The sequence below is a fragment of the Streptomyces sp. NPDC001868 genome (assembly GCF_040297125.1).
GTDB lineage: Bacteria > Actinomycetota > Actinomycetes > Streptomycetales > Streptomycetaceae > Streptomyces.
In genome coordinates this window covers 99,463-157,133 of the sequence record NZ_JBEOYO010000002.1, presented here as the reverse complement: position 1 = coordinate 157,133, position 57,671 = coordinate 99,463, and the positions used below count along the sequence as shown (strand labels likewise).

Sequence of the window (57,671 nt, the reverse complement as noted above, 5' to 3'; positions counted from 1 at the left end):
CGTCCCGCCCTGCCCGCGCCGCCCGAGCCCGACGAGGATCTCGTGAGCGAGCGCGACTCGCTCACCAGCATCCTGGAGGCCGTCCCCAGCTACCGGGGCGACCTGGTGGTGCCCGACCTGCCCTCCACCGAACCGCAGGAGGAGCCCGTCGAGGAAGTGGCGGAGGAGGAGTCCGCTCCCCCCGCGGCCTCGGCCGGTTCCGCCTACGCGGACATCCTCATGCCGCGTTCGGTCAACGGCCACCGCGACCGGCTCACCGGCGCCACCGACCGTCAGGCCGAGGCCGACGGTGTCCGGCCGGGTCGTCGCGCGGCGGTGCCCAGCTGGGACGAGATCGTGTTCGGTACGAGACGCAAGAAGCAGGAGTAGCGGGCCCCCGGCGATGGGAGGTCGGAGGGGTCGTCTCTCAAGCAGATCCGTTTCTCTTCGGCTCTTCCGTGGCTCTCTTCGGTGCAGGATCGGTCATTCATACGTGTGCGGGGCCCGCGTCGTTCAGACGCGGGCCCCGGGCATGCCGTCGGCGAGTGGGTCACTGAGGGTCGGGGCCGGTGGCGACCGGTCGGCCGCCGTCCCGGGACCACTCCGACCACGAACCCACGTACAGGGCCGCCGGAACGCCCGCGACGGCCAGCGCCAGTACCTCGTGGGCGCCGGAGACACCGGAGCCGCAGTAGACGCCGACCTCGGAGTCGGCGGTCGCGCCGAGTCCCTTGAAGCGGTCGGCGAGTTCGGAGGCGGACCGGAAGCGGCCGGATTCGGTCACGTTCTCCGTGGTCGGGGCCGACACCGCGCCCGGAATGTGCCCGCCGACCGGGTCGATGGGCTCCACATCGCCTCGGTAGCGCTCGGCGGCCCGCGCGTCCAGCAGGAGCCCGGTGCGGGCCAGCGCGGCGGCGCCGTCCGCGTCCAGCAGCGGCAGCGCGCCGGGGGCGGGCTCGAAGGTGCCGGGCGCGGGCTCCGGGATGTCGGCCGTCAACGGGCCCTCCCAGGCCGCCAGACCCCCGTCCAGGACCCGCACCGAGGGGTGGCCCGCCCAGCGGAGCAGCCACCACGCGCGCGCGGCGGCCCAGTTGAGCCCGCCGTCGTACACGACGACGGCACGGTCGGCGCGGACCCCGGCCGCCCTCATCGCCGTACCGAAGGCGGCCGGGTCGGGCAGCGGGTGACGGCCGCCGGAGCCCGCCGGCCCGGCGAGTTCGGCGTCCAGGTCGACGAAGACGGCTCCCGGGATGTGTGCCTTCTCGTACTCGGGGCGCAGGTTCGGGCCGCCCAACTGCCAGCGGACGTCCAGGAGGAGGGGAGGGTGGGCTCCCGCCAGCTCGTCGGCGAGGGCGGGGGCCGAGATGATGGGGTTCATGGCCCCATCCTCGCGTACGGGGTGGCCGCGTCGTCCAGGTCCGGCTACTCTGCCCGCCGGGCGGTGCCGATCACCAGGCGTACGGAGTCGGACACATGCCGTACAACCGATGGCCACCGCACGGCGGCGACGCGGCAAGCGGCCGGTACCGGCGAGCCGGGCATCCTCGCGTACGTACGCCTCGCGCGGCGGTGCGGCGCGGGCCCGTGGCGCCACGGGTGGTGCGAGCATCGGCACGGGGCGTGATCGCGCGTGGACGCGGTACACGCGTACGGAGGGCGGACGGACACGGCCACCACGAGGGGCCGAGGAGAGAGTGACGATGACCGAGGCACGGGGGTCGACCGGCCTGAACGGTACGGCGTATCCACCGGGGACCCCCTGCTGGGTGAGCCTGATGGTGCACGGGATGGCCACGACCCAGGACTTCTACGGGGCGCTGTTCGGCTGGGAGTTCCAGCCCGGCCCCCAGCAGCTCGGCCCGTACGCGCGGGCACTGCTCGACGGGCGCCAGGTGGCGGGCATCGGCCAACTGCCGCCCGACCGCCATCTCCCCATCGCCTGGACGCCGTACTTCGCCTCGGACGACGCGGACCGGACGGCGGAGACCGTACGGCACTGCGGCGGCACCGTCGGGGTGGGGCCGCTGGACGCCGGTGAGGCGGGCCGGCTGGCGATCGCCTCCGACCCCGCGGGCGCCGTCTTCGGCATCTGGCAGGCGGCGGAGCACCTCGGCGCGGACATCACCGGCGTCCCCGGCACCCCGGCCTGGGACGAACTCCTCACCGTCGACAGCTCGCTGGTCGCCAAGTTCTACGAGACGGCCTTCGGCTACGAGGAGGAGCCGGTCGTCTCGGACGACCTCGACTACGTCACCCTCCGCATCCAGGGCCGACCCGTCGCCGGTATCCACGGTGTCGGCAACGCCCTGCCCCGCGACCGGGGCCCCCACTGGCTGACCTACTTCGAGGTGACCGACCCCGACGAGGCGGCCAACCGCGTCATCGAACTCGGCGGGCACGTCCTCCACCCCACCCACGACACCCCGCACGGCCCCGTGGCCTCGCTCGCCGACCCGGAGGGGGCGAAGTTCGCGGTGGTGCGCACGGAACGCTGAACGGTGTGCGCGGGCGTTCGCACGGTCGGGTGATCCGCGAAGCGGCCCCGGACGGCCCGGAGATACCCGCGTGCTCCGTCAGACCGTCTCGACCGGCAGGACGTCCGGGGAGAGGGCGCCGGCGTGGGCCGTGGCGGCCGTCATACGGCGGCGGTGGTGGCGGCGGCAGAGGACCTCGTAGCCGATGTCGTCGGGCTGGTTGACGTCGCCGACGACGACCTGGGCGCCCTCGACGACCATCTGACCGCCTATGGTGCGGGCGTTGTGGGTGGCGCGGGCGCCGCACCAGCACAGGGCCTCCACCTGGAGGACCTCGACGCGGTCGGCCAGTTCGACCAGGCGCTGGGAGCCGGGGAAGAGCTTGGAGCGGAAGTCGGTCGTGATGCCGAAGGCGTAGACGTCGAGCGCCAGGTCGTCCACGACGCGGGCGAGTTGGTCGATCTGCTCGGGGGCGAGGAACTGGGCCTCGTCGGCGATCACATAGTCCGCGCGGCGGCCCTTGGAGAGGTGGTCGACGAGGTACGCGTAGAGGTCCTGGCCGTCCTCGACCTCCACGGCGTCGGTGACCAGGCCGAGCCGTGACGACAGTTTGCCCTCGCCCGCGCGGTCGTCACGCGTGAAGATCATGCCCTGGAGGCCGCGCGCCGAACGGTTGTGCTCTATCTGGAGGGCCAGCGTCGACTTCCCGCAGTCCATGGTTCCGGAGAAGAACACCAGCTCGGGCATGGTGAGTTGAGCACCTTTCGGCATGGAGGGCGTGGGGGCGACGGGCAAGGGAGCGGCAGGACGGCGAGGGCGGGCGGGACGGCGGACGGGCAGGGTGTCAGGAGCGTACTTCGAGGAGCGGGACCAGCTGTTCCGAGGGGGTCATCGAGCCGTGGTTGCCGACCATCGCCGACTCCTTGGGCTCCCGCTCGGAGGCGATGATCAGGACGTCGTCGCGTGCGGCCGCGATCACGTCGCCGAGGCGGGCGTACACGCGCTCGTCGATGTGCGGGCCGAACCAGCCCGCCTCGATCGCCTCGTCGCGTGAGGCGATCCAGAACTGTTCGCCCAGGACCTCGCGCCAGCAGGTCAGGACGTCCGACTCGGCGCCCCGCACGGCGTACACATGGCGGGCGCGGCCCTCGCCGCCCAGGAGGGCGACCCCGGCGCGCAGCTCCCAGTCCTCGTCGAAGTCGATGCGGTGCTGCTCGTCGAACGGGATGTCGAGCATGCCGTGGTCGGCCGTCACATACAGCGCGGTGCGCGGCGGGAGTTGCTCGGCCAGGCGCTGGACCAGGCGGTCGACGTACATGAGCTGGCCGCGCCAGGCGTCGGAGTCGACACCGAAGCGGTGCCCCGCGCCGTCCAGCTCGGAGTAGTACGTGTAGATCAACGCGCGGTCGCCGGCGGCCAGTTGTTCGGCGGCCAGGTCCATGCGGTCGTCGCCGGAGAGACGGCCGTGGAAGGCGCCGCCGCTCAGCGCGATCTGGGTGAGGGGGGTGTTCTGGAAGGCCGGGGCGGTGACCTGGGCGGTGTGCACACCCGCCTGGTCGGCGCGCTGGAAGATCGTGGGGTACGGCTGCCACACGCGCGGCGCGGTCCACGGCTGCCAGCGGAGCTGGTTCATCAGCTCCTCGGTCTGGGGGTTGCGGACCGTGTAGCCGGGCAGGCCGTGCGCGCCCGGGGGCAGGCCGGTGCCGACGGAGGCGAGGGAGGTGGCGGTGGTGGCGGGGTAGCCCGCGGTGATGGGGCGGCCGGTGCCGCCGCGCGAGGACTCCAGCAGCGCGGTCATGTACGGCGCCTCGTCCGGGTGCGCCTGCAACTGCTCCCAGCCCAGGCCGTCGACCAGGAACACACAGGCCCGGTCGGTCGCCGTCAGCTCCGGTATCGCGGCGCTCGTGCCGGGGACTCCCATGCCCGCCGCGAGGGTGGGCAGGAGGTCGGCGAGCGAGCCGGCGCCGTACTCCGGGACGGGGGCGGTGTCGAGGGCGAGGGGTTCCGGGTCGTCCCAGGTGGGCAGTGCCATCAGCGGGCGGGGTCCGCGGTCGCCTCGGAGAGCGCCTGGGCGAAGGCGAGGGCCTGGCGCACGGTCTCCGGGCCGTCCCCGGCCTCGCTGACCCGCAGGCTGAGGTCGTCCGCCGTCGAGCTGCCCGTGTACCCGTGGTCCGCCTCGCAGTTGGGGTCGCCGCAGGCGGCGGGCTCCAGGTCGATGCGGGAGACGGCGCCCCAGCCGATGGTGAGGACGACCTCGCGGGGCAGGGTGCCCGGGGTGTACGACTCCGGGTTGGCGACGACTCGGCTGAGCACGACCGACGAGATCCGGCCGATCTTCACCGACTCGGTGGACGTCGTGGCGTACGGCGTCGGCGAGGTGGTGTCCGCGGCCTGCTCGTCGGTGTGGCTCACGATGAAGCGGTTGCCCGTGAGGACGAGGACGGTGACGTGGCGCCGCACCTCGTTGGCGTCGAACGTCGTCTCCTGGTGAACCAGGTACGACTTGATGGCCTCGCCGCCGACAGCGGCCTCCACCGCCTCGGCCACGAGGGCCGGGTAGTAGCCGCTGCGCTCGATCGCCGCACGCAGCCCCTGGGTCGTCGTACTGGTCTTGGCCATGACGTCCATCCTACGGTGGCGCACTGACTGCGAGGGACCGCTCTGCCGTCTCTGTTCTGTCGTGGACGGATCAATGCGTGGGGCCGTACGCCGTCCGTGCGGGGGCCGTGCGCCGCCCTCAGTACACGGGAAGCGTCCTCGGGCCGAGGTCGTCGCGCACGGGCGGGCGCGCGAGCCGGACGGTGGCGCCGAGGACGCTCAGGCCGCGCGGGGCGACGACGACGGGCTCCAGGGAGACCGCCACGACCTCGGGGTGGTCGTCCACCAGCCGGGAGACCCGCAGCAGCAGCTCCTCCAGCGCCTCCGTGTCGACGGGGGCGGAGCCCCGCCAGCCGAACAGGAGCGGCGCCGTCCGGATCGACCGGACCAGCGAGGCCGCGTCCCGCTCGGTGGCCGGGATCAGCCGGTGCGCCATGTCGCCGAGCAGCTGGGACGCGGGGCCGGCGATCCCGAACGAGAGCACCGCTCCGGCCGCCGGGTCGAGCACGGTCCGCACGATCGTGTCGACTCCGCGCGGAGCCATGCCCTGCACGACCGGACGCAGCTCCTCCGGTCCCCCGAACAGCTCCGTCAACTCCGTGTACGCCCGGCGCAGTTGCTCCTCGTCCGCGAGGTCGAGCCGTACGCCGCCCAGGTCGGCCCGGTGCCGTAGGTGCGGGGCGGTCGTCTTGAGCGCGACGGGGTAGCCGATGGCCCCCGCCGCTCTGGCCGCCTCGTCGGGCGTGGGCGCGGGCCGCGCCTGCCGCAGGTGGATGCCGTACCTGCCGAGCAGCGCGGCCGTCTCCTCCGACCCGAGCGTGAGCCCCTCGCCCCTGGCCAGCGCCGCGTCGATCTGCTCGGCCGCCCCCTTCTCGTCGATGTCCTCGAACTCGGGCACCCGCCCCGGCTCCGCCGCCTCCCGCCGCCACTGCGCGTGACGCACGGCTTCGGAGAGCGCACGAACGGCGCGCTCGGCGGCGGGGTAGGCGGGGATGAGCCGGGAGTCGGCCGGGCCGGAGGGGTGTGCAGGCGTGACGTCGGTCGCCTCGCTCACCCCGGGTACCCGCGTGACGTCGGCCGCCTCGCTCACCCCGGTGGGCAATCGTTCCGCAGGGCGGAACAGGTGGGCACCGCCTACAGCGCCCGGCGCCTTCTCGCCGACCTGGGGCGCAGTACTGGCTGCGGCCGACAACGCTTCGGCCAAGCCACCCAGCTCGACGTGCACCACAAGCACCGGCTTGGACGGATTCGCCGCCGCAGCCGACCGCAACGCCTCCGCCAGTGCCGCATCCCCCGGCGACATCTCCCCCAGCGCCGGAATCGCCGTCACCACCACCGCGTCGCACGAGTCGTCCGCCAGCGCCCGGGACAGCGCCGCGTGGAAGTCCCGCGCCGAGGCCCCGGTGGTCAGGTCCAGCGGGGGCAGCGGCCGCAGCCCCTCGGAGAGGCACGCGTCGTACGTGAGCATCCCCAGCGACTCGGAGTTCCCCAGGATCGCCACCCGCGGCCCCGCCGGCAGCGGCTGCCGGGCCAGCAGCAGCCCCGCGTCGACCAGCTCCGTGATCGTGTCGACCCGGATCACCCCGGCCTGCCGCAGCAGCGCGGACACGGTGGTGTGGGGCAGCCGGGTGGCGCGCACGGCATGCCCCTGGGGCGCGGAACCGTGGCGCGCCCCCTGCACCACCACGAGCGGCTTGACCGCCGCCGTGCGCCGGGCGAGGCGGGTGAACTTGCGCGGGTTTCCGATGGACTCCAGGTACATGAGGACGACATCGGTGTCCGGGTCGTCGTACCAGTACTGGAGGACGTCGTTCCCGGACACGTCCGCGCGGTTGCCGGACGACACGAAGGTGGAGACGCCCGTGTCACCGGTGACCCCTCCCCCGCGCCGGTGCAGCCGGGACAGCAGCGCGATCCCGATGGCGCCGGACTGGGCGAAGAGGCCGATGCGCCCGGAGCGCGGGGTCTCGGGGGCGAGCGAGGCGTTGAGCCGGACGTCGGGGGCGGTGTTGATGATCCCGAAGGCGTTCGGACCGATGATGCGCATGCCGTACGTGCGCGCCTGGCGCACCAGTTCGCGCTGGCGCTCGCGCCCCTCGGGGCCGCTCTCGGCGTATCCGGCGGAGACGACCACGAGCCCCTGCACGCCGTGTTCACCGCACTGGGCGACGACCTCGGGGACATGGGCGGCGGGGACGGCGACGACCGCGAGGTCGACGGGCCCCTCGATGTCGGTGACGGAACGGTGCGCGGGCACCCCGTCGAGTTCCTTCTCGTCCTCCCCGAGGGCCTTGTTCACCGCGTACAGCCGCCCGGTGAAGCCCGCTTCCCGGAGATTGGCGAGGACACTGCGGCCCACTCCGCCCGGTGTGCGCCCGGCGCCGATGACGGCGACCGAGCCGGGGGCGAGCAGCCGCTGGACGGATCTGGCCTCGGCCCGCTGCTCCCGCGCGCGCTGCACGGCGAGGGAGCGGTCGGTGGGCTCCAGATCGAACTCCAGGCGGACGACGCCGTCCTCGAAGCTGCGCTTCTGCTGGTACCCGGCGTCGGTGAACACCTTGATCATCTTGCTGTTGGCGGGGAGCACCTCGGCGGCGAAGCGTCTGATGTCGCGTTCACGGGCGACGGCGGCGATGTGTTCCAGCAGGGCGGAGGCGACGCCCCGGCCCTGGTGGGCGTCCTGCACGAGGAAGGCGACCTCGGCCTCGTCGGCGGGGGCGGACGCGGCCGTCCCGTCGGCGCCGATGCGGTCGTAGCGTACGGTGGCGATGAACTCGCCGCCCACCGTGGCGGCGAGCCCCACCCGGTCCACGAAGTCGTGGTGCGTGAAGCGGTGGACGTCCTTGGCGGACAGGCGAGGGTAGGGCGCGAAGAAGCGGTAGTACTTCGACTCGTCCGAGACCTGCTCGTAGAAGCTGACGAGACGCTCGGCGTCATCGACGGTGATGGGCCTGACGCGTGCGGTGCCGCCGTCGCGCAGCACCACGTCGGCCTCCCAGTGGGCGGGGTACTCATGCCGGTCCGACGAGGTCTGCATGGGCCCCAGAGTACGGCTCGCGTACGCATGCGGCGCGGGGCAGTCTGGGGCGGCACAACAGAAGCACAACAGAAGTGCGACAGCCGGTTCGTGGCCAGGCCGTGGGCCCGTTCCGGTACGTCGCCACATATGGGAAACTGGTCTAGACAACCGGTCTAGACCTCTCCGCAGTACCCGAGACACCTGAAGGGCAGCATCACATGGCTGAGCGCCGCGTCAACGTCGGCTGGGCCGAGGGCCTCCACGCCCGCCCCGCATCCATCTTCGTCCGGGCCACCACGGCCTCCGGTATCCCCGTGACGATCGCCAAGGCCGACGGGAACCCCGTCAACGCGGCCTCCATGCTGGCGGTCCTGGGCCTCGGCGCCCAGGGCGGCGAGGAGATCGTGCTCGCCTCCGACGCCGAGGGCGCGGACGTCGCGCTCGACCGTCTGGCGAAGCTCGTGGCCGAGGGCCTCGAAGAACTCCCCGAGACGGTCTGACCGACCGGGCAACCGAAGCGGAAAGGCCGGAAAGGCCACCCGCACGCACCACCCGCACACACACCGAAGGGCTCGTCCGATTTATCGGGCGGGCCCTTCGCATTTTCGTCCTGATTCCGTTCCATTCCGTTCTGCGGGCAGCAGAAAGAATGCCCTTCGGAATTCTTCCCTCTTTGTATACGGCTCCCGTGTTAATGCCGCAGGCTCGGCATGTTTACGGGGTGTTGCGAAGTCCTCACACGCTCCGGGCGTTCCGCCCCGCCGGCCCCGCCCGGAAATCGGAGCCGGTGCGCGGCGGTGGCGCGCTCGGTGTGCAGGGAGGTGATGGTCCGGGCCCGGTCGCTGTCGCCGCGCGCGACGGCGTCCACGATGCCGCCGTGCTCCGCCCAGGACTCCACGGGGTTCGCCGGTGCCTCGACCGCGTACATCCAGGCGATCTTGTGCCGCAGCTGGGCGAGTGTCGAGGTCAGGGCGGGGCTGCCGGACGCCTGTGCGAGCGTCTCGTGGAACCAGCCGCCCAGGGAGCGCAGATCCTCGCTGGTGCCCCTCCTGGCCCGCTCCTGGCCCAGTCTGACCAGGCCCCGCAACACCTTGAGGTGCGCCTCCGTACGGCGCTGGGCGGCACGGGCGGCGCCCAGCGGCTCCAGCAGCATGCGCATCTCCAGCAGGTCGGCGGCCTCCTGCTCGGTCGGCTCGGCGACGCACGCGCCCGCGTGCCGTCGGGTCACCACGAAGCCCTCGGCCTCCAGGGTGCGCAGCGCCTCGCGCACGGGGACCCGGCTGACGCCGTACCGGCGGGCGAGCAGTTCCTCGGTGAGACGGCTGCCGCGCTCGTAGACACCCGCGACGATGTCATCACGGATCGCCGTGCATACCGAATGCGCCGGAATACGCATGACCGACCTCCGCCTTAATCCCCGTGAAACGTCGATGATTGACGTGTGTTCCAGTGACTCTATTGCAGCGAGCCGGAATTTCCGATGGCGGACCGGAATCCAGGGATATTTTTTGGACAGGAGCTACGTCACAACAGGTACGCACAACGCGGAAAGCCCCGGCTCGGTGAGCCGGGGCCTCCTGCGAAGCGGTGGGTCCGTCAGACGTTCACGCCGTGCGAGCGCAGGTACGCGACGGGGTCCATGTCCGAGCCGTACTCGGCCGTCGTCCGGGCCTCGAAGTGCAGATGCGCGCCGGTGACGTTGCCGGTCGCCCCGGAGAGGCCGATCTGCTGGCCGGGGGTGACGGTCTGGCCGACGGAGACGCCGATGGACGACAGGTGGCCGTACTGCGTGTACGTGCCGTCGTTCATCTTGATGACGATGTTGTTGCCGTACGCACCGCCCCAGCCCGCCTCGACGACGGTGCCGGCGCCGACCGCCAGGACGGTCGTGCCGGACGCGGCGTGGAAGTCGACGCCGGTGTGGCTGCCGGAGGACCAGACGGCGCCGCCGGCCTTGTAGCCGGTGGAGATGTACGAGCCGCTGATCGGGGAGACGTAGGTGTTCAGGCGCTCGCGCTCGGCGGCGCGGGCGGCGCGGGCCTTGATCTCCTCGCGCTCCTTGGCGACGGCACGTTCCTGCTCGGCCTTCTCGGCGGCGGCCTTGCGGGCCTCCTCCTGCGCCTTCTTCTTGACGGCGGCGACCTCGGCGGCCTGCTGCTGGGCGACGGCCTGGGCGTCCACCTGGTCGGCGACCGTGTCGCCGAGGACGATGATCTGGTTCAGGCCGGTCTGCTCGACGGCGGGCTCCTCCGCGGCGAGCGCGGGAGCGGCCAGGGTGCCGATGACACCGGTGGTGGTGAGAGCGGCGACGCCCACGTTCCTCGTGGTCGTGCGCTGCACACGGCCGGGACGGCGGTGCTTCCCGGGGGCGCGGGTGAACGCCATGAAGTGGCTGGTCCTTTCCTTCCCTCTCGCCTACCGGGTTAGCTGACGGGTTCGGAGCAGGAAGGTCTCCTACGGCCGCCCCCCGTTTCGCGTCGCTCCGCGAAGGGCACCCGATTCACCCCAGGGACTTCGGTGGGTCCCCGGCTCCCCTGGCTCGCGCCATGCGGGGACTCGGCGATGACTGTCCGGTGCCGCGGCTGCGGCGAACTTCTGACGAACAGCCGGACCGACGCTAAGCGGGCCGTCTTCGAAATAACAAACGGATCACAGGATTTGTTAAGTACGCCACAGGTCAGACACACAACCTCCGCCATCAATACGGACAAACGCGGGCCCTGGTGACTCTTCAGTCACCAGGGCCCCACGGACGCGTGTCCTTCTGTCCGGTTCCTCCTCGGCTTCCCCTCGGCCTCTCCTCGGCTTCTACTCGGCCGGTACGACGGTGACTTCACCGATTCCGAGGGCCCTGACCGGCTCCTCGATCTGCGCGGCGTCCCCGACGAGGACGGTCACCAGCCGGTCCACCGGGAAGGCGCTCACGGCGGCCGCGGTGGCCTCCACCGTGCCGGTGGCGGCGAGTTGGCGGTACAGCGTCGACTGGTAGTCGTCCGGCAGGTGCTGCTCGACCTGGTCGGCCAGCGTGCCCGCCACGGCCGCGGCCGTCTCGAACTTGAGGGGGGCGACCCCGACGAGGTTCTGCACGGCGACATCGCGCTCGGCGTCGGTCAGTCCCTCGGCCGCGAGGGTCCGCAGCACCGTCCACAGGTCGTCCAGCGCCGGCCCGGTGTTCGGGGTGTCGACGGAGCCGCTGATGGCGAGCATCGCCGCGCCCGAGCCGTCGGGGGCGGAGCGCAGCACCTGCCCGAACGCGCGCACCCCGTAGGTGTAGCCCTTCTCCTCGCGCAGGACACGGTCCAGACGGGAGGTGAGGGTGCCGCCGAGGCAGTAGGTGCCGAGCACCTGCGCCGGCCACACACGGTCGTGCCGGTCGGCGCCCACACGGCCGATGAGCAACTGGGTCTGGACGGAACCGGGGCGGTCCACGATGATCACGCGCCCGGCGTCGTCGGCGGTGACCGCCGGCACGACGCTCGGCTTGGCCGGGGAGCCCGTCCAGGCGCCCAGGGTGTCGCCGAGCAGGGCGTCGAGGTCGACTCCGGTGAGGTCGCCGACGACCACGGCGGTGGCCGTCGCGGGGCGTACGTGCCGCTCGTAGAAGGCGCGTACGGCCGCGGAGTCGATGCCCTCGACGGTCTCCTCGGTGCCCTGGCGGGGCCGCGACATCCGGGACGTGGCCGGGAACAGCCGCTTGTAGAGCTCCTTGGCGGCCCGGCGGCCCGGGTTGGCGGTCTCGTGCGGGATCTCGTCGAGCCGGTTGGCGACCAGCCGCTCGATCTCGCTGTCCTCGAACGCCGGTGCCCGCAGGGCGTCGGCCAGCAGACCGAGCGCCTTCTCCAGCCGCGACACGGGCACTTCGAGGGACAGACGCACGCCGGGGTGGTCGGCGTGCGAGTCGAGGGTGGCGCCGCAGCGCTCCAGCTCGGCGGCGAACTCCTCGGCCGTGTGCTTGTCGGTGCCCTCGGAGAACGCCCTGGTCATGATGGTGGCGACGCCGTCGAGGCCGGCCGGCTCGGCGTCCAGGGGCGCGTCGAGGATGACCTCGACCGCGACGACCTGCTGGCCGGGGCGGTGGCAGCGCAGCACGGTCAGGCCGTTGTCCAGGGTGCCGCGCTCGGGCGCCGGGAACGCCCAGGGCCTGGCCTCGCCGGCCTGGGGCTGCGGGTGGAAGTCCATGGTCGCGAGCTCGGTCACTTCGCCGACTCCTCGTTCTCGTCCGTGCCTTCGGCGGCCTCCGCCTCGGCGGCTTCGTCTTCGGTGCCCTCTTCGCCGTCGACGGGCTCGTAGACGAGCACCGCGCGGTTGTCGGGCCTCAGGCGCGCCTTGGCGATCTCCTGGACCTCGTCGGCCGTCACCTCCAGGACGCGGTCGACGGCGGTGAGGGCGAGCTTCGGGTCGCCGAACAGGACCGCGTACCGGCACAGTTCGTCGGCGCGGCCCGCGACCGTGCCGAGCCGGTCAAGCCACTCGCGCTCCAACTGGGCCTGGGCGCGCTCCATCTCCTCGGCCGTGGGGCCCTCCGCGGCGAAGCGGGCGAGCTCCTCGTCGACGGCGGCCTCGATGACGGGCACCTCGACGTCACCGGAGGTCTTCACGTCCAGCCACGCCATGGAGGGCGCGCCGGCCAGCCGCAGCAGGCCGAACCCCGCCGTCACAGCCGTACGGTCACGGCGTACGAGCCGGTTGTACAGGCGGGACGACTCGCCGCCGCCGAGGATCGTGAGCGCCAGGTCGGCCGCGTCGCACGCGCGCGTGCCGTCCTCCGGCAGCCGGTAGGAGGCCATCAGCGCGCGGGCGGGCACGTTCTCCTCGATCACCTCGCGCAGCTGCTCGCCCATGATGTCGGGCAGCGAGCCGTCGCGGGGCTCGGGCTTGCCGTCGTACGCGGGGATGGAGCCGAAGTACTTCTCCACCCACGCGAGGGTCTGCTCCGGGTCGATGTCGCCGACGATCGACAGGACGGCGTTGTTGGGCGCGTAGTACGTCCGGAAGAACTGCTGGGCGTCCTCCAGGCTCGCCGCCTCCAGGTCGTCCATCGAGCCGATCGGCGTGTGCCGGTAGGGGTGGCCCTCCGGGTAGGCCAGGCGGAAGATCTTCTCGAAGGCGGTGCCGTACGGCACGTTGTCGTACCGCTGGCGGCGCTCGTTCTTGACGACGGCCCGCTGGTTGTCCAGGTTCTTCTGGTCGAGCGCGAGCAGCAGGCTGCCCATGCGGTCGGCCTCCAGCCACAGCGCCAGCTCCAGCTGGTGGGTGGGCATGGTCTCGAAGTAGTTGGTGCGCTCCCAGCTGGTGGTGCCGTTCAGCGAACCGCCCGCGCCCTGGATCAGCTCGAAGTGGCCGTTGTCCTTCACCTGGCCCGAGCCCTGGAACATCAGGTGCTCGAAGAGGTGCGCGAGGCCCGTACGGCCCTCGACCTCGTGGCGCGAACCGACGTCGTACCAGAGGCACACCGCGGCGACCGGGGTCAGGTGGTCCTCGGAGAGCACCACGCGCAGGCCGTTGGCGAGGCGGTGCTCCTTCACTGTCAGGCCTTCGGAGCCGGCCTCGGCTGTGGCCGTGTGACCCATGGGCATGTACGTCCCTTCGATCGCTGTGCTGAGTTCGCGGGATCCGTGTGCGCGGGATCCGTCCGTGGAATCGTCGCGGAAACCGCTGTTTTCCTGCCGGTCCTGCCACTGTATGCAAGCGCGCGGACCCCTGGAGAAGTTCCCGGGCGTCGTACGCCGAGAGCGAGACCGGGGTTGCGGCCGCCGGTGACTGGTTAAAGTCGGCGCACGCTGTTGACGCGGCGGCACGCAGGGCCCGGCGGGACGGTGAAAGCCGGGTCGTGTCCGGGTTGTCAGTACGGCAGTCCACAATGGTCCGCGTCAGACCCCGTTCACGTGTCGGTGAGAGTGAGCCGGAGACGTGAGCGCCCCGTAGGTGAGCGACCAGAAAAAGAGGAGCCGGCAGCGATGGCCCGCCGCAGCACGAAGACCCCGCCGCCCGACGACGCGTTCGAGGAGCGGATCCTCGACATCGACGTCGTCGACGAGATGCAGGGCTCCTTCCTGGAGTACGCGTACTCGGTCATCTACTCCCGAGCCCTGCCGGACGCCCGTGACGGTCTGAAGCCGGTGCACCGCCGGATCGTCTACCAGATGAACGAGATGGGCCTGCGCCCCGACCGCGCCTACGTGAAGTGCGCCCGTGTCGTCGGCGAGGTCATGGGTAAGTTGCACCCGCACGGCGACGCGTCGATCTACGACGCCCTGGTGCGCCTCGCCCAGCCCTTCTCCATGCGGCTCCCGCTGGTCGACGGCCACGGCAACTTCGGTTCGCTGGGCAACGACGACCCGCCGGCCGCCATGCGGTACACCGAGGCGCGGATGGCCGACGCGACGAGCCTGATGACGGAGTCGATCGAGGAGAACACGGTCGACTTCGCGCCCAACTACGACGGCCAGGAGCAGGAACCGGTGGCGCTGCCCGCCGCCTTCCCGAACCTGCTGGTCAACGGCGCCTCGGGCATCGCCGTCGGTATGGCCACCAACATGCCGCCGCACAACCTGGGCGAGGTCATCGCGGCCGCCCGCCACCTCATCAGGTATCCGAACGCCGACCTGGACACGCTGATGAAGCACGTCCCGGGCCCGGACCTGCCCACCGGCGGCCGGATCGTCGGCCTCTCCGGGATCAAGGACGCGTACGCGACGGGCCGCGGCACCTTCAAGATCCGCGCCACGGTGACGGTGGACAACGTGACGGCCCGCCGCAAGGGCCTGATCGTCACCGAACTGCCGTTCACCGTCGGCCCGGAGAAGGTGATCGCCAAGATCAAGGACCTGGTCGGCTCGAAGAAGCTGCAGGGCATCGCGGACGTCAAGGACCTCACCGACCGCGCGCACGGCCTGCGTCTCGTCATCGAGATCAAGAACGGCTTCGTGCCGGAGGCCGTCCTGGAGCAGCTCTACAAGCTGACGCCGATGGAGGAGTCCTTCGGCATCAACAACGTGGCCCTGGTCGACGGCCAGCCCCTCACCCTGGGCCTCAAGGAGCTCCTGGAGGTCTACCTCGACCACCGCTTCGAGGTCGTGCGGCGGCGCTCGGAGTTCCGCCGCGGCAAGAAGCGCGACCGTCTTCACCTGGTCGAGGGCCTGCTCACCGCGCTGGTGGACATCGACGAGGTCATCCGTCTGATCCGCTCCAGCGACAACTCCGCGCAGGCCAAGGAGCGCCTGATGGAGCGCTTCTCCCTGTCGGAGATCCAGACGCAGTACATCCTCGACACCCCGCTGCGCCGCCTGACCCGGTTCGACCGCATCGAGCTGGAGTCCGAGAAGGACCGGCTCAACGCCGAGATCGCCGAGCTGACCCGCATCCTGGAGTCGGACGCGGAGCTGCGCAAGATGGTCTCCGGTGAACTGGCGGCGGTGGCCAAGAAGTTCGGCACCGAGCGCCGTACGGTGCTGCTGGAGTCCTCGGGCACCCAGGTGGCCACGGTCCCGCTCCAGGTGGCGGACGACCCTTGCCGGGTGCTGCTGTCGTCGACGGGTCTGCTGGCCCGTACGGCGAACGGCGAGCCGTTCGCGGCCGACGAGGACGGCAAGCGCGCCAAGCACGACGTCATCGTCTCGGCGGTGCCGGCGACGGCCCGGGGCGAGGTGGGCGCGGTGACCTCCACCGGCCGCCTGCTGCGCCTGAACGTGGTCGATCTGCCGCAGCTGCCGGACACGTCGGCGGCCCCCAACCTCTCGGGCGGCGCCCCGCTCGCGGAGTTCCTCTCCCTCCAGGACGGCGAGACGGTCATCTGTCTGATGACGCTGGACGAGTCGTCGCCGGGGCTGGCCATCGGCACCGAGCAGGGTGTCGTCAAGCGGGTGGTCCCCGACTACCCGTCCAACAAGGAGGAGCTGGAGGTCATCACGCTCAAGGAGGGCGACCGGATCGTCGGCGCCGTCGAGCTGCGCACCGGCGAGGAGGACCTGGTCTTCATCACGGACGACGCCCAGTTGCTGCGCTACCAGGCCTCCCAGGTCCGCCCGCAGGGCCGCCCGGCCGGCGGTATGACCGGCATCAAGCTCACCGAGGGCGCGAAGGTCATCTCCTTCACGGCCATCGATCCGGCCGCGGACGCGGTCGTCTTCACGGTGGCGGGCTCCCGCGGCACCCTCGACGACTCCGTGCAGACCACGGCCAAGCTCACCCCGTTCGACCAGTACCCCCGCAAGGGCCGCGCCACGGGCGGTGTCCGCTGTCAGCGGTTCCTCAAGGGCGAGGACTGCCTCTCCATCGCCTGGGCGGGCCCGGCTCCGGCCCGCGCCGCCCAGAAGAACGGCATGCCGGCCGACCTCCCGGAGATGGACCCGCGCCGTGACGGCTCGGGTGTGTCCCTGGGCAAGACGGTGGCCTCGGTGGCGGGGCCGGTGTGAGCGGAGGCCTTCCCGGGGTGGTGGGCGCAGGCCTTCCCGTGATCCCGTGCTGGTGAGCGGAGGTCCTCACACGGTGTCGTAGGAGGCCTCGGATTCGTCGGCCTCCGCCTCCTGGACATAGCGAAGGACGCCCCACATGCCGTGCTCGTCGGCGTGCGGGGCGTCCTTCTCGCCCTTGCACGCCTCCAGCTCCTCGGTCAGGGCCGGGGCGTCGATTCCGGCTCCGATCAGCACGAGCTGGCTGAGACGGCCCTCGTCACCGCTCCCGTCACGGTCCTCCCAGGGCTCCGGGTAGAACCGCAGGAACCGCCCGACGGCATGCACGGCGTAACGGTTCCGGGGGTCGTACGGCCCGAAGTCGACGTACCCCTTGATGCGGTAGAGCCCGTCGGCCCGCCCGTCCAGGAACTCCATGAGCCGCCGGGGATCCATCGGCACATCGGAGACGAAGGCGACACTGTCGTAGCCGGTGTGCAGATGCCCGGCGTGATCGTCTCCCTCGTGGTGCCCGTCGTGGTCGTGCCGGTGGAGGTCGTCGAAGGAGAGCTGGCCGACGCGCTCCTCGGAGGGCCGGCAGTCGAACAGGAACTCGGGGTCGATGCGCCCGTAGGTGGCGGGCACGACGGCCGCGCGGTCACCGAGCGAGCGGACGAGCGACAGGACCCGCTCCCCGTCCTCGGCCCGGTCGAGCTTGTTGACGACGACGAGGTCGGCGATGGCGAGATGCCGGTCGATCTCGGGATGCAGCTGCCGGGTCCGCGGGAACTCGGCCGCGTCCACGACTTCGACGAGCCCGCCGTACACCACCCGGGGGTTCTCGCTGGCGAGCACCATCCGCACGAGCTCCTGCGGCTCCGCGAGCCCGCTCGCCTCGATGACGATGACGTCGATCCCGGCGGAGGGTTCGGCGAGCCGCTCCAGAAAGACATCCAGCTCGCTGACGTCGACGGCACAGCACAGGCACCCGTTCCCCAGCGACACGGTGGAATCCCCGAGCGCCCCCGCCACGGCCATCGCGTCGATCTCGATCGCCCCGAAGTCGTTGACGACGGCACCGATCCGGCTGCCGCCGCTGCGGTGGAGGAGGTGATTGAGCAGGGTGGTCTTGCCGGAACCGAGGAATCCGGCGAGGACGACGACGGGAATCTGCGGCGAACCCTGCGAACCCCGCGGAATCGGCCCCGGACCCGGCCTCTGACTCGACGACTGGCTCACCACGCGCCCTCTCTCACCCCGTTGCGTGCGCCGGAACGCCGCAGCTCTCGTACGTCCTTCGAATGCCGCCCCAGGATACGAGCGGGGGCGAACGCTCCGTGGCGTGAACGATTGTCAGCGGCGCCCGAGGGGCACACGTTGGGCATGGCGCCGGTCCGCGCGACCCACGCATCCCTCCGTGCGCCTCCTCTCCGCCTCCCAGCCGACCGACATCGCCCGGCGACACTGAGAGGCGGCAAGCGCCGCCCACCGCTCGCCGGTCTCCACCCGTCGACCCGCACCCGACGACCGGCGGACGGCCGCCTGAACCAGGGGTTGACATGGCCACACAGAATCTTGGGGCTCGGGGACTCGGCCCCGCCGCCGCAGCGGGTTGCGCCTTCGTGGTGGGAGCGCTGGGCGCGTTCGCCGTGGAGCGGCGCATCAACACCGTGCTTCGACGCCTGGAGAGGCTGGAACGCGAGACCGAGCAACGCGCGGCACTGATCGCCTACCAGCGGCACAACTTCGACCTGGTCATGAAGGCGGCCGCGGACCCGACGCTGCTGCCCGTCCTGAACGCCTACGACGAGGAACTCCCCACGGACCGACAGCGGCAGTACCTCTTCGCCAACCTCCTCTACACGCACGTGCTGCAGGGCTACCGGGTGGGCGTCTTCAGCCGGGCCGAGCTGTACGGGCACCTCCGCGGCATCTTCCAGAGCACCGTGATGCGCGACTACTGGGCCGCCACGCGTCACCACCGGTCGAGCCTGAAGGAGGGCTCGGAGGAGTCGGAGATCGGCAAGATGGTCGACGGCCTGATCGGCGATCTGGAGGACGCGAGCACGGACGAATGGTGGGTCGTGGGCGAACCGCCCGCCGAATGAGGCCGCCGCGCGCACCCCCTACGGCGCTCGCCGCGCACAGAGCGACCCCTGCCCCTGGCTTCACTCCAGCGTGTCATCGATGCATGCGCATCAACCGGCCCGGGACAGCTAGGTTGGCCCCGCTCGTATCACTACTCACAGCTCAAGGATCGAATCCCGTTGAGAATCGTGCGCCGCATCGGTGCGTCCCCTCGCGAGAGGGGCAGTGCCGCGGGGCAGACATGCCCAGACATCTTCGAACTGCAGGATGGCAACTTCGCAGTGATCGGGACCGACCAGACAGAGAAACTCGACCCCGAGCTTCCTGCCGACGCCTCGCGCGCTGACTACGAGAGGATCGTGGTCATCAGCCGCGAGACTCTCATCCGGGCAAAGTCGGACATCCCCGACGCCTGATCCTGAACGGGGGCTCGCCTGCACTACAGCGCGGGCCCCTCGCGCCGCCCCGTCCCGCGACGACGAGGGCCGTCGGATCCGGTTCACCCCTCTGGGGCCCGGCCGGAATTCACTCGCGCGCAAGTCAGGTTAGGCTCACCTCTGTGAGTACGTGCACATCCGCGTCCCGACACCTCGACGAGCCTCTCGCGGGGACCGCCGCCACGGCGAGGACATGGCTGCTGCTGGAGCAACCCGGCCCCTGGGGCGTCAAGGCGCTCACGTCGAGCCACCTGGACCCCGCGCTCGGCCGCGCCCTCGAAGCCGCGGCGGAGGGCACCGGCGTACGCGTGGCGCTCATCCGGCGCCCCGGCCGCCACGCGGACCGCCGCGAGGTCCGCGAGCGCCGCGTGTACCTGGCCCACACCGTGCCCGGGAACGTGTGGCTGCACAGCGCGACGACGACCGATCCCGACCAACTGCTCGACCTCGACTTCACCGCCCTCGGCGGAGGCGACCATCGCACCTTCGGGACGGTTCTGGAGGGCCGGCCCCACACCGGCGGCCCCCTCGCCCTCGTCTGCACCAACGGCAAGCGCGACCGCTGCTGCGCGCTCCTCGGCCGCCCGCTCGCCGCCGAACTGGCCGCCTCCGGAGTCGAGGGCACCTGGGAGGTCACCCATCTGGGTGGTCACCGCTTCTCCCCCACCCTGCTCGTACTGCCCTTCGGCTACGTGTACGGCCGCGCCGAGGCCCACCACGTCAAGGAGGTCCTCCAGGGCGTACGGGAAGGCCGTGTCGTCACCGACGGGTGCCGCGGGAGCTCCGCCTGGGAGCGCCCCGGGCAGGCGGCCGAGTTGGCGGTGCGTACGGAGACGGGCGAGGACGCGGCCGACGCGCTCACCGTCCTGCGCACGGACGGCGCGGCCCCCCGCTGGGACGTGACCGTCGCCCACACCGACGGCCGCCGCTGGACCGTCGCCGTCGCCCAGGGCGCCGCCCAGCCACCCCGCCCGGAGAGCTGCGGCTCCGCACTGGGCTCCCCGGCGAGGATGGACGTACTGACCGTACGAGAACTGCCCGTACGAGAGCTGTCACCGGCCGCGGTCACGCGCTGACCGCCCAGCTCCAGCCCTGGCCCGTAGCTCCTGTCTGGCAGCTCCTGCCCCGTCGCCGTACAAACACCCGGCCCCTGAGATCCGCGCCACACCCCTCTACGACCGGCCCACCCCGTCCACGTACCGTCATGGGTATGAGCCCCACTCCCCCCGCACGCCGCCTGCGTCTCGGTATGCCGCGGCGGGTGTTCTCGCAGGTTCTGCTGATGCAGGTGGCGATCGCCGCCGGTGTCGCCGTCCTCGCGACCGGGCTGTTCCTCGCGCCGCTCAGCGAACAGCTGGACGACGAGGCGATGCGCCGGGCTCTCGCGATCGCGCAGACCACGGCGGCCCAGCCGCAGATCGCGGAGGACCTGGTGTCGACGCGGCCGTCCGTGAACGGCCCCGTGCAGGTCGAGGCCGAGCGGATCCGCAAGGCCAGCGGAGCCGAGTACGTGGTCGTGCTGGACAGGGTCGGAGTGCGCTGGTCGCACCCCGATCCGGCGGAGATCGGCGGGCTCGTCTCGACCGACCCGCGCCGCGCCCTGGCCGGGAACGAGATCATGGAGATCGACTCGGGCACGCTCGGGCGCTCCGCTCGCGGCAAGGTGCCGCTGCGTGACGCCGACGGGACGATCGTGGGCGCCGTCTCGGTGGGCATCGAGTACGACAGTGTGCGCGCCCGGCTGATCCACGCGATCCCCGGGCTCCTGGCGTACGCCGGCGGGGCCATGGCGGTCGGGGCGCTGGCCGCGTATCTGATCTCCCGACGGGTCCACCGCCAGACCCGTGACCTGGCCTTCTCCGACATCGCGGGGCTGCTGGCGGAGCGTGAGGCCATGCTGCACGGCATCCGGGAGGGCGTGGTCGCGCTGGACCGCGCCGGGCGCGTACGCCTCCTGAACGACGAGGCGCGGCGGCTGCTCGGGATGGGCGACGAGGCGGTCGGCAGGTCGCTCGACGACGCGCTCGGCCCCGGCCGGACGACCGATGTGCTGGCGGGCCGGGTCACGGGCACCGATCTGCTGACCGTGCGCGGTCAGCGGGTGCTGGTCACCAACCGCATGCCCACGGACGACGGGGGCGCCGTCGCCACCCTGCGCGACCGCACCGAACTGGAGCAGCTCGGCCGCGAACTCGACTCCACACGCGGCCTGATAGACGCCCTGCGCGCCCAGGACCACGAGCACGCCAACCGGATGCACACCCTCCTCGGCCTGCTCGAACTGGAGATGTACGACGAGGCCGTGGAGTTCGTCGGCGAGGTCGTCGGCGACCACCGGGCGACCGCGGAGCAGGTCACCGAGAAGATCCACGATCCGCTGCTGGCCGCGGTCCTGGTCGGCAAGGCGACCGTCGCGGCCGAGCGCGGCGTGGCCCTGTCCGTCGCGGGCGGCACGATGCTGCCGGACCGGCTCATCGACCCCCGTGGGCTGGTCACCATCGTCGGCAACCTCGTCGACAACGCCCTGGACGCCGTCGCGGGCACGCCGCACGCGCGCGTGGAGGTCGATCTGCGCGCCGAGGGGCGTACGGCGATCCTCAGGGTGCGCGACACCGGCCCCGGAGTCCCGCCCGACAAACGCGAGTTGATCTTCACGGAGGGCTGGTCCACCAAGGCGCCGCCGGCCCACCGCGAGCGCGGCATCGGGCTCTCCCTGGTGCGCCGGCTCGCCGAGCGGCAGGGGGGCACCGCCCGGGTCACGGAGGCGGAGGGCGGCGGCGCGGAGTTCACCGTCGTCCTGCCCGAGGCGCTCGCGGAGCCGCGCCTGGTGACACAGAACTCCCGTCCGACGCCTACCTCTACGGCACCCGACGACGAGCCGGCCCGGCAGGACGAGCCGACGGCCGGCCTCGACGGGCGACCGGGCCCCGAGCGGGAACCCGGAGCCGCCATCACAGCCGCCGAGAAGGAGTCGCGATGATCGAGGTCCTGATCGTGGACGACGACACCAGAGTCGCCCGCGTCAACGCCGCCTACGTGGAGAAGGTCGCCGGTTTCCACGTCGTCGGCGTGGCCCACAACGCGGCCGAGGCACTGCACCGCTTGGAGACGCTGCCCCAGGTCGACCTGGTCCTCCTGGACCACTATCTGCCGGACGACACGGGCCTCGTGGTCGTCCAGGAGATGCGCCGGCGGGGCCACCAGACCGACGTGATCATGGTGACGGCGGCCCGCGACATCTCGACCGTCCAGGCGGCGATGCGCCAGGGCGCGCTCCAGTACCTGGTCAAGCCGTTCGCGTTCGCCGGCCTGCGGGCGAAGCTGGAGGCGTACGCGGAGCTGCGGCGCACCCTGGACGGCGGCGGCGAGGCCGAACAGGCGGAGGTGGACCGCATCTTCGGCGCGCTCTCGGCGGGCGGCGAGCCCGACCTGCCCAAGGGCCACTCCCCCACCACCACCGAGCTGGTACGCCGTGCCCTGATGACGGCGGAGGGCGCGCTGTCCGCCCAGGAGATCGCCGAACGGACCGGCCTGAGCCGCCAGACCGCCCAGCGCTATCTGAAGCTCCTGGAACGCACGGGCCGGGCCCGGCTGACCCTCAAGTACGGCGACGCGGGCCGCCCGGAACACCGCTACGAGTGGGCGACCCGGCCCTGAACAACCGTTCCTGAGAGCCCCCGACGCGCCGCCAGTACGCCCTGAGCGCCCTCAGAGCGCCCTCCTGACGCCCGTACGCCGTCGAACGCGCCCCCGGCCCTCATACCGCCCCGGCGCCCGTCAGCGACCGCACCTCGGTCTCCGCGTGCTTCGCCTCGTCCGGCGGCTCGGCCGAGGTGACCGTGCCGAGCCAGCCCGCGAGGAAGCCCAGCGGGATGGAGACGAGGCCCGGGTTCTGCAAGGGGAAGTACTGGAAGTCGACGCCGGGGAACAGCGAGTCGGCGCTCCCCGACACGACGGGCGACAGCAGTACGAGAACCAGGGAGGGAACCAGCCCGCCGTACACCGACCACACCGCGCCACGGGTGGTGAAGCCGCTCCAGAACAGCGAGTACAGCAGCACGGGCAGGTTGGCGGAGGCGGCGACCGCGAAGGCCAGCCCCACGAGGAAGGCCACGTTGAGGTCCTTGGCGAGCAGCCCGAGCCCGATCGCGACCACACCGATACCGACGGCGGCCGTGCGTGCCACCGCGACCTCGCTGCGCGGCTTCGAACGCCTGCGCCGCAGCGACGCATACAGGTCATGGGCAACGGACGCCGACGACGCGAGGGTGATGCCGGCGACGACCGCGAGGATCGTGGCGAAGGCGATGGCGGCGACGATCGCGAACAGAACCGTTCCGCCAGTGGAGTCCGCGCCACCGCCCAGATCGAGGGCCAGCAACGGCACCGCCGTGTTCCCGGCCGCGTTGGAACCCCGAACGGCCTCCGGGCCGACGATGGCGGCCGCGCCGAAGCCCAGCACGATCGTCATCAGATAGAAGCCGCCGATGAGCCCGATCGACCAGACCACCGAGCGACGGGCGGCCCGCGCGGTGGGCACGGTGTAGAAGCGCGACAGGATGTGCGGCAGCCCGGCCGTGCCCAGCACCAGGGCGAGTCCGAGGCTGATGAAGTCGAAGCGCGCGACCCAGTCACCGCCGTACTTCAATCCGGGCGCGAGGAACGAGTCGCCGTGTCCGCTGCGTTCGGCCGCCGTCCGCAGCAACTGGTCGAAGTCGCCGTGGAACCGCACCAGTACGAGCACGGTCAGCGTGATCGCCCCGCCCATCAGCAGGACCGCTTTCACGATCTGGATCCAGGTGGTGGCCCGCATCCCTCCCAACGACACATAGACGACCATGAGCGCGCCGACGCCGATGACCGTCCAGGCCTGCGCCGCCTCGCTCTCTCCCCCCAGCAGCAGCGCGACGAGGGTGCCCGCTCCGACCATCTGTGCCACCAGATACAGAACGGACACGGTCACCGAGGAAGTTCCCGCCGCGATCCGCACCGGCCGCTCGCTCATCCGCGACGCGACCACGTCGGCGAGCGTGAACCGCCCGCAGTTGCGCACCAGTTCGGCCACCAGGAACAGCACCACGAGCCAGGCGACCAGAAAGCCCACCGAGTAGAGCAGCCCGTCGTACCCGAAGAGCGCGATGAGCCCGGAGATGCCGAGGAACGAAGCGGCGGACATGTAGTCGCCCGCGATGGCAAAACCATTCTCCATGGGCGAGAACAGCCGCCCGCCGGCGTAGAACTCCTCCGCCGAGCCGTGCCGATTGCGGCTCACCCAGGTGGTGATGCCCAACGTGACCGCCACGAACGCGCTGAACAGCAGCAGCGCCAGCGTCTGATGGTCGGCGGTCACCGCTCGCCCCCTCGGACACCACGCGTCAACTCCTGGGTGTCCCAGCGCAGATCGAGCGCCGCCCGGTCCCGGCGCAGCCTGGCGTGCCGCGCGTACGCCCAGGTGAACACGAACGTCGTGAGGAACTGTCCGAGCCCCGCCAGCATCGCCACGTTCACCGCGCCCGCCACCGGCCGTGCCATCAGCCCCGGGGCCGTGGTCGCCGTCACGACGTACGCCACGTACCAGCCGAAGAAGACGGCGACGCCCGGGATCACGAACCTGCGGTAGCGGCTGCGCACCTCCTGAAAGGCCGCGCTCCGCTGGACCTCCAGATACACGTCCGCCGCGCCCCCGCCTCGGCTCTCCCTTGCCTCGGCCACGACCGGGGCGGGCCCGCCCGTGCCGTCCAACTCCCCCCAGCCGGAGGCCAGCGCGTCGTACCAGGGATCGTCGAACCGCACGTCCTCGCCGTCGAGGCCGTACCCCTCGTGCCGCTCATCCGGGCTCTCAGAACCATCCCCGCGTCGGCGGGAGCGGCCGGTGCTTGACTGCATGCCCAAGCATGGACAGAACGGAAAGACCCCCGACGTACCTCTTCACGATTCTTCACCCCATCAGGTGAAACCCCGGCCAGCCTCCCCCACCCGGGACAGCCATGTCCGAACAGAACGCACACTCGGTACGTCGGGTGGGCCGCGCACGGCGAGAAGGGGGCGCGTCGGGTGTGTCCGCCCGCAGCGGTCGGCGCGTCAACCCCTCCAGCTTCTCAGCCAATCGATTCCGCGCCGTTCCGAGGACGGACACCCCCCGACGTGCCCCCGACCCATCCACCGAACCGAAGGCACCCCGGGACCCAGCCCAGCGCAGCGACTACGCGTCGATACGCGACCGGTCCAACGTCGCCGCCGAGCTGGAGATGAACTCCTTGCGCGGCGCCACGTCGTTCCCCATCAGCAGATCGAACACCTGCTCAGCCGCCTCCAGGTCGGACAGATTGATCCGCCGCAGCGTCCGGTGCCGCGGATCCATCGTCGTCTCCGCCAGCTGGTCCGCGTCCATCTCTCCGAGACCCTTGTACCGCTGGATGGAGTCCTTGTACCGGACCCCCTTGCTCTGGAACTCCAGCAGCTTGTCGCGCAGCTCCCGGTCCGAGTACGTGTAGACGTACTTGTCCTGCCCCTTCTTGGGCTGGACCAGCTCGATCCGGTGCAACGGCGGCACGGCGGCGAAGACCCGCCCCGCCTCGACCATCGGCCGCATGTACCGCTGGAAGAGCGTGAGCAGCAGACACCGGATGTGCGACCCGTCCACATCGGCGTCGGTCATCATGATGATCTTGCCGTAGCGCGCCGCGTCGATATCGAACGTACGACCGGACCCGGCCCCTATGACCTGGATGATCGCGCCGCACTCGACGTTCTTGAGCATGTCCGTGACGGACGACTTCTGAACGTTGAGGATCTTGCCCCGGATCGGCAGCAGCGCCTGGAACTCGGAGTTCCGTGCGAGCTTCGCCGTGCCGAGCGCCGAGTCACCCTCGACGATGAACAGCTCACTGCGCTCGACGTCGTCGCTACGGCAGTCGGCGAGCTTGGCGGGCAGCGAGGACGACTCCAACGCGGTCTTCCGCCGCTGCGCGTCCTTGTGCTGACGTGCGGCGATACGCGTACGGGCGGCCGCGACGGCCTTCTCCATGACGACCCGCGCCTGAGCGGCGGCGTCCCGCTTCGTGGAGGTCAGGAACGCCTTGAGCTCCTTGGCGACCACCTGCGTCACGATACGCCGGGCCGCCGAGGTCCCCAGGACCTCCTTGGTCTGACCTTCGAACTGAGGTTCGGCCAGACGCACGGTGACGACGGCGGTGAGGCCTTCGAGGGCGTCGTCCTTGACGACGTCGTCCTCGGCGACGCGCAGCAGCTTCTTGGCGCGCAGCACCTCGTTCATGGTGGTGGCCACGGCCTGCTCGAAGCCCGCGACATGGGTGCCGCCCTTGGGGGTGGCGATGATGTTCACGAACGACTTGAGGGTCGTGTCGTAGCCGGTGCCCCAGCGCATGGCGACATCGACGCCGAGTTCGCGGGTGACCTGGGTGGGCGTCATCTGGCCGTGCTCGTCGAGGACGGGCACGGTCTCCCTGAAGGTGCCCTGCCCGGAGAAGCGGAGGACGTCGCAGACCGGCTTGTCGGAGGCCAGGTACTCGCAGAACTCGCTGATGCCGCCGTCGAAGCGGAACGACTCCTCGCCCTTGCTCCCGCCGTCACCCAGACCGAATTCGTCGCGGACGACGATCGTCAGCCCGGGCACGAGGAAGGCGGTCTGCCGGGCACGCTGGTGCAGATGATCCAGCGAGAGTTTGGCGTCCTTGAGGAAGATCTGGCGGTCGGCCCAGTAACGCACGCGGGTGCCGGTGCGCGTCTTGGGGATCCGCTTGCCCTTGCGCAGACCGCCGGCCTCGAACTTGGCGTCCTGGCCGGCGCCCGTGAACGCACCGGGCACACCGCGCCGGAAGCTGATGGAGTGCGTGGCGCCGTTGCGGTCGACCTCGACGTCGAGGCGGGCGGAGAGCGCGTTCACCACGGAGGCGCCCACGCCGTGCAGACCGCCGGAGGCCGCGTACGAGCCACCGCCGAACTTTCCGCCGGCGTGCAGCTTGGTCATGACGACCTCGACGCCGGACAGGCCGGTCTTGGGCTCGATGTCGACCGGGATGCCGCGGCCGTTGTCCCGCACCTCGACGGAGGCGTCGTCGTGGAGGATCACCTCGATGTGGTCGCAGTAGCCCCCGAGGGCCTCGTCCACGGAGTTGTCGATGATCTCCCAGAGGCAGTGCATCAGGCCCCGACTGTCGGTCGAGCCGATGTACATACCGGGGCGCTTCCGCACGGCCTCGAGTCCTTCGAGGACGAGCAGGTGCCGCGCGGTGTAGTTGGAACCGTCCCGGTCTGCTCCGGTCAGCAGCGCTGTGGACGGCACGGACGTATCGGCGGTCACGCGGTTCGCTCCTCGCTGAATTTCAGGTGAGGCCCTTTTGGGTAAGGGGCCGGGCTCTGTTGCCGGTCCGAGGGTACCGAGGCCTGGTAGAGCCGTTGTAACGCCACCCTCGTCCGAAACTCAGAGTAGTCCAGAGTCGCATACACGTTCGATCCCTCGATGGGGTGAAGTACATATCACGTTCCCTTCGAGGCATGAACCATTTAGGCTCCGGGCACGTCCTCATGAACAACCGGCAACCCAGCCGGGAGGACCGTACAACCGAAAGAACAACCACCAGAACCACCCACAGCCAGCGCGAACCCGTACGACACGAAGACACGCACTACGGCTCATTCGCCGCCAACCGGCAGCAGACAGCCGGCCCGGAAAGATTTTTTCGAGTTAAAGCCGCGAGCGGGAACGTTTTCGGCCTGGTTGGATGTTGACCCTGGTACGACAGCTCGTCGAGCTAGAGAAGAGGCGACGTGACTACTGTTCTGACCCCCGCGACCCCGCTGACGGCCGCGGACCGATGCGACCGCTGCGGCGCCCAGGCATATCTGCGCGTCGTCCTGCTGAGCGGTGGAGAGCTTCTGTTCTGCGCCCACCACGGCCGCAAGTTCGAGCCGGAGCTCAAGAAGATCGCCTCGGAGATACAGGACGAGACGGAGCGGCTCACGGCTGCTCCCGCGACCGCGGAAGAGGACGAGCGCTGACGCTTCGCACCTACGACGAGCCGCCACCGGCTCGAGGCCGGTGACCGGGCGGCCACTCCCGTACACACGGGGTGGCCGCCCGCTCTCGTGCCGCACCTGCCCCGGCACACACCGCACGCCGGGCCTCAGAGCCGCCTCAGCGGCTCCCCGCCAGCACCCGGGCCACATACGAGCCCCTGGTGTAGACGCCGGGATTCCCGGCGAGCCCACAGCCGCTGCCCCATGAAACGAGCCCGATCAGCTTCCCCCGGGCGACCAGCGGCCCTCCGCTGTCTCCCTGGCAGGCGTCCCGGCCGCCGTCCTGCTCCCCGGCGCACACCATGGAGTCGGACAGGTATCGGCCCTCCGCACTGCCCGGATAGGCCCTCTCGCAGACGTCGTCGGCCAGCACCTTCACCGGCGCGGCCCGCAGACTCCGCGCGTAGTCGCCGGCCCCCGTGGTGTCCCCCCAGCCGTAGACCGCGGCCGGTGTGCCCGGCGCGTACGCGGCGTCATCTGCTCCCGCCAGCCCGATGACGGAGTTCTCGGGCAGCGGTGAGGCGAGCGTCACCACCGCGAAGTCCCCGGCGTTCGTATAGGGGTCGTACTCCGGGTTGATCCAGGCACCGCTCACCGGAACCTCCTGGCCCTCGGCCGACTGCAGTTCGGCGCGGCCCGCGACGACCCTCAGGTCGGGGACGCGTTCCGGGGGGCCTCCCAGCACGCCCTCGCTGAGGCAGTGGGCGGCCGTCAGAACGGTCGTACGGCCGACCACGACCCCGCCGCAGAACTGCCCGCCCCGCGTACCCCCGAACCGGTCACGGCTGGACAGCGCCACCGTCCAGGGCGCCTGGGAGATCTCGACCGGATGACCGCCGATGACGACCTCGGCCGTCGCCGGTGGCGGTGACGCCAGCGGTATGACGGCCGTGGTGGCCGCGACGGCCAGCAGTCGGGCGAACGATCGACGCATGCGCGCTCCTCACTCCGGGACTTGGATGGCACACCCAGAGTGATCCACCGGATCCGCTTCCGCATGCCGCACACACGCCGAAGGCCCGGTTCCTTCGGGGGAACCGGGCCTTCGGGACCGACCGTGCGGGCGGTGCCGCGCTTCTAGTCGAGGTAGTCGCGCAGGACCTGCGAGCGGGACGGGTGACGCAGCTTCGACATCGTCTTGGACTCGATCTGGCGAATGCGCTCACGCGTGACGCCGTACACCTTGCCGATCTCGTCGAGGGTCTTCGGCTGACCGTCGGTGAGACCGAAACGCATGGAGACGACGCCCGCCTCGCGCTCGGAGAGCGTGTCGAGGACGGAGTGCAGCTGCTCCTGCAGGAGCGTGAAGCTGACCGCGTCGGCCGGGACGACGGCCTCGGAGTCCTCGATGAGGTCACCGAACTCGCTGTCGCCGTCCTCACCCAGGGGGGTGTGGAGGGAGATCGGCTCACGGCCGTACTTCTGGACCTCGATGACCTTCTCCGGGGTCATGTCGAGTTCCTTGGCCAGCTCCTCCGGGGTGGGCTCGCGGCCCAGGTCCTGGAGCATCTGGCGCTGGACACGGGCGAGCTTGTTGATGACCTCGACCATGTGCACCGGGATACGGATGGTGCGGGCCTGGTCGGCCATGGCACGGGTGATCGCCTGACGGATCCACCAGGTGGCGTACGTGGAGAACTTGTAGCCCTTGGTGTAGTCGAACTTCTCGACCGCGCGGATCAGACCGAGGTTGCCCTCCTGGATGAGGTCCAGGAAGAGCATGCCGCGGCCGGTGTAGCGCTTGGCCAGGGAGACCACCAGACGGAGGTTGGCCTCCAGGAGGTGGTTCTTGGCGCGGCGGCCGTCCTCGGCGATGATCTCCAGCTCGCGCTTGAGCTTGGGGGCGAGCTTGTCGGCGTTGGCCAGCTTGTCCTCGGCGAACAGACCGGCCTCGATGCGCTTGGCGAGCTCGACCTCCTGCTCGGCGTTGAGCAGCGGGACCTTGCCGATCTGCTTGAGGTAGTCCTTGACCGGGTCGGCGGTGGCACCGGCGGCGGCGACCTGCTGGGCCGGCGCGTCGTCCTCGTCCTCGTCGGAGAGCACGAAACCGGCGTTCTCGGTGCCCTCGGGCTCCTCACCGGGCTTGGCGCCGGGAGTCTCCTCGATGACCTCTTCGTCGGCGAGCTCGGCGTCGTCCTTCTTGGCGGTGGTCTTCTTGGCCGCCGTCTTCTTGGCGGCGACGGCCTTCTTGGCGGGAGCCGCCTTCTTGGCGACCGCCTTCTTCGCGGCGGCCTTCTTGGCGGGTCCGGCGTCCTCGGCGGAGGCATCGGCCGTGGGCACCGCGGGAGCGGCGGTGGCGGTGGCCTTCTTGGTGGTCACCGTCTTCGCCGCGACCGTCTTGGTGGCGGTGCGCTTGGCCGGACTCTTCGCTGCGACGCTCTTTCGGGTGCGCTTGGGCTCCGCGGCACTGACCATCAGCGTCACACCCTCTTCCTCGAGGATCTGGTTGAGGCTGCGCAGTACGTTCTTCCACTGAGTGGCCGGAATCTGGTCAGCTTCGAAGGCCCGACGCACATCGTCGCCGGCGATCTGCCCCTCAGCCTTTCCCCGCTCAATGAGCGCCATGACAGAGACGGACTCGGCGATCTCCGGCGGGAGCGTACGGGATGTGCTGGCCGACACGAACAACCTCTCGGAACGTTGGAAAACGGCTTCCGGCCCCGTCCACAGTGGACAGGAGCCGACCACCGGCTTGGGAGTGGGCCGACGGTGCGGGCGGGGGCCGGGAAGATGCACAGCGCCGTGAATGGCGTCCGTATTCCCTCCGCGGCTGTCACCTCTTAGGTCATCGCGCTGTTCCCACAAGCGTTACGCCCAATCTGCGTGGCCCGAGTCACACCCCGTAAGCGCTCAAAAGCGGTCAGACACGGCCAGAGGTAATCGATCAAGGCCACAACCGGTTCTGCCAGGACGGGTACCCGAACGATTCCCGAACGAACTCCTCAATGCGGATCACCGTTCCCACCGAGATCCGGCACCGGCTCCTCCGGGGCACCCGTCGCGCGGGGACTCACCGTCCCCGTGCGGACCCACCGGCCCCGGCGGGAAGAGTCGCCCGGCGAGCCGGGCGGCCGCTGCCCCCTTCGCGGCCGGCCGTCCCGCCCGTGCCCTGGACGGTGCCCGCACTCCGTCGTGCCGCCGGACCCCGCCGAATCCCGGAAGGATCCGATGGGGCCCGGCGGCACGGGTCCGCCGGTCGAGCGACGTCACGGAAGGGCCTGCGCCCGGGCCGTGCCGCCCTTGTCCCGCTCTGGCTCGTCCCGCTCTGGGCGCCCTCAGTGCTCGCGCGGCGCCGGCACCACGCGCTCCACCTCGGGGTGGACGGTCAGCAGCTGACGCATGGCCGCCTCGGCCGCCCCTCCGTCGCCCGCGGCGAGAGCGTCGACGATCCTGGCGTGGTGCGTCAGGGACGACTCGGTCGGCCGGTCACACCCGGTGACCGGTCCACCGGAGACCTGGAGGGCAGCGGAGACGATGCCGGAGAGGTGCTCCAGCATGCGGTTGCCCGCGAGCTGGATGAGCAGCGAGTGGAACTCGGCGTCCGCGCGCGAGAAGGTCAGCGGGTCGCCCTGCGCCATGGCGTGGCCCATGAGCTCGACCATGTCGCCGAGGCGCTGCTGAACGTCGTCACGACCGTGCCCTGCGGCGAGGCGGGCGGCGAGCGGCTCGATCGTCCAGCGCAGCTCGCTGAGCTCGCGCCGCTGGTTGTCGCGCTGCGGCCCGAAGGCCCGCCACTCGATGATGTCCGGGTCGAGCAGGTTCCAGTCGCTGACCGGCCGGACGCGTGTGCCGACGTTCGGGCGGGCGCTGACCAGGCCCTTGGCCTCCAGCACGCGCAGGGATTCGCGGACGACGGTGCGGGACACCTCGAACCGCTGGCCGATCTCCTCGGGCACGAGGGGGCGGTCCGCGCCCAGGTCGCCGGAGACGATCATCTGGCCGAGCTGCTGGACGAGTTGGCCGTGCAGCCCGCGTCCGCGGCTCCCGGCGGCGCGTCGGCCCACGCGCCCCAGCTCGGGGTCCGCGCCGTCCCAGGAGGGGAGGCCCACGCGGTCGGCGCTCAGGGGCTCGGCGTACGGGTAGCGGTCGAGTTCGCCCGGTCCTGCGAGGCCGGATTCGGCGGAGCGGGCGGCGGTCATCATGGTGTGCGCAAGGGTACTCACGCATCCTTTGTCGGCTGCGTTCCCAACTCCCTTGAGGTCTTTGGTGAAAAGCACACGAAAGGGTGATCGCTCACCCCGTCGCAATTGACGCCTTATCGGAAAGAAATGGGCGTTCTACGAGGAGTTGCGCGCATTGCGCCGGCGCGAGAGCACGGACGGTGACCACGAAAGGGTGAGGACGATCATCACCGGACCCGGCCGCGCAGGTTGGTGAGCACATAGGCCCCCAGCAGCGCGGTCAGCGACAACAGCAGCGCCCCGCCCACGGGTTGGGAGACCGCCCGTGCCACCGCCTCCAGATAGCGCTCTCCCCCGAACGGCCACTGCATCAGCACGAGCTCACGCAGCCGCATCGGAAACCCGACCGCACTGCGCACCGACGGCCCCTCCAGCACCTTCTGCACCAGGGGTACGACGACGAGGGGTACGGCGACCACGGCCGCGAGCCCGGCGGACGTGGACCGGAAGACACCCGCCGCGAGCACCCCCGCCCAGGCGCACCCCACGACGAGACCGATCCAACTCGCGCCGAGCGGGAACCAGTCGGCGGGAACCGAGACGAGCTCCGGCCCATGGACGAGATAGAGCACTTCGAGGTCGCAGCCCACGGTGAGGACCGCGAGCAGCAGCGCGGTGGCCGCCGCCACGACGAGCTTCGCGACGAGCAGCCCCAGGCGACGGGGAACGGTGCCACGGTCGGCGGCCAGGGCGGGGTGGCGGAACTCGTCGCCGAAGGAGACGGCCCCCAGCAGCCCCGCCCCGATGGCCGCGGGCGGCAGCGGCAGCTCCCGCGGCCACGCGGCCAGCAGTCGCGGCTGTGGGGTGTGCCCGATCCTGGCCAGGATCACCGCCATGAGGGCGGAGGTGACGAGCACGGTCACGGCGGTGACGTACACGGTGCCGACGCCGCCCGCCCGCCGCAGCTCGTAGCGCAACGGACGCAGCGGACTCGGCGCCGAGCGCACGGTGATGGGCGGCGGGAGCGGCGGCAGCGGGCCCGCGTCGGACGGCCGGGCGGGGGGTGGCGGTGCGGGGTCGCCATCGGTCGCGGGGGTGGTGAGGGACTCGGGGAAGGTGGGGGACTCGGGGGCGGTGGGAGGCTCGGGGGCGGTGGGAGGCTCGGGACGGGCACGAAGCCCTGGTTCGGCGTGAGGTGTGAGGTGATCACGCGGTCCGGGTTCGTCGTGAGCCACGAGGTGGTCACGGGATCGCGGCGGAGGGCCGGGGTCCGGACGCGGTCCGAGGTGATCACCCGGTCCGTGATCCGTGTGCGGCGCGGAACGCGTATGAGGTCCGGGGTCGACGAGAGGCGCGGAGTCGACCTCTGGTGCGTCGTCGGCCGGTGTCCATGATGCGGCCGAGACCGTCCGAAGCTCTTCGACGGGCGCCTGCCACCCCTCGGCCGACTCCGGGACCTCCAGAACCGAGCCATGGGCGCCCTCGACCACCCCCAGGCCCTGGCCCTGGCCCTGGCCCTCTCCCTCGACCGACGGCGGCATCGGCGACGGCATAGGGCCCATGTCGCCGATCTCGTCCGCGAGTTGGTGGACGAGGATGCCGTGCCGGAACACGGTCTCGCCGACCTCCGCACATGTGCTGCCGTACACCGACAGCCGGTTGCCGCCCTCCCGCACGATCTCCACGGAACGCCGTGCGGTCCGGGCCTCCTTGGTGAGCAGCGCTCCGAGCCGGGCGGCGTGCGGGGTGCGGACGGCCACCCTGGGCCGGAGCCGGGTGCGGGAGAACTCGGCGACCTCCTGGTCGGCGACGAGCCTGCCCCGTTCGAGGGTGAGGACCCGGTCCGCGGTCCGCGCGGCCTCCTTGGGGTCACCGGTGGTGAACAGGACCGTGCCGCCCTGGTCGGCGTGGGCCCGCATGATCCCGTGCAGCCATCGGCCCTCGCGGACGGCCAGCCCGTCGGCCGGGTCGTCCAGCACGAGGGTGTGCGGGTCGGACAGCAGTGCGCAGGCCAGGCCGAGGCGGCGGTCCATGCCCCGCGAGAGCGTGTTCAGCCGCGCCTCGCACAGGCTGACCAGACCCACGACCTCCAGGACCTCGTCCGCCCGTCGTGTGGGCAGCCCCGCGGCCGCACAGAGCATGCGCAGATGGTTGCGGACCGTGCGGGCCGGGTGGCCGGGCACATCGCCGAGGAGTACGCCCACCTCGCGGCTGGGGTGGGCGATGCGATGCAGGGGACGGCCTCTGAAGTAGGCGATCCCACGGCCCCGTTGGAGTTCGAGGATGAGTTTCAGCGCTGTCGACTTGCCCGCTCCGGGGGCGCCGAGAAGTGCGGTGACGCGGCCGGAGTGCGCCTCGAAGGACACGTCGTCGACTGCGGGCGGAAACTCCTTGCGGGGATTGCTGGTCAATCCGATGGCCTGGATCACCTGAAGCAAGATAGCGCGGTATGTCCGTTTTTTCGGGTACCTTGCGGCTCACCTCGCGGGCCGTCTCACAGCCACCGGGCGAACCGCCTTCCGAGGACGGGCCCGCACCTCCGCTCCGGCTTCGCCGTGTCAGACCTCGGGGCGCAGCATCGGCGGGTTGAGGAGGGTGGCTCCGCCGGCGCGGAAGAGCTGGGCGGGGCGGCCGCCCTGCCGCGTGGTGGTCCCGCCGGTGGGCACCAGGAAGCCGGGTGTACCCGTCACCTTGCGATGGAAGTTGCGCGGATCCAGCGCCACCCCCCACACCGCCTCGTAGACGCGCCGCAGCTCGCCGACCGTGAACTCCGGCGGGCAGAAGGCCGTGGCCAGCGAGGAGTACTCGATCTTGGAACGGGCGCGCTCCACCCCGTCCGCGAGGATCTGCGCGTGATCGAAGGCCAAGGGCGCCACCGGTTCCCCGTCACGCCCGTAACCGCCCTGCTCCAGCAACTCCTCGACGGGCGCCCAGCGCGCGCTGTTGGCGTCGCCGCCCGGCCGCGGCGCCGGCAGGTCCGGGGCGAGGGCGAGGTGGGCGACGCTGACGACCCTCATCCGCGGGTCACGCTTCGGGTCGCCGTAGGTCGCCAACTGCTCCAGGTGCGCGCCGTTGTCCTGCGCGCGCTCGGACGGTTCGTGGGCGGTCAGGCCGGTCTCCTCGGCCAGCTCCCGTGCCGCCGCCTGCGACAGGTCCTCGTCCGGCCGCACGAAGCCACCGGGCAACGCCCACCGCCCCTGGAACGGCTGTTCGCCCCGCCGTACCGTCAGCGCGCAGAGCGCGTGACGACGGACGGTCAGCACGACCAGGTCCACGGTGACAGCGAAGGGCGGGTAGTCCGACGGGTCGTAGGGCATGCCGCGATCATAGTCGTCTGCCTGACGATAAACACTCCCTTCGTCGGTCGCTTCCCCACTTGATCCACTTCTGTCCGATACCGATCTCACGAGCCGACCGCCGACCGCCGGCTGCCGGCCTCGTGGACACTGCGACGCCGCCCGCCACCCGCCGTCCCCGTCCACGCCACCGTCGCTGCCACCGCCGCCGTCGCCGGAGGTCACACTCCCAACTGCAGTCCGTCGGCCGCCTCCTCGACCAGGGCCAACCCCAGCCTGCTGACGCGTACGGCGAACGGGGCGCCCGCGACACGCAGTCCCGTCATCCCGATCTCACCCAGCGGCGCACTGCGCACCGGCCGCAGGGTCACAGTCCCCGCAGGAGCGTCGGGACGGATTCCGACGAGGGTGGTGAGCAGCAGCACCCCCGCGGCCGCTGTCGTCGCGGCCGGTCTGCAGGAGGCCGGGTGAGGCAACGGAGCACTCCCCGCCGTCCGCTGCTCCCCCGCGTACATCTCGGGCAGCCGATGACCGAAGCTCTCCGCCGCCGCCAGCACGCCCCGCAGGAGCGAACTCGCCTCCTTCTCGTATCCGGCGGCGGCCAGTCCCGCTACCGCGATCGCCGTCTCCTGCACCCGCACGGCACCGCCGCGATGACCGAACGGGTTGTAGGCGGCCTCCTTCGCTCCCAGGCTCCGCAGCCCCCACCCCGAGTCCATGGCGGGCCCTCCGAGCAGCCGGGCCAGCTGTTCGGTCCGCACCTTGTCGAGCAGTCCCGGAGCCTGCTCCCCCGCGCCCAGCAGCCCGGTGTCGAGAAGATGCGCGGCGGCGGCGCCCAGGTGCGGGACGAGACGGCCGTCCGGGGTGCGGGCGGCCGCGGGTCTGCCGCCGCCCCGGTCCTCGACCCAGAAGTCCGCCCCGAACCGGCTCCGCAGCTCTCCCGCCCAGTCCCGCAGCTCGGCCCCGCCCGGCCGGCCGTACGCGTCGAGGAGGTCGGCGCCCAGCAACGCGGCCCGGTGGGCATGTGCCTGGGTCTCGCAGCGCAGCGGTCCGCCGGGGCGCGGGTCGGGCAGATAGGCACCGCCTCCGACCGCGCCCCGCAGCCACCGCAGGCAGCGCTCGGCGGCCGGCAGCAGTTCCTCGGTCTCCTGCTCGGGGAGTCCCCAGCGCCGGGCCTCCGCGAGGAGCACGGGGAACAGGAGGGTCGCCTCGGTGCCGGTGCAGCCCGGCGGCAGATGCGGGCCCGCGTCCCGTCGAGGGCCTGGGATCATGCCGGACTGTGCTTCCCGGCCCGTGAGTTGGGTGCGGGCGAGGGTACGCAGGGTGCCTGCGGCGAGACGTGTGCCGAGCGGCAGCGTCATCCGGGCCGCGACCAGCGCGTCGGCCGGAGCCATGCCGCAGCGCCAGGGCGCGCCCGCCGCGAGGTGGGTGTCGGACGGGTTCTTCGGGTCGCGCAGCAGGAGGGCCTCGAGGTCCTCCAGGCAGGTGTGCAGCAGGGCCTGCGCCGCCGGGTCGTCACCCGCGACCCGGGCCTGGGCTAGGGGGCTGGTGGCGCCCCGCCCCACCGGTCTGATGGGCCCCGCCCCGTCCGGTCGTACACGCAGCTCCACGCTCCGCGTGCCGCCGGGCGGGAGCTCCAACTCCCACCGCAGCAGGCCTGCGGAGGCCAGAGCGTCGGCGGGCGGAGGGTGGGCGGTCACCGTGGAGTTCCCCTGGGCGCAGGACCAGCGGAGGCCGGAGTCGTGGACGCTGGCGGGCAGTTCCGGGCCTGCGCTGCCGGAGGCGACGGCTCCCAGTTCCGCGAGATCCGTGCCGAGGGACACTTCCACGGGCAGGCGCAGGGGGCGGCGGGCCGTGCTGTGCAGGGTGATCCGTTCGGTGCCGTCCGCGTACCGCGTGCGCTCGACCATGACGTCCGGGTCGGGCCCGGCATCGGCGGACATGCGCAGTGTCGCCATGAACCGGGCTCGGTCGGCCGTGACCATGCGTGCCTGCACGGCGAGCGGTTCCCGTCCGGCCACCCGCACCTGGCAGCGGGAGAGCATGCGCCGTCCCGCGCGGTAGAAGCCTTCCAGTCCGCTGCCGTTCAGCTGGCCCTGGTCCGTCGAGATCGCGAGGCCCGGCAGGGCGACACAGATCAGCGTGGTGTGGGCCGGCGGCAGCTCCGTGGGGCGGCGCGGGGCGGAGGGCTGCGCCTGCGGGGTTGCGGCACCTCCCGTACCTGTGTGCGGCAGTCCTGGAGAGCCACCTGCGCCGGGCGCGGGGGGCACCGGGCCGACCGTGCCTCCTGAGCGTGAGCCCGTGGAGCGGGTCGCCGGGTTGCGGTCCGTACGTGGAGCGCCGGTGCCGTCCCCACGGGCCCGGGCGGAGGGCTGGACAGGCCTGCGGAAGACCGGGATGTCGTCGTGGGTGTCGGGCAGGGAGGGCAGGGGCATGGGGCGGCTTCTTCTGTCTTCGGCGCGCGTGGGGTGCGCTCGGCACCAGGTGGGGAGCCGGAGAGGGACGGGGTGGCAGGGCGGTGAGGCCAGGCGACGGGTACCGCCACTCAGGTGAACGGAACGGCTCCGCTCCGGGTCACGCCCAGGCCCCGGGAAGCCGAACGAATGACTGTGCGGTCGCGTATCCGGGGCGGCCCGGAAAGCTCGGACGACGGTGGGCTTCGGTGCGTGAGGGCTGGAGTGGGGCTGTGGGCTGAGGTGAACGCGATGCCGGGGCGGCGGGCTCCCGGGCGCGCCGGGGCGGGGCCGGCCAAGGCCGCCCGTGAGCTGGGGCTCAGCCCGGACGCGGCCGGGCCTGCCGCGGCGGGGCACGGTCGGGCCGGTTCGGAGCCACAGCGACGCACTCGGGCGGGTCGCGGGGCAAAGCAGGGTGCCCAGACGCCCGCGGAGCCAGGGTGACGCGCTCACACGAGACCGGAAAGGGAGCAGCGCGCTCGTGTAGGCCCCGATCCAGGACAGCACCAGCACCAGCACCAGCACCAGCACCAGCACCAGCACCAGCACCAGCACCAGCACCAGCACCAGCACCAGCACCAGCACCGGAAACCCCCACTGGACCCGCGCGGTCACGTCTCCCCCTCTGTGGACTGCCCTCCACCCCCGCGGCGGACCCGTGCCCGACCGCTCGCGCCGTCCGCGGTACGCCTCGGCCTCCGGCCGGCGGGTGGGCCGTCGTCGGCGGGGCGTGAGCGGCGGGCATGAGCAGCGCCGGGCGATCGCCTGGTGGTGCGGGTCCCGGTGCCTCCTTCGGCGCGTGGCCCGCGTCGGCGGCGGGTGCCGGTGCCGACGCAGGGCCGGTCCGAGGTCGGCGGCACGCCGGGCGACTGGTCGGAGGCGGCCTCTTGGCTGTCGGCCCCGGCGCCCGCTGGGGCCGACACCGGGGCTCGTCCCTTGCGCTCCGCGCGCAGGCACCGGCGAATGGACTCGGGGTCGAGGCCTTCGTTGCAGGCCTGGTGGAGAAGACGGGCGAAGAGGTAGTCGGGGTCTGCGGCGAGGGCCATGGCCAGGGCTTCGCGGGCTTCCAGTTCGTCGCCGGACGACCAGGCGACCCAGCCGACGAGCGTCAGGGGGGCGGCGGCATGCTCGCCGTAGGGGCCGACGCAGCGGCGGGCCAGGGCGCGCCAGAGACGGAGGGCCGGGCCGGCTTCGTCGCCCTCCATCCACTCGGCGGCGCGGTCGCGGGTGGCGCGGTCCTGGAGTCCGAGGATCAGGGTGGCCGCGTCGTCGTGCCCGACGAGTTCGTCGTCGCGGAGGTCCGCGTCCAGCGTGCCGGACACGGTCGGGGTGTCCGCCAGGCGCTCCATGACGCGTCGCGCCACCGTGAGGGTCTCCTCGGCCACTTCCATGCGGCTCTCCGCGTCCAGGATCCGCGGGATGAGGGCGGACTGCGCGGAGTCGAGCGCGGCTTCCTGCTGCAGCGCGGCAGCGGTCTCCCAGGGCAGAAGCCTGGCCCGCATCTCCTTCAGCGTGCCGCGGACCTGTAGGCCGGCGTAGGTCGCGGCGGCGGCCAGCACGGAGGTGCCCGGCAGTCCCATCGGCTCGCCCTCGGCCGAACAACATCCGTTGCCGGGACAGCAGTAGGACCAGAAGCGGCCGTCGGAGATGCACAGCGCCTCCACCACCGGCACATCCAGGCTGCCGCATGCCGTGCGCAGCAGTTGTGCGAGTGGCCGCAGGCGTTCCATGACGTCGCGTGGCGACTCTCCGCCCGCCGGGTCCTGGCAGAGGAAGGCGACCATGCTCTCCGGCTTGGCTCCCCGGCGCTCGCTTCCGGTCACCAGCCCCTGGGCCAGTTGCTGGGCCACGGACGGCCAGTCGTCCGTCTGGGCCGGGATACCGAGCCGTGCGCGCCCGCCGAACCGTCCGCGGGCATCGCGGTCGTGCAGTGCGACGAGGACGATGCTGTCCTCGGGGCGGTATCCGAGCAGGTAGGGCAGGGCGTCGGCGAGTTCGGCCGGTGTACGGAGGGTGACCTGCTGCTCCCCTCCGGGTGTGGTGGTCGCACCGTGCCCCAGGTAGGCGGAGGGCTCGCCGCCGCCCCCGCATCCGTTCTGCCCGCTGATGTCACTGTTGCCAGAGGTCCCGGCCGCTTCGCTGTGATTCGTCATGCGGCGACCATCTCGCGGATCTTGAAGTTCCGCTTTGGCCTGTGGATAAGTCCGACCATGATCACGTCAGAAACTGTCCACAGTTCGCCCCGCTCGTTCGCGCGATGTCCGAGGCATCGGGTTGCATGGGGCCATGAGCGACGAAGACCAGCCCACCACGGACCGCCAAGACCTGCGTGCGGCCGCCGACACCGTGCTTGCCCGCCTCGTCGGCGCCCCAGCCGGCGCCGCCCGGCTGCGCGAGGACCAGTGGCACGCCATCGAGGCGCTGGTCGCGGACAAGCGCAGAGCCCTGGTCGTGCAGCGCACGGGCTGGGGAAAGTCCGCGGTGTACTTCGTCGCGACCGCGCTGCTGCGCGAGCGGGGCGCGGGCCCCACCGTCATCGTCTCCCCGCTGCTCGCCCTGATGCGCAACCAGGTGGAGGCGGCCGCCCGCGCCGGAATCCGCGCGCGGACCATCAACTCCTCGAACACGGAGGAGTGGGACACGATCCGCCAGGAGGTCACCGAGGGCACGGTCGATGTGCTCCTGGTCAGCCCCGAGCGGCTCAACAACCCGGACTTCCGTGACCAGGTCCTGCCCGAGCTGGCGGCCGCGACCGGCCTGCTCGTGGTCGACGAGGCGCACTGCATCTCGGACTGGGGCCACGACTTCCGCCCCGACTACCGCCGACTGCGCACCATGCTGGCCGACCTCCCGTCCGGTGTCCCCGTGCTCGCCACGACCGCGACGGCCAACGCGCGCGTGACGGCCGACGTCGCCGAGCAACTGGGCACCGGCGGCGGCACGGACGCACTGGTCCTGCGTGGTCCCCTGGACCGCGAGAGCCTCAGCCTCGGAGTGCTCGAACTGCCGGACGCGGCCCACCGGATGGCCTGGCTCGCCGACCACCTGGACGAGCTGCCGGGCTCCGGGATCATCTACACGCTCACGGTGGCCGCCGCCGAGGAGGTCACCGCGTTCCTCCGCCAGTGCGGGCACACCGTGACGTCGTACACGGGCAAGACGGAGAACGCGGACCGGCAGCAGGCCGAGGAGGACCTGCTCGCCAACCGGGTCAAGGCCCTGGTCGCCACCTCCGCGCTGGGCATGGGCTTCGACAAGCCCGACCTGGGCTTCGTGGTCCACCTGGGCTCGCCGTCCTCCCCCATCGCCTACTACCAGCAGGTGGGCCGCGCGGGCCGTGGCGTCGAGCACGCCGAGGTGCTGCTCCTGCCCGGCAAGGAGGACCAGGCGATCTGGGAGTACTTCGCCTCGGTCGCCTTCCCTCCGGAGGAGCAGGTGCGCCGCACCCTGGACGTCCTCGCGGGCGCGGGGCGACCGCTGTCCCTCCCCGCCCTCGAACCCCTGGTGGAGCTGCGCCGCTCCCGGCTGGAGACGATGCTGAAAGTCCTCGACGTGGACGGTGCGGTGCGGCGCGTCCAGGGCGGCTGGGTCTCCACCGGCGCCCCCTGGACCTACGACACCGAGCGCTACGCCTGGGTCGCCAAGCAGCGCGCCACCGAGCAGCAGGCCATGCGTGACTACGTCGCGACGTCGGGTTGCCGAATGGAGTTCCTGCGGCGGCAGTTGGACGACGAGGAAGCCGTCCCGTGCGGGCGCTGCGACACCTGCACGAAGCCGAGGTTCACGGACTCCGTCTCCCCGGCGGCGCTGGACGCGGCGCGCGGTGAGCTCGGGCGCGCGGGTGTCGAGGTCGAGCCCCGCAAGATGTGGCCGACGGGGCTGCCGGCGGTCGGGGTCAATCTGAAGGGACGCATTCCGGCCGGTGAGCAGGCCGCTCCGGGGCGGGCGTTGGGACGGCTGTCGGACATCGGCTGGGGCAACCGACTGAGGCCCATGCTCGCGCCCCAGGCTCCGGACGGGCCGGTTCCCGACGATGTGGCACAGGCCGTGGTCACCGTGCTGACCGACTGGGCGAAAGGGCCCGGCGGCTGGGCCTCCGGAGGGGCCGACGCCCAGCCCCGCCCGGTGGGTGTCGTCACCATGGCGTCCCGTTCCCGGCCCCAGCTGATCGGTTCCCTGGGCGCGCGGATCGCCGAGATCGGCCGCCTGCCCCTGCTGGGATCGGTGTCGTACACCGGCGCGGTGTCCCAGGTCACCCGGAGCAACAGCGCGCAACGACTCAAGGCGCTCGACGGGGCGCTGACCGTGCCGCCCGAGCTGGCCGCCGCCCTGCACGAGGCAGGCGGGCCCGTGCTCCTGGTCGACGACGCCACCGAGACCGGCTGGACACTCGCGGTCGCCGCGCGGGTGCTCCGGCGCGCGGGTGCCCAGGGGGTGCTGCCACTCGTTCTCGCGGTCCGGGCGTGACCGACAAGTCGGCCGGATGTGGGCACGGTGCCGCCCGGTCGGTGCCGACGAGTCCTCTGTGCAGGGATATAAGCAGTGAATCACCACAAACCTGTCAGTGGCCCCAATTGCTCGTTGCCGCAACCAAGTTCGCCAGGAAGAATTGGAGTCCGCTCCCCGCACGGCCCACCCGTGAATCGGTAGGGCTTCTGCTGCGGCGTGCGCTCCCCCAAGTCCGACCCTCGCCCGCAGAGTGGGCGCGTAGCCGAAGGGAGGATCGTGACCTTCGGATTCGCTCCGTCCTCGGCGGCCTCCGTGTCGACGTCTGCCGACCTGTCCGCCGCTTCCGCCAACCGGATGCTCGAGCCCGCGGAATGGGCCGCCGCCGGGATTCCGCTGCTGCGCAACCCCCGGGAGGTCGTCAGCGGGCTGCATGCGCGGCATCAGCCCCGGCCCGCGACGGCGGTCGTCGCCGTCCTGGACCAGGACGAGCGGTTGAGGGCGAGCGCCTCGTTCATCCGACGTCCGGCCCCGGCCGACGGCTGGATGTTCCGCAACGCGCTCCTCGCCCAGCTGCGCCGGGTCATTCCGCACGACCTGCGCCGGCGCACTCCGGTGCGCACTGCCGTGCTGCTCTACTGCCGTGACGGCGACGCGCGTTGGACGGAGGAGGACGGGGCGTGGATGTGGGGGCTGCGGGACGCCTGCACCTTGCACGGGCTGCGCTGCGGGGCGTACATCACGCTGACACGTGACGGCTGGCAGGTCCTCGGCGAGGGCCGAGGCGGCCGTCGCCCCCACGCGGACTCACCGGCCGAGCCCTTCGCCACGGCCATGGCACCGCCGCCCATGCCGCGCACCGGCGGCGTCGCGTCAGAGGTGCTGCGCCGAGTCGCGGCACGCTGAGCCGCGCCGACATCCGACGAGACCACGGCACCCCCCGCACACCCGCGCCCGAGCCCGCGGGGGTGCGGCGAGGCCACCGGCCCGACCACCACCCTCACACCCTCGGCCCACGCCGCATCGGGATCCGGCATGCCCGCACCGCGCTACACCCGCCGCGAACCCGCAGCACCGCGCCACGCCTCACCAGCGACCCACGCGACACCCGCCCACGAACCACGCCACGAAGCGCCGCCGGACATGCCGAAACACCCCGCGGGCACGCCGAAGCGCCCCGTCGCGGGGTGTGGCCGTTCACGGCACCCTGGTCGTTCTCCGGGCACGCACGGCTCCCCGGTGAGCCCTGACGGGCCTACCGGGGCGAGGTCCGCAGTCGCTCAGACTCCGGCGCCCAGCACCGAGTTGATCGTCTGCGGGTCGCCGCACACGATCAGCAGGGTCCGGGCCCGGCCGAGGGCCTTGGGCAGCGCCTGCGCGGCGACGGAGTCGGTTCCGCCGTTGACGGCGACCACGACCACGGGACGCGGCGCGGCCCGGTCGGTGGCCGAGGCATCGGCGTAGAAGACGTCGTCGCCCGCGTCGTGCTGCGCCCAGTAGGCGGCCTCGCCGAAGGAGAGTTCGTGGTCGGCCCACGGATGCGACTCGCCGGTGGTGATCACCAACACGTCGCCGGGGGCACGGCCCGACTCCAACAGCAGGTCGACCGCTTCCTCGGCGGCGTCCAGCGCGCCCTCGACCGAGGCCGGGATCAGCTGGATCTGCGGGGTGGCGGCAGGAGCGGACGGCCCGGGCTTGGCCGCGGCGTGCGCCGCGCGCTGGGCCGGCACCGGCCGGGCAGGACCCGGACGACCGGGCCGCGGCGGAGCCGCGGGACGGGGACCGGGTACGGGACGGGGGGTCGGTGCGACCCGGCCGCTGGCCGGAGTGGCACGCGGGCCCTGGGCACTCTCGTGAATCTGAGGCTCCTCGGGAATGAGAGGCATGAGCTGATTTTTATCAAACGCCGGTGCGACTCGCGTCGGCGGGTGGCACATGAGTGCGAACGGATCCGTCAGAAATCGAAGCCGAGCTGACCCTCGATCTCCGGAACGCTTCCGTCCGCCCAGTTGCGGGCCTTCTTGAGGTGCCGCCACTGGGGCAGCGCATCAAGATACGCCCACGACAAGCGGTGGTACGGGGTGGGGCCCCGCTCCGCCAGCGCGGCCTTGTGGACAGGCGACGGGTACCCGGCGTTGGCCGCGAAACCGAAGTCTGCATGGTCGACACCCAGTTCGGCCATCATTTTGTCGCGCTGAACCTTGGCGATCACCGAGGCGGCCGCCACGGCGACACAGGACTGATCGCCCTTGATCACCGTACGGACCCGCCAGGGTGACCCCAGGTAGTCGTGTTTGCCGTCGAGGATGACCGCGTCGGGCCGCACCGGAAGCGCCTCCAGGGCGCGTACCGCGGCCAGTCGCAGGGCGGCCGTCATGCCCAGGTCGTCGATCTCCTCCGGAGAGGCGTGACCGAGGGCGTGGGACGTCACCCACTTCAGCAGTTCCTCGGAGAGCGACTCCCGTCGCTTGATCGTCAGGAGCTTGGAGTCGGTGAGGCCCTCGGGCGGTCGGCGCAGTCCGGTGACCGCCGCGCAGACGGTGACGGGGCCGGCCCACGCTCCGCGCCCCACCTCGTCGACACCGGCAATGACCTTCGCTCCGGTCGTGGCGCGCAGTGAGCGCTCGACGGTGTGAGTAGGTGGTTCGTACGGCATGGCGCCCTTAGCCTACGCCGCCCGCACCCCCACAGGACACCCAGGTTTCCCGGGGCAACCGCGACCGCCTCACCGACCCGGTTCAGACGCCTCGCCTGCGCAGCAGCGGCACCATCAACTGGTCGATCATCTCCTCGATGTCCCGCTCCCCCCATTCGCTCCCGCACATCTTCGAGCGGTACATCATCATGGCCGGGATCGCGTCGAAGACATAGCCGTTGGCCGCGTCGGACCGCACCTCACCCCGCCTGATTCCACGCTCGACGACCTCCCTCAGGAGTTTTACCGTCGGCTCCACGACACCCCCGATGATCACGCCATGGAAGCGCTCGGCCTGAATGGTGTCGCATTCGTGAATCACCGAGCGCAGCGCGGACCCGGGCCGCGAGAACATCGCCTCGCGAGCCTGGCGGCACAGCTGCAGCAGGTCCTCGCGCACACTGCCGAGGTCCGGCGCCTCCTCGAAGCGCGGCAGCCCGGCCCGGAGCGCGTCGGCCACGAGGTCCTCCTTGGAGGGCCAGCGTCGGTAGACCGCCGCCTTGCCCGTCTGGGCGCCTGCGGCGACCCCCTCCATGGTGAGGCCGCTCCAGCCGACCGTACTGAGCTGCTCGAGCGCGGCGTCGAGGATCGCGCGCTCGAGCACGGCGCCGCGCCGGCGCGGGGAGGCCGTCTGAGCGGGGGCGGCCGTCCAGCGCGAAGTGACCATCTGTGTTTCTCCGTTGAGCCGAGGGGTGGGGAGGCGAGAAGCGGAAGCGAACGGGCCACGCACACTACGGCGGCGACTTCAATGAACGCTTGCGTTCACTAAGGGGGACTCACTACCGTGGACGCGTCAGTGAACGCAAGCGTTCACTAAGGCACTTGTGGGGGACCCATAGTGACGACCTCTCCGTTGATTCAGGATCAGAAGCCGGGAGCGGCCCGCCGGGAGGGACGCCCCGGCATCGCGCTCACCGTCATCGCGGCCTGCCAACTCATGGTGGTACTCGATGCGACGATTGTGAACATCGCGCTGCCGCACATTCAAGACGCGCTCGAATTCAGCACCACCGACCTGACATGGGTGGTCAGCGCCTACACGCTGACCTTCGGCGGTCTGCTGCTGCTGGGCGGCCGGGCCGGTGACATCCTCGGCCGCCGTCGGGTGTTCATGACCGGAATCCTCGTCTTCACGCTCGCCTCGCTGCTCGGCGGCCTCGCCCAGGAGCCCTGGCAGCTGCTGGCGGCACGCGCCCTCCAGGGCGTCGGCGGGGCCATCGCGTCGCCGACCTCGTTGGCGCTCATCACCACGACGTTCCCCGAAGGGCCCGCGCGGAACCGGGCGTTCGGCGTCTTCGCCGCGGTCTCCGCCGGTGGCGGTGCCATCGGCCTGCTCGCGGGCGGCATGCTCACCGAGTGGCTCGACTGGCGGTGGGTGCTGTTCGTCAACGTGCCCATCGGTGTGCTGATCGCCGTCCTCACCCCGATGTACATCAGCGAGTCCGAGCGGCACCCGGGACGGTTCGACATCGCGGGCGCGCTCACCTCGACAGCAGGTATGGCCTCCCTGGTCTATGGGTTCATCCGCGCGGCGGAGGACGGCTGGCGCGACAGCCTGGCCATCGGTTCCTTCACGGCTGCGGTGGTCCTGCTGCTGCTGTTCGGCTTCATCGAGAGGCGGGCCAAGGAGCCCATCACTCCGCTGCGGATGTTCACCGACCGCAATCGCTCGGGCACGTACGTGATCATGCTGAGCCTGGCCGCCGCGATGTTCGGGATGTTCTTCTTCATCGTGCTGTTCGTGCAGAACGTGCTGCGGTACACGCCGATCGAGGCCGGTCTGGCGTTCCTCCCGGTGACCGTCGCGATCGTCACCGGCGCCGGTCTGTCCCAGCGGTTCCTGCCGGTGCTCGGCCCCAAGCCGTTCATGGTGACCGGCTCGACGCTCGTCGTGCTCGGTCTGACCTGGCAGACCTTCATCAGCCCCGACAGTTCCTACGCCGGCGGGGTGCTCGGCCCCATGGTGATCTTCGGCTTCGGCATGGGCCTGAACTTCGTGACGCTCACCCTGACCGCGGTGTCCGGGGTCGCCCCGCACGAGGCGGGGGCGGCCTCCGGTCTGCTCAATGTCACCCAGCAGGTGGGCGGTTCGCTCGGGCTGTCCATCCTCACCACGGTCTTCGGAACGGCCAGCCGCGAGGAAGCGGACCAGCAGGTGCGGCTCTTCATGACACAGGCCACGGACGAACAGAAGGCCGAGTTCGCAAGGACCCAGCAGCTGCCCGCCCCCTGGGGCCACGAAGTGCTCGCCCAGGGCATCTCCACCGCGTTCGTCCCGGCCGTCGCGATGGCCGTACTCGCGCTGCTCACCGCCACCTTCGTGATCAGGGTCCGCAAGAGCGACCTGGATGCCCTCTCCGGCACGGCCGGCCCCGCCGCCGGAGGCTGACGGAGCACCGTGGACGGCCGGACCACGCCCAGGGCACCGACAGTGCGGCGCGGTCCGGCCGTCCCGGGATTCCTCACGGGAGGTACAGCGTCTCGTCCTCCCGCAGTCCGCACGCCGGTCCGTCCGCTCCCGGCGACACCGGCCGGTCCTCGAGAATGCGCCGGGCCTCGGTCTCTCCCCAGCTCGTGGCGTACCAGGGGATGTGGGCCCGTTCCTCCAGGTCCGCGTCGATGTCCCAGAGCGCGCACGACCGCATGGGCTCCTTCAGCCGGTCCAGGGCGGGTACGGCGTCGGCGGAGAGCCCTCGCGCGTACTGGAGGTCGAAGCGGCCCGTGGTCTCGTACCGCTCGACGTTGCGCTCGGCGATCAGCGCGTCCGGCGACGCGAGCCCGAACGCCAGCACCACGGCGACCGCACTGGCCGCGACGGCACGCGGCAGCCAGCGGGCGCCCCACACCCCGGCGGCCATGATCAGCACGATGACCAGGCCGAGCCAGAGCTCCATGGTGAGCACCGAGATCCTCAGTCGCGTCAGCCCATAGGCCTCCACATACATGTCCATACGTCGCACAGCGGATGCCACGACAACGAGCGCCAGCGCGCACAGGGTTCCCAGCACACCGCGCACGAGCGTGCGGTCACTCGATCGAGTGCGCGGGGCCCAGCGCAGGGCGAGCACGATGACGAGCAGGGTGAGCAGCGTGGCCATGAGCAACTGCCAGAACCCCTGGCGCGCGTACTGGGCGTACGTCTGGCCGGTCTCCTTCAGGACGGCGTCGTAGCCGCCGAAGAGCACGGCGAGCTGGACGGCGTTGAAGACGGCGAAGAGCGCGACGAGCCCGACCAGCGGCACCGCCCACTCGACGCGGCCGCGGGCGCGTCCCGCGGGCACCTGGACCCGGTCCCAGTGGGTGGGCGCGGCCGCCGTACGGGCCGCCGCGAGGGTCCCGAACAGGCCCAGCGCGAACAGCAGGACCCGCCAGGGCCCGTCGGAGACGGAGACGTCGGGGACCAGGGCACCGAGCAGATCGGCGAAGGCCGCGTCGGCACCGGCGAACAGCGCTCCGAAGACGAGGAGCAGGACCGTGGCCACCACGAGCGCCCTCAGCAGCGGTATCAGACGGCCCCGGTCGCCGCCCACTCGCTCGCGCAGCCCCTGCCAGGCCCAGGCCGGCCCGGTGACCAGCGAGGTGAACACACCGACCGGGCCGAGCAGCACCGCGGGCCAGGTGCGCCCGCCGTGCAGGGCGAGCGAGCCCACCGCGAAGGCGGCGACGACGGCGAAGAAGGTGGGCCACTCGGCGGCGTGCAGCGCGGGCACGGTCAGCAGGGCGAGCCCGCCGGCGCCCCAGACGAGCGCCCACGCGCGGGGGCGGCGGCCCGCCCGCCGCCCGGCGAAGTGCACGGCGAGCGTGGCGGGCACGGCGACGACGAGCATGTTGACGGCCAGTCCCTCGCCCAGCAGCACCATGCTGAGGACACCTGTGGCCAGGGCGGCCCACAGGGTCGCGGTGCGGATCGGCGCGGGCTCGTCGGGGCCGAAGTCGATCAGCTTGGGCGGGGCGGGCGGTGGCCCGCCCGGTAGCGGTCGGGGCCCGCCCGCCTTGCGCTCCGGTAGGGCGTCCGTGGGCGCTGCCGGTCCGGGGTGGCCCGCTTCGGTCGCGGCGCGTGCTCTGGGTACCGGGCCTTCGGGTTCCGGGCCTTCGGGTTCCGGCGTGGCGGGTGCTGACGGTGTTTCGGACATGGGACCCCCTCCCCCGACCGGCCCCCATCGCCCACCGTACGCAGCGCGCGGCTGCGGCAGAAGGCCCGTGGCCGATACCTCGTCGCCGCGTCCCGTCATGATCAACAGGCGGCGTGGCGGACAGGCTATGACGCGGGAAAGCAGCCACGATCGCCGAGGAGCGCACTGTGGCACTCCTGTGACAGTCGGGGCGATTGGGGTCAGTGAGGCGGGGGAAGCGCGCCCTCTTCGGTTGCGGCTATCCCACCCGCAGCCAGTCCGGGAACGCCTCGGTCTGCTCCACCCAGGCCTCGGGAGGGGCCCCGGCCTTCCCGGAGGCGACCACTCCGCCGACGATGGCGCAGGTCGTGTCGACGTCGCCGCCCACCTGGGCCGTCGTCCAGAAGCCCCGCTCGTAGTCACCGAGGGCGCGTGCCGCCGACCAGAGCGCGAACGGCACGGTGTCATGCGCCGTCGTGCGCCGCCCGCAGCCCAGTACGGCGGCGACGGTGTCCGCGTCGGCGTAGTCGAGCATGTCCCGGGCGCGCCGCAGTCCCGCTCCGACGGCACTCTTCGGTACGAGGGCGATGACGCCGTCGAGCAGCGCCCCGGCGCTCGGGGGTCCGGCCGGGGCGGCCGCGAGGGCGGCGGCAGCGGCGACGGCCATGGCGCCGACGACGGCCTCGCGGTGCTGGTGCGTGGGGTAGGCCGAGATCTCCGCCTGATGGGTGGCCTGCTCGGGGTCGTCCGCGTACCAGGCGCCCAGCGGGGCGATCCGCATGGCCGCGCCGTTGCCCCAGGAGCCCTGGCCGTTGAAGAGTGCGGAGGCCAGCTCACGCCAGTCGCCGCCTTCCCTGACGAGGCGCAGCAGGCGGTTGACCGCAGGACCGTAGCCCCGGTCGAAGTCGTGGTGCACGGCGAAGGAGCGGGCGAGCTCGTCCTGGTCGATCCGGTGGTGAGCCGCGAGGACGGCCACGACGGAACAGGCCATCTCGGTGTCGTCGGTCCACTGCCAGGGGCCGGACGGGGTCTCGCGGCGCTTGAGCAGCGGGTAGTTCACGGGCACGAAGTACTGCGAGCCCAGCGCGTCCCCCACCGCGAGTCCGCGCAGGCTGGCCAGGGCACGCTCCAGGCGGCCGTCGGAAGAGGAGTCAGCGGTCATCGCCCTGCCACTCTATCCGGTGGCTCCGTACGACTCCGGGTCCCGCCAGCGGTCGAACGGCCGGTCGAGGGTGAATTTGCCGTCCTCCCCGAGAACGAGCATCCGCATCTCCGCGTTCCCAGGATTCGACAGCGACTCGAACTCCGCGACCGTCCAGTGGAACCAGCGCATGCAGAACAGCCTCATGGCGAGCCCATGGGTGACCAGCAGGACGTTCGGCGGGTGGTCGGGGTCCTCGAAACTGCGGAACAGGCTCTCCAGGAAGCCGCCGACCCGGTCGTACACATCGGCGCCGGACTCCCCTTGCGCGAAGCGGTAGAAGAAGTGCCCGTACGCGTCGCGGTAGGCCTTCTGGAGTCGTACGTCGTCGGGGTCCTGCCAGTTGCCCCAGTCCTGCTCGCGCAGCCGGGGCTCCTCGCGCACGCGCACCTGTTCGGGGTCCAGATGGAACGCCTGGAACGTCTCGTGGGTACGGCGGTACGGGGAGACGTAGACGCTGACGCGCTCGCTACCGAGGACGTCGCGGATGCGTTTTCCGGTCTCCTCCGCCTGCTGCCAGCCGAGATCGGTGAGCGCGAGGGCGTGGTCGGGCTCGCGCTCGTACACGGTGTCATCAACATTGCCCGTTGACTCGCCGTGTCGGACAAGAATGATGCGCCGTGGTCGTGCCATGCCAAGACCCTAAAGGGGACGGCGGCGGATCGAGCACTCGTCCGGGTGCCATACGGCGTAGGTCACACAAGTCCCGCACATCGATCGCGAGGGTTGGAAATCCAAACCGACCCGAGTTCGGATCTCAAACCGTCCAGCTCGGCTCCAGTTCCACGATGTCGCCCGCGAGGGCGGCGACGTCGGCCTCCAGCTGGGCCCGCAGGGCGAGACGTTCGATGCGCTCGGCGCGGTACTTGCCGTGCTCGGCAGCCGACTGCCACATGGAGAGGATCATGAACTCGTGGCCCGGCGCCTCGCCGAACAGGCCCCGCACCATGCCCGGGGAACCGGCCATCGCGGGATTCCAGACCTTCTCCTGCATCAGGGCGAAGTGCTCGGCGCGCTCCTCATGGACGCGGCAGTGCGCCACCCGCACGAGATCGGCGTCCGTGAAGCGGGGTTCGAAACCGGTCTTCACATCGAAGCGGTGGTCGAAGAGCTTGACCTGTATGTCCTTGAAGGTGCCCGACTGCGAGGCGGCGAGCCGGTCGTGAGAGCGCGCCATGAAGGAGTCGTAGAAGGCACGGCTCTCCCAGAAGGAGAAGACGTGCGTCACTCCGGGCCGCGCCCGGCTCCAACCCCCACCCTGTCCCCGGAATCCCGGCTCCCCCAGAAGCCCCGCCCACTTTCGCTGCCCCCGTTCGAAACCGCGGCGGTCCACCACGGTGCAGCGAATCCACTTGACCAGCACCGCGCCATGGTAAGGCCACGGAACGTGGCGACGGTCACTCTCCGGCCGGTTGCACCCGGGCGAGCGTTCCCGCACCCGTGCGAGGATGGGCAACTGGCCTGGACCGCCAGGCAGTTCGGCACACCAGCGCAGGAGAACGGGGAGGAGAGTTCTGTTGAACGGCCTCAACAAGGGCATCCACAAGGTCGAGGTGTCGGTGAAGTGGGACCCGAGCCCCGCCGGACAGCCGCCGACGGATCTCGACATCATCGCGGCGACCTACCCGGCGGCCGACCCGAGTGGCAGTCCCGCCTATGTCGTGCATTTCGACAGCCGCTCGCCCGACGGCACCATCACCCTCAACCGCGACAGCAAGACCGGCCAGGGCCTCGGCTGGGACGAGATGATGACCGTCGAGCTGAACCGTCTCGACAGCCGGTACGGGCGGGTCGTGATCGGTGTCGCCATACAGCAGGGATCAGGCCCGAAGACCTTCGTCAACGTCCACAAGCCCGGCCTGCGCATCCGTGAGGGCTACACCGTCCTGGCGGAGGACGACTTCGGCAGTGTCCTCGGCGCCACGGCCGCGACCGTCGCCGAGTTCGTCCGCGACGCCACCGGCGAGTGGACCTTCCACCCCGGCATCACCGGCTACGACGAGGACCCGGCGACCTTCGCCCAGGTCATGGGCGTCCCGCCCCAGCGCTGACGCGCCGCCCGCCGACAGACCGAGGGCGGTGGAGCCCCAACTTCGGCTCCACCGCCCTCGGTGTCTGTCCGGTCAGCGCCCGGGGGCGCTCAGATCAGCTGCAGCCGCTGGTCGAGCCGCAGCCCTCACAGATGTAGCAGGAGCCGGCCCGCTGCATCTTCGTACCGCAGGAGAAGCAGAGCGGGGCGTCGGCCTGGATGCCCAGCTGCATCTCCACCAGCTCGGCGCTGGTGTGGGCCTGCTTCGGAGCGGGCTTGGCCCCCTCCTCGTCGGCCTTCGGAGCGGAGACGGCCTTCAGGGACTGGCGCGGCGCCGACTGGGCGAGGCCCTCGACGTCGACCTCTTCGTCGATCGGCTCGTACGAGCCGGTCTCCAGGTGGCGCTGACGCTCCTCGGCGGAGTGGATGCCGAGCGCGGAGCGGGTCTCGAAGGGCAGGAAGTCCAGCGCCAGACGGCGGAAGATGTAGTCGACGATCGACGCCGCCATCCGCACGTCCGGGTCGTCCGTCATACCGGCCGGCTCGAAGCGCATGTTGGTGAACTTCGAGACGTACGTCTCCAGCGGCACGCCGTACTGCAGGCCCACCGAGACGGCGATCGAGAAGGCGTCCATCATGCCCGCGAGGGTCGAACCCTGCTTGGACATCTTCAGGAAGACCTCGCCCAGGCCGTCGTCCGGGTAGGAGTTGGCGATCATGTAACCCTCGGCGCCGCCGACGGTGAAGGACGTGGTGATGCCGGGGCGGCCCTTCGGGAGGCGCTTGCGGACCGGGCGGTACTCGACGATCTTCTCGACCGTGGCCCGGATCGTCTCCTCGGCCTTCTCCGTGATCTCCGCCTTCTCCGAGTCCTTGGTCTTGGCGGAGAGCGGCTGGCCCACCTTGCAGTTGTCGCGGTAGATCGCGAGCGCCTTGACGCCGAGCTTCCAGGCCTCGAAGTAGATCTCCTCGACCTCCTCGACGGTCGCCGTCTCCGGCATGTTGACCGTCTTGGAGATGGCGCCGGAGATCCACGGCTGGATCGCGGCCATCATGCGGACGTGGCCCATCGGGGAGATGGCGCGCTCGCCCATGGCGCAGTCGAAGACCTCGTAGTGCTCCGGCTTCAGGCTCGGGGCGTCGATCACATTGCCGTGGTCGGCGATGTGGGCGACGATCGCCTCGATCTGCTCCTCCAGGTAGCCCAGGCGGCGCAGGGCCTGCGGGACCGTGCCGTTGACGATCTGCATCGAGCCGCCGCCGACCAGCTTCTTGAACTTGACCAGCGCCAGGTCCGGCTCGACACCGGTGGTGTCGCAGGACATGGCCAGGCCGATCGTGCCGGTCGGCGCGAGCACGGACGCCTGCGAGTTGCGGAAGCCGTTCTTCTCGCCGAGGCGCAGCACGTCCTGCCAGGTCTCGGTGGCGGCGGCCCACACCGGGCTGTCCAGGTCGTCCACGCGGACGGCCGTGCCGTTGGCGTCGGAGTGCTGCTTCATGACGCGGTTGTGGGCGTCGGCGTTGCGGGCGTAGCCGTCGTAGGGGCCGACGACCGCGGCCAGTTCGGAGGAACGCCTGTACGCCGTGCCGGTCATCAGGGAGGTGATGGCACCGGCGAGGGAGCGGCCGCCGTCGGAGTCGTACGCGTGACCGGTCGCCATCAGCAGGGCGCCGAGGTTGGCGTAGCCGATGCCGAGCTGGCGGAAGGCGCGGGTGTTCTCGCCGATCTTCTGGGTCGGGAAGTCGGCGAAGCAGATGGAGATGTCCATCGCGGTGATGACGAGCTCGACGACCTTGGCGAAGCGCTCGACCTCGAAGGACTGGTGGCCCTTGCCGTCGTCCTTGAGGAACTTCATCAGGTTCAGCGAGGCGAGGTTGCAGGACGTGTTGTCCAGGTGCATGTACTCGCTGCACGGGTTGGACGCGGTGATGCGGCCGGACTCGGGGCAGGTGTGCCAGTTGTTGATCACACCGTCGTACTGGATGCCCGGGTCGGCGCAGGCCCACGCGGCCTCGGCGAGCTTGCGGAACAGCGCCTTGGCGTCGACCTTCTCGATGATCTCGCCGGTCATCCGGGCGCGGAGGCCGAACTCGGTGCCGTTCTCCACGGCCGTCATGAACTCGTCGTTCACGCGGACCGAGTTGTTGGCGTTCTGGTACTGGACGGACGTGATGTCGTCGCCGCCCAGGTCCATGTCGAAGCCCGCGTCGCGCAGGGCGCGGATCTTCTCCTCTTCCTTCACCTTGGTGGCGATGAAGTCCTCGACGTCCGGGTGGTCCACGTCGAGGACGACCATCTTGGCCGCACGACGGGTGGCACCGCCCGACTTGATCGTTCCTGCGGAGGCGTCGGCGCCCCGCATGAAGGAGACCGGACCCGAGGCGTTGCCGCCGGAGGAGAGCAGCTCCTTGGAGGAGCGGATACGGGAGAGGTTCAGGCCGGCGCCGGAGCCGCCCTTGAAGATCATGCCCTCTTCCTTGTACCAGTCGAGGATCGACTCCATGGAGTCGTCGACGGCCAGGATGAAGCAGGCGGAGACCTGCTGGGGCTGCGGGGTGCCCACGTTGAACCACACGGGGCTGTTGAAGCTGAAGACCTGGTGCAGGAGGGCGTACGCCAGTTCGTGCTCGAAGATCTCGGCATCGGCGGGCGAGGCGAAGTACTTGTTGTCCTCACCGGCCTTCGTGTACGTCTTCACGATGCGGTCGATCAGCTGCTTGAGGCCGGTCTCGCGCTGAGGGGTGCCCACGGCACCGCGGAAGTACTTGCTGGTGACGATGTTGACCGCGTTCACCGACCAGAAGTCGGGGAACTCGACGCCGCGCTGCTCGAAATTGACCGAACCGTCGCGCCAGTTGGTCATGACGACGTCACGGCGCTCCCAGACCACCTCGTCGTACGGATGCACGCCGGGGGTGGTGTGGATGCGCTCGATACGCAGGCCCTTGCTCGCCTTGGTGCCCTTGGCGCGGGAACTCCGTGCCGGACCGCTCGCCGTCTCTGTCATGCCGCCTCCCTGTACGGGCGAAAACGCCCTGAAGTGCCACATTGTTCCCGTGGCACGGTGTTTCTGTCTTGTGCCGTGAACCGGCTGACACAGCCGTTCGCGACAGGTCTGGATCGCCGCCGATCGCCCGGACCCACTGGTCCGGCGGTGCGGCCCGCCGTCAGTCGGCGGCGTGGGCGGGCACGGGGACTTGGGCAGCCCCTCCGGACCCGCGGTCGTTCTCTGGGCGCTCCTCGACCGCGATCTCGACGTCGTCGTCGTTCGCGTCGGGGCGCTTCTGCTGCTCTTCCCTGAGTTCCGTGATGGCGGCCTCGAAGTCCTCCAGCGAGTCGAACGCCCGGTAGACCGAGGCGAATCGCAAGTAGGCGACGAGGTCGAGTTCCTGCAGCGGGCCGAGTATGGCCAGACCCACGTCATGGGTGGTCAGTTCGGCACTGCCGGTCGCACGCACCGCCTCCTCGACCCGCTGGCCGAGCTGGGCGAGCGCGTCCTCGGTGACAGGCCTCCCCTGGCATGCCTTGCGGACGCCGTTGATGACTTTGGTGCGACTGAAGGGCTCGGTCACGCCGGACCTCTTGACCACCATCAGCGAGCACGTCTCCACCGTCGTGAAACGACGGGAGCAGTCGGGACACTGGCGGCGCCTGCGGATCGACGTGCCGTCGTCCGTCGTACGGCTGTCGACGACCCGGCTGTCGGGGTGCCTGCAGAAGGGACAGTGCATAACTCCAACCCTCCTCACAGCACGACTCAATAGGCCCCACAGGCCTCTTGGGCCCCGCGGAAGCAGCCCCCAGCATAGGGGATGACCAAGAGCCCTCGGACCCGGGGGACCACAACTTCTGGGCTGTTGTTGCAATCCAAGCACTAGATGTAGGGCTTGGCACGTAAATCCACCCACGGCGCGCGTGTCGCTCACGTATTGGCATGTGCCATGCGGAAGCACCGTCGCGGAGCGCAGCCGTGCCGTCGCGGAGCGGACCGAAACACGGTGAGGCGCACGGGGGAAAGGGGTCGGTACCCGACCGGCGGAGCACCGGGTGGCAGACTGGGCCGCGAGGCGACAGCGACCCACAAGGCCCTTCGTCCCGGCGGTGAAGAGTACAGCAATCAGCGCTTTTGTCCGCCGGAGCCGCCAGCCCTACACCCAGACACATGGTCACGTCCGGTAATCCACGGTTTTTCACTCGAACGTGTGTTTGGCGCAACCTTTCGAAAGCAACTACCGTTGTGCTGCACGGGAGACCATCGAGAGGGGCCGACGTGACCACCACCGCTGACAGTGCCACCATCACTGCCCAGGACCGCTCCCAGAGCCGACTCGAGCCGGTGCATGCGATGAACGAAGCCACGAACCATGAAGGGCCCAAGCGAGCCCTGCCCGGCCGACCTCCAGGCATCAGGGCGGACAGCTCAGGGCTCACCGATCGGCAGCGCCGGGTCATCGAGGTGATCAGGGACTCGGTGCAGCGACGCGGATACCCGCCGTCGATGCGGGAGATCGGCCAGGCGGTCGGCCTGTCCAGCACATCCTCCGTGGCACACCAGCTGATGGCGCTGGAGCGCAAGGGCTTCCTGCGCCGCGACCCGCACCGCCCGCGTGCGTACGAGGTCCGCGGCTCCGACCAGTCCTCGGCGCAGCCCACGGACACGGCGGGCAAGCCGGCCGCGTCGTACGTACCGCTCGTCGGCCGGATCGCCGCCGGTGGCCCGATCCTCGCCGAGGAGTCCGTCGAGGACGTGTTCCCGCTCCCCCGCCAGTTGGTGGGCGACGGCGAGCTCTTCGTCCTCAAGGTCGTGGGTGACTCCATGATCGAGGCAGCGATCTGCGACGGGGACTGGGTGACGGTCCGCCGTCAGCCCGTCGCCGAGAACGGCGACATCGTGGCCGCCATGCTGGACGGCGAGGCCACGGTCAAGCGCTTCAAGCGCGAGGACGGCCATGTCTGGCTGCTCCCGCACAACGCCGCCTACGAGCCCATCCCGGGTGACGACGCGACCATCCTCGGCAAGGTGGTGGCCGTCCTGCGCCGCGTCTGACACCCAGCGGCGGACGGTCGCCCGTGCCTGTGCCCGTCCCCGCCCTTGATCCGGGCCCCGGAATCCACTGCGCCGGTTCCGGGGTCCTGGGCTGTCCCGGGGCCCGCCTCGAATCCCGCTGCGGGCCTTGAGGTTGTTGCGCGGAACGGCCGGGGGGGGGGGGGCCCCCGAAATAGGGTTGGGCCCCCGCCGGGGGGTGATTGTGAAGGTTAATGGGGGGGATGGATTTTTTGTAGGGCGGGGGCA

At 71.2% G+C, this 57,671-nt stretch carries 44 protein-coding genes and 1 riboswitch (1 of these 45 running past the window's edge); of the genes, 15 read left to right on the top strand and 29 right to left on the bottom strand.

Annotated features, from left to right (window positions below):
- Window positions 1-369: the final stretch of a septation protein SepH gene (sepH, locus tag ABT147_RS03160; RefSeq protein ID WP_351402184.1), read on the top strand. Its footprint begins 660 nt before the window's first position; the window shows 369 of its 1,029 coding nt (coding positions 661-1,029); its start codon lies off the left edge, out of view; it ends in the stop codon at window positions 367-369.
- 160 nt (window positions 370-529) lie between these two features.
- On the opposite strand, the gene ABT147_RS03155 is transcribed toward sepH, so the two are convergent.
- Window positions 530-1,357 carry a sulfurtransferase gene (locus tag ABT147_RS03155; RefSeq protein WP_351402182.1) on the bottom strand — a complete coding sequence of 276 codons (828 nt, stop codon included), beginning with the start codon at window positions 1,355-1,357 and terminating at the stop codon, window positions 530-532.
- A 322-nt stretch (window positions 1,358-1,679) separates the two neighbouring features.
- Between ABT147_RS03155 and ABT147_RS03150 the strand changes: the two genes are divergently transcribed.
- Window positions 1,680-2,474, top strand: coding sequence for a VOC family protein (locus ABT147_RS03150; protein WP_351402181.1), 795 nt, complete (start codon window positions 1,680-1,682; stop codon window positions 2,472-2,474).
- 78 nt (window positions 2,475-2,552) lie between these two features.
- On the opposite strand, the gene ABT147_RS03145 is transcribed toward ABT147_RS03150, so the two are convergent.
- The 4 genes from ABT147_RS03145 to ABT147_RS03130 form a co-directional block, all read right to left on the bottom strand.
- Window positions 2,553-3,200, bottom strand: a complete 648-nt coding sequence (locus tag ABT147_RS03145; RefSeq protein ID WP_351402179.1) for a thymidine kinase — start codon at window positions 3,198-3,200, stop codon at window positions 2,553-2,555.
- Window positions 3,201-3,297: 97 nt separating this feature from the next.
- Entirely contained in the window at window positions 3,298-4,485 is a 1,188-nt protein-coding gene (locus ABT147_RS03140) for an alkaline phosphatase family protein (RefSeq protein WP_351402176.1), read from the bottom strand.
- The gene (locus tag ABT147_RS03135) at window positions 4,485-5,072 is read right to left on the bottom strand and encodes a DUF5998 family protein (protein WP_351402174.1); all 588 of its coding nucleotides are present in this window, start codon (window positions 5,070-5,072) and stop codon (window positions 4,485-4,487) included. The genes ABT147_RS03140 and ABT147_RS03135 overlap by 1 nt, the downstream gene beginning before the upstream one ends.
- Window positions 5,073-5,190: 118 nt before the next feature.
- Window positions 5,191-8,088 carry a bifunctional acetate--CoA ligase family protein/GNAT family N-acetyltransferase gene (locus ABT147_RS03130; RefSeq protein ID WP_351402172.1) on the bottom strand — a complete coding sequence of 966 codons (2,898 nt, stop codon included), beginning with the start codon at window positions 8,086-8,088 and terminating at the stop codon, window positions 5,191-5,193.
- 200 nt (window positions 8,089-8,288) lie between these two features.
- Between ABT147_RS03130 and ABT147_RS03125 the strand changes: the two genes are divergently transcribed.
- A complete protein-coding gene (locus ABT147_RS03125) occupies window positions 8,289-8,570 on the top strand; it encodes an HPr family phosphocarrier protein (RefSeq protein ID WP_037700813.1) in 282 nt (93 codons plus the stop codon).
- 191 nt (window positions 8,571-8,761) lie between these two features.
- Here ABT147_RS03125 and ABT147_RS03120 read toward each other — a convergent pair whose 3' ends face one another.
- The 4 genes from ABT147_RS03120 to ABT147_RS03105 all read right to left on the bottom strand — a co-directional run bounded on the left by ABT147_RS03120 (window position 8,762) and on the right by ABT147_RS03105 (window position 13,640).
- Window positions 8,762-9,466: a GntR family transcriptional regulator gene (locus ABT147_RS03120; RefSeq protein WP_351402169.1), complete on the bottom strand. Its 705-nt coding sequence runs from the start codon at window positions 9,464-9,466 to the stop codon at window positions 8,762-8,764.
- 200 nt (window positions 9,467-9,666) lie between these two features.
- Window positions 9,667-10,455, bottom strand: coding sequence for a M23 family metallopeptidase (locus ABT147_RS03115; RefSeq protein WP_351402167.1), 789 nt, complete (start codon window positions 10,453-10,455; stop codon window positions 9,667-9,669).
- A 12-nt stretch (window positions 10,456-10,467) separates the two neighbouring features.
- Window positions 10,468-10,642: riboswitch (cyclic di-AMP (ydaO/yuaA leader) on the bottom strand.
- 236 nt (window positions 10,643-10,878) lie between these two features.
- Window positions 10,879-12,267: a M16 family metallopeptidase gene (locus ABT147_RS03110; protein ID WP_351402165.1), complete on the bottom strand. Its 1,389-nt coding sequence runs from the start codon at window positions 12,265-12,267 to the stop codon at window positions 10,879-10,881.
- Window positions 12,264-13,640, bottom strand: a complete 1,377-nt coding sequence (locus ABT147_RS03105; RefSeq protein WP_351402707.1) for a M16 family metallopeptidase — start codon at window positions 13,638-13,640, stop codon at window positions 12,264-12,266. Before ABT147_RS03105 ends, ABT147_RS03110 begins: the two co-directional genes overlap by 4 nt.
- 387 nt (window positions 13,641-14,027) lie before the next feature.
- Between ABT147_RS03105 and ABT147_RS03100 the strand changes: the two genes are divergently transcribed.
- On the top strand, window positions 14,028-16,484 hold the full coding sequence (locus ABT147_RS03100; protein WP_351402163.1) for a DNA gyrase/topoisomerase IV subunit A: 2,457 nt from the start codon (window positions 14,028-14,030) through the stop codon (window positions 16,482-16,484).
- A 66-nt stretch (window positions 16,485-16,550) separates the two neighbouring features.
- Here the strand turns inward: ABT147_RS03100 and ABT147_RS03095 are convergent, their stop codons facing one another.
- Window positions 16,551-17,699, bottom strand: coding sequence for a CobW family GTP-binding protein (locus ABT147_RS03095; protein ID WP_502983020.1), 1,149 nt, complete (start codon window positions 17,697-17,699; stop codon window positions 16,551-16,553).
- Between the two features lie 320 nt (window positions 17,700-18,019).
- Between ABT147_RS03095 and ABT147_RS03090 the strand changes: the two genes are divergently transcribed.
- The 5 genes from ABT147_RS03090 to ABT147_RS03070 all read left to right on the top strand — a co-directional run bounded on the left by ABT147_RS03090 (window position 18,020) and on the right by ABT147_RS03070 (window position 22,642).
- Complete coding sequence (locus ABT147_RS03090) at window positions 18,020-18,568, top strand: DUF6082 family protein (protein WP_351402161.1); 549 nt, start codon at window positions 18,020-18,022, stop codon at window positions 18,566-18,568.
- Between the two features lie 159 nt (window positions 18,569-18,727).
- Window positions 18,728-18,964, top strand: coding sequence for a hypothetical protein (locus ABT147_RS03085; RefSeq protein ID WP_351402158.1), 237 nt, complete (start codon window positions 18,728-18,730; stop codon window positions 18,962-18,964).
- A 143-nt stretch (window positions 18,965-19,107) separates the two neighbouring features.
- Window positions 19,108-20,061, top strand: coding sequence for a ferredoxin family protein (locus ABT147_RS03080; protein ID WP_351402156.1), 954 nt, complete (start codon window positions 19,108-19,110; stop codon window positions 20,059-20,061).
- Between the two features lie 134 nt (window positions 20,062-20,195).
- Window positions 20,196-21,965: an ATP-binding protein gene (locus tag ABT147_RS03075; RefSeq protein WP_351402154.1), complete on the top strand. Its 1,770-nt coding sequence runs from the start codon at window positions 20,196-20,198 to the stop codon at window positions 21,963-21,965.
- Complete coding sequence (locus tag ABT147_RS03070; RefSeq protein ID WP_351402152.1) at window positions 21,962-22,642, top strand: response regulator; 681 nt, start codon at window positions 21,962-21,964, stop codon at window positions 22,640-22,642. Before ABT147_RS03075 ends, ABT147_RS03070 begins: the two co-directional genes overlap by 4 nt.
- Window positions 22,643-22,742: 100 nt before the next feature.
- Here ABT147_RS03070 and ABT147_RS03065 read toward each other — a convergent pair whose 3' ends face one another.
- The 3 genes from ABT147_RS03065 to ABT147_RS03055 form a co-directional block, all read right to left on the bottom strand.
- Complete coding sequence (locus ABT147_RS03065; protein ID WP_351402150.1) at window positions 22,743-24,335, bottom strand: monocarboxylic acid transporter; 1,593 nt, start codon at window positions 24,333-24,335, stop codon at window positions 22,743-22,745.
- Window positions 24,332-24,871: a DUF485 domain-containing protein gene (locus ABT147_RS03060; protein ID WP_351402148.1), complete on the bottom strand. Its 540-nt coding sequence runs from the start codon at window positions 24,869-24,871 to the stop codon at window positions 24,332-24,334. Before ABT147_RS03060 ends, ABT147_RS03065 begins: the two co-directional genes overlap by 4 nt.
- Before the next feature lie 316 nt (window positions 24,872-25,187).
- Window positions 25,188-27,308, bottom strand: a complete 2,121-nt coding sequence (locus tag ABT147_RS03055; protein ID WP_351402146.1) for a DNA gyrase/topoisomerase IV subunit B — start codon at window positions 27,306-27,308, stop codon at window positions 25,188-25,190.
- A 467-nt stretch (window positions 27,309-27,775) separates the two neighbouring features.
- Between ABT147_RS03055 and ABT147_RS03050 the strand changes: the two genes are divergently transcribed.
- Window positions 27,776-28,006: a DUF7455 domain-containing protein gene (locus ABT147_RS03050; protein WP_005481555.1), complete on the top strand. Its 231-nt coding sequence runs from the start codon at window positions 27,776-27,778 to the stop codon at window positions 28,004-28,006.
- 136 nt (window positions 28,007-28,142) lie between these two features.
- On the opposite strand, the gene ABT147_RS03045 is transcribed toward ABT147_RS03050, so the two are convergent.
- From ABT147_RS03045 to ABT147_RS03015, 7 genes are all read right to left on the bottom strand, one after another.
- Window positions 28,143-28,958: a S1 family peptidase gene (locus ABT147_RS03045; RefSeq protein ID WP_351402144.1), complete on the bottom strand. Its 816-nt coding sequence runs from the start codon at window positions 28,956-28,958 to the stop codon at window positions 28,143-28,145.
- Between the two features lie 143 nt (window positions 28,959-29,101).
- Window positions 29,102-30,646: an RNA polymerase sigma factor gene (locus ABT147_RS03040; RefSeq protein WP_351402142.1), complete on the bottom strand. Its 1,545-nt coding sequence runs from the start codon at window positions 30,644-30,646 to the stop codon at window positions 29,102-29,104.
- A 653-nt stretch (window positions 30,647-31,299) separates the two neighbouring features.
- Entirely contained in the window at window positions 31,300-32,187 is an 888-nt protein-coding gene (locus tag ABT147_RS03035) for a FadR/GntR family transcriptional regulator (RefSeq protein ID WP_351402140.1), read from the bottom strand.
- Between the two features lie 185 nt (window positions 32,188-32,372).
- Window positions 32,373-34,574, bottom strand: a complete 2,202-nt coding sequence (locus ABT147_RS03030) for an ABC transporter ATP-binding protein (RefSeq protein ID WP_351402137.1) — start codon at window positions 34,572-34,574, stop codon at window positions 32,373-32,375.
- A 129-nt stretch (window positions 34,575-34,703) separates the two neighbouring features.
- Complete coding sequence (locus ABT147_RS03025) at window positions 34,704-35,462, bottom strand: NUDIX hydrolase (RefSeq protein ID WP_351402135.1); 759 nt, start codon at window positions 35,460-35,462, stop codon at window positions 34,704-34,706.
- A gap of 200 nt (window positions 35,463-35,662) precedes the next feature.
- Window positions 35,663-37,876, bottom strand: a complete 2,214-nt coding sequence (locus ABT147_RS03020; protein WP_351402133.1) for a glycogen debranching N-terminal domain-containing protein — start codon at window positions 37,874-37,876, stop codon at window positions 35,663-35,665.
- Window positions 37,877-38,505: 629 nt separating this feature from the next.
- On the bottom strand, window positions 38,506-40,047 hold the full coding sequence (locus ABT147_RS03015; protein ID WP_351402131.1) for a DUF4192 domain-containing protein: 1,542 nt from the start codon (window positions 40,045-40,047) through the stop codon (window positions 38,506-38,508).
- Window positions 40,048-40,180: 133 nt separating this feature from the next.
- Here ABT147_RS03015 and ABT147_RS03010 point away from each other — a divergent pair, with 133 nt between their 5' ends.
- Both ABT147_RS03010 and ABT147_RS03005 read left to right on the top strand, forming a co-directional pair.
- A complete protein-coding gene (locus tag ABT147_RS03010; RefSeq protein ID WP_351402130.1) occupies window positions 40,181-42,361 on the top strand; it encodes a RecQ family ATP-dependent DNA helicase in 2,181 nt (726 codons plus the stop codon).
- Window positions 42,362-42,619: 258 nt separating this feature from the next.
- Window positions 42,620-43,246 (top strand): hypothetical protein, encoded by a 627-nt coding sequence (locus ABT147_RS03005; RefSeq protein WP_351402127.1) that lies wholly within the window; start codon window positions 42,620-42,622, stop codon window positions 43,244-43,246.
- A gap of 374 nt (window positions 43,247-43,620) precedes the next feature.
- Here the strand turns inward: ABT147_RS03005 and ABT147_RS03000 are convergent, their stop codons facing one another.
- The 3 genes from ABT147_RS03000 to ABT147_RS02990 form a co-directional block, all read right to left on the bottom strand.
- Entirely contained in the window at window positions 43,621-44,226 is a 606-nt protein-coding gene (locus ABT147_RS03000; RefSeq protein ID WP_351402125.1) for a hypothetical protein, read from the bottom strand.
- A gap of 68 nt (window positions 44,227-44,294) precedes the next feature.
- Entirely contained in the window at window positions 44,295-44,996 is a 702-nt protein-coding gene (rnhB, locus tag ABT147_RS02995; protein WP_033525151.1) for a ribonuclease HII, read from the bottom strand.
- Window positions 44,997-45,078: 82 nt separating this feature from the next.
- Window positions 45,079-45,702 carry a TetR/AcrR family transcriptional regulator gene (locus tag ABT147_RS02990; RefSeq protein ID WP_351402123.1) on the bottom strand — a complete coding sequence of 208 codons (624 nt, stop codon included), beginning with the start codon at window positions 45,700-45,702 and terminating at the stop codon, window positions 45,079-45,081.
- A gap of 171 nt (window positions 45,703-45,873) precedes the next feature.
- On the opposite strand from ABT147_RS02990, the gene ABT147_RS02985 reads away from it, so the two are divergent.
- Complete coding sequence (locus tag ABT147_RS02985; RefSeq protein WP_351402121.1) at window positions 45,874-47,424, top strand: MFS transporter; 1,551 nt, start codon at window positions 45,874-45,876, stop codon at window positions 47,422-47,424.
- A gap of 73 nt (window positions 47,425-47,497) precedes the next feature.
- Here the strand turns inward: ABT147_RS02985 and ABT147_RS02980 are convergent, their stop codons facing one another.
- The 4 genes from ABT147_RS02980 to ABT147_RS02965 all read right to left on the bottom strand — a co-directional run bounded on the left by ABT147_RS02980 (window position 47,498) and on the right by ABT147_RS02965 (window position 51,711).
- On the bottom strand, window positions 47,498-49,168 hold the full coding sequence (locus ABT147_RS02980; RefSeq protein WP_351402119.1) for a DUF4153 domain-containing protein: 1,671 nt from the start codon (window positions 49,166-49,168) through the stop codon (window positions 47,498-47,500).
- 238 nt (window positions 49,169-49,406) lie between these two features.
- Complete coding sequence (locus ABT147_RS02975; protein ID WP_351402117.1) at window positions 49,407-50,309, bottom strand: ADP-ribosylglycohydrolase family protein; 903 nt, start codon at window positions 50,307-50,309, stop codon at window positions 49,407-49,409.
- Between the two features lie 12 nt (window positions 50,310-50,321).
- A complete protein-coding gene (locus ABT147_RS02970; RefSeq protein WP_351402115.1) occupies window positions 50,322-50,981 on the bottom strand; it encodes a histidine phosphatase family protein in 660 nt (219 codons plus the stop codon).
- Window positions 50,982-51,105: 124 nt separating this feature from the next.
- Window positions 51,106-51,711: a YdbC family protein gene (locus tag ABT147_RS02965; RefSeq protein ID WP_351402113.1), complete on the bottom strand. Its 606-nt coding sequence runs from the start codon at window positions 51,709-51,711 to the stop codon at window positions 51,106-51,108.
- Between the two features lie 154 nt (window positions 51,712-51,865).
- On the opposite strand from ABT147_RS02965, the gene ABT147_RS02960 reads away from it, so the two are divergent.
- Window positions 51,866-52,399, top strand: a complete 534-nt coding sequence (locus ABT147_RS02960; RefSeq protein ID WP_351402111.1) for a TerD family protein — start codon at window positions 51,866-51,868, stop codon at window positions 52,397-52,399.
- 94 nt (window positions 52,400-52,493) lie between these two features.
- On the opposite strand, the gene ABT147_RS02955 is transcribed toward ABT147_RS02960, so the two are convergent.
- On the bottom strand, window positions 52,494-55,385 hold the full coding sequence (locus ABT147_RS02955) for a vitamin B12-dependent ribonucleotide reductase (RefSeq protein WP_351402109.1): 2,892 nt from the start codon (window positions 55,383-55,385) through the stop codon (window positions 52,494-52,496).
- A gap of 160 nt (window positions 55,386-55,545) precedes the next feature.
- Window positions 55,546-56,109 carry a transcriptional regulator NrdR gene (gene nrdR, locus ABT147_RS02950; RefSeq protein ID WP_351402107.1) on the bottom strand — a complete coding sequence of 188 codons (564 nt, stop codon included), beginning with the start codon at window positions 56,107-56,109 and terminating at the stop codon, window positions 55,546-55,548.
- 539 nt (window positions 56,110-56,648) lie between these two features.
- On the opposite strand from nrdR, the gene lexA reads away from it, so the two are divergent.
- Complete coding sequence (gene lexA / locus ABT147_RS02945; RefSeq protein ID WP_020114122.1) at window positions 56,649-57,425, top strand: transcriptional repressor LexA; 777 nt, start codon at window positions 56,649-56,651, stop codon at window positions 57,423-57,425.
- Window positions 57,426-57,671 lie beyond the last annotated feature (246 nt).

Excerpts from the sequence above, each read along its gene's own strand:
- ABT147_RS03025 (WP_351402135.1), bottom strand. The coding sequence starts at position 35,462 with ATGCCCTACGACCCGTCGGACTACCCGCCCTTCGCTGTCACCGTGGAC.
- ABT147_RS03000 (WP_351402125.1), bottom strand. The coding sequence starts at position 44,226 with ATGCCTCTCATTCCCGAGGAGCCTCAGATTCACGAGAGTGCCCAGGGC.
- ABT147_RS03125 (WP_037700813.1), top strand. The coding sequence starts at position 8,289 with ATGGCTGAGCGCCGCGTCAACGTCGGCTGGGCCGAGGGCCTCCACGCC.
- rnhB (WP_033525151.1), bottom strand. The coding sequence starts at position 44,996 with ATGCCGTACGAACCACCTACTCACACCGTCGAGCGCTCACTGCGCGCC.
- ABT147_RS02955 (WP_351402109.1), bottom strand. The coding sequence starts at position 55,385 with ATGACAGAGACGGCGAGCGGTCCGGCACGGAGTTCCCGCGCCAAGGGC.
- ABT147_RS03075 (WP_351402154.1), top strand. The coding sequence starts at position 20,196 with ATGAGCCCCACTCCCCCCGCACGCCGCCTGCGTCTCGGTATGCCGCGG.
- ABT147_RS03010 (WP_351402130.1), top strand. The coding sequence starts at position 40,181 with ATGAGCGACGAAGACCAGCCCACCACGGACCGCCAAGACCTGCGTGCG.
- ABT147_RS03140 (WP_351402176.1), bottom strand. The coding sequence starts at position 4,485 with ATGGCACTGCCCACCTGGGACGACCCGGAACCCCTCGCCCTCGACACC.
- ABT147_RS02980 (WP_351402119.1), bottom strand. The coding sequence starts at position 49,168 with ATGTCCGAAACACCGTCAGCACCCGCCACGCCGGAACCCGAAGGCCCG.
- ABT147_RS03045 (WP_351402144.1), bottom strand. The coding sequence starts at position 28,958 with ATGCGTCGATCGTTCGCCCGACTGCTGGCCGTCGCGGCCACCACGGCC.
- ABT147_RS03130 (WP_351402172.1), bottom strand. The coding sequence starts at position 8,088 with ATGCAGACCTCGTCGGACCGGCATGAGTACCCCGCCCACTGGGAGGCC.
- ABT147_RS03105 (WP_351402707.1), bottom strand. The coding sequence starts at position 13,640 with ATGGGTCACACGGCCACAGCCGAGGCCGGCTCCGAAGGCCTGACAGTG.
- ABT147_RS03100 (WP_351402163.1), top strand. The coding sequence starts at position 14,028 with ATGGCCCGCCGCAGCACGAAGACCCCGCCGCCCGACGACGCGTTCGAG.
- ABT147_RS03155 (WP_351402182.1), bottom strand. The coding sequence starts at position 1,357 with ATGAACCCCATCATCTCGGCCCCCGCCCTCGCCGACGAGCTGGCGGGA.
- ABT147_RS03150 (WP_351402181.1), top strand. The coding sequence starts at position 1,680 with ATGACCGAGGCACGGGGGTCGACCGGCCTGAACGGTACGGCGTATCCA.
- nrdR (WP_351402107.1), bottom strand. The coding sequence starts at position 56,109 with ATGCACTGTCCCTTCTGCAGGCACCCCGACAGCCGGGTCGTCGACAGC.
- ABT147_RS03070 (WP_351402152.1), top strand. The coding sequence starts at position 21,962 with ATGATCGAGGTCCTGATCGTGGACGACGACACCAGAGTCGCCCGCGTC.
- ABT147_RS03020 (WP_351402133.1), bottom strand. The coding sequence starts at position 37,876 with ATGCCCCTGCCCTCCCTGCCCGACACCCACGACGACATCCCGGTCTTC.
- ABT147_RS02990 (WP_351402123.1), bottom strand. The coding sequence starts at position 45,702 with ATGGTCACTTCGCGCTGGACGGCCGCCCCCGCTCAGACGGCCTCCCCG.
- ABT147_RS03115 (WP_351402167.1), bottom strand. The coding sequence starts at position 10,455 with ATGGCGTTCACCCGCGCCCCCGGGAAGCACCGCCGTCCCGGCCGTGTG.
- ABT147_RS02975 (WP_351402117.1), bottom strand. The coding sequence starts at position 50,309 with ATGACCGCTGACTCCTCTTCCGACGGCCGCCTGGAGCGTGCCCTGGCC.
- ABT147_RS03060 (WP_351402148.1), bottom strand. The coding sequence starts at position 24,871 with ATGCAGTCAAGCACCGGCCGCTCCCGCCGACGCGGGGATGGTTCTGAG.
- ABT147_RS02970 (WP_351402115.1), bottom strand. The coding sequence starts at position 50,981 with ATGGCACGACCACGGCGCATCATTCTTGTCCGACACGGCGAGTCAACG.
- ABT147_RS03145 (WP_351402179.1), bottom strand. The coding sequence starts at position 3,200 with ATGCCCGAGCTGGTGTTCTTCTCCGGAACCATGGACTGCGGGAAGTCG.
- ABT147_RS03015 (WP_351402131.1), bottom strand. The coding sequence starts at position 40,047 with ATGACGAATCACAGCGAAGCGGCCGGGACCTCTGGCAACAGTGACATC.
- ABT147_RS03120 (WP_351402169.1), bottom strand. The coding sequence starts at position 9,466 with ATGCGTATTCCGGCGCATTCGGTATGCACGGCGATCCGTGATGACATC.
- ABT147_RS03090 (WP_351402161.1), top strand. The coding sequence starts at position 18,020 with ATGGCCACACAGAATCTTGGGGCTCGGGGACTCGGCCCCGCCGCCGCA.
- ABT147_RS03135 (WP_351402174.1), bottom strand. The coding sequence starts at position 5,072 with ATGGCCAAGACCAGTACGACGACCCAGGGGCTGCGTGCGGCGATCGAG.